The following is a 57,671-nucleotide window of genomic DNA, read 5'->3' as shown; positions in this document are numbered from 1 at the left end:
GGCGACGCCGGGGCATACCTCTAACCATCTGTGCTATGCGCTGCGCGAGGAAGGCGCGCTGTTCACCGGCGATCATGTGATGGGCTGGTCCACCAGTATCGTCTCTCCGCCCGATGGCGACATGGCCGAATATATGCGCTCGATGCAGAAGCTGCTGGAGCGGGACGATGCGGTCTATTACCCGGCGCATGGCGAGGCTGTGGAAAGCCCGCAGCGGCTGGTGCGCGGGATGATGGGCCACCGCAAGCATCGCGAAGGGCAGATTTTGCGGCAACTGGGCAAGGGCGACGAGGCAGGGCGCAGCATCGCCGATATGGTGCCTGAGATGTACAAGGGCACGGACGTGCGGCTTCATCCTGCCGCCGCGCGGTCCGTGCTCGCACATCTGCTTGACCTGGAGCAGCGCGGGCTGGCACATCATATCTCAGCAGACGTGTGGAGGGTGGCGCCGCGATGAAGAAACTGATCGTCCCGATCATCATCGGCCTGGTGATGTTTGGCGCAGCGTTTGGCGGGGCTTTCTATTTCTTCCGATCGGACAAGGCGAGGCAAGAGGCCGCGATCAAGGCCGTCACCGCAACAGTGCTGGAGACGCTGCAGAAGCAGGGCAAGGCGGTGGTGTATACCGGGCGGGTTGTAGCGGTGGCCACGCCGGAGGCTGCCGCGCCTGCGCCAGCGCCCGAAACTGCGGCGAAGAATGCTGGGGAGGCTGAGGCCCCTGCACCTGCCGCGCACAAGGGGCAGGCGGCGCATGCGCCTGCTGTCGCCCACTCCGAAGAAGTGGCGACGCATGAAGCAGCGCCTGCGCCCGCCGCGGTGTCAGCCGGCGCGTACGCCATCGTTCCCGCCACGGTGCGCTATGAGCTGGATTTCAAGGCGCTGCGCAACAAGGATGTCGTGTGGGACGAAGAGGCGCAGGCGTTGAAAGTCACGCTTCCGGCGCTCAGCATAGCAGAGCCGGCGATTGACGGCGCCAATATCCGCCACATCGGCGGGGCCGCGCCCGAAGACGCGGTGCGGCGGGGTGCGCTTGGCGCGCTGCTGGAACAGGCGCGGGAGGACGCTGCGCTGGGGCAGGCGCGCGAGACGGCGCGCCAGATGGTGGAGCGTGCCTTTGCCTTGCCGCTGCTGGTGGAGGGCGTCAAGAAGGCGAAGGTGGTCGTTCGCTTCGCCGACGAACCGGTGGACGAAGATGAGGAAGAGGAAGGCGGGGCAGGCGGGCATTAAGCCGCCAAGCGCGTTGAAAACCGGCACCGATCTTCATATGTGAGCATAGCGCCGCAAGGCCGCACATCTCGACCCTCGTTTCACGCGGCCCGATCGCATCGCGCCCGCCCAAGGAAGGACCTGCAATGACCGCGCAACCCGTTGAATCCCTTGCGGGGGTCGATCTGTTGGCAGAGATCAACCGCCTGAGGAAAGAGCGCAATGCGGTCATCCTCGCGCATTATTACCAGAAGCCGGAGATTCAGGACCTCGCCGATTTCGTGGGGGACTCGCTCGAGCTGTCGAAAAAGGCGGCGGCGACGGACGCGGACGTGATCGTCTTTTCCGGAGTACGCTTCATGGCGGAGACGGCGAAGATCCTGTCCCCCAACAAGATCGTCGTGCTGCCGGATATGGACGCTGGCTGCTCGCTTGAGGACAGCTGCCCGCCGGACAAGTTCGCCGCCTTCCGCGCGCAGCATCCGGATCATATCGCGCTTACCTATATCAACTGCTCTACGGAGGTGAAGGCGCTCTCCGACATCATCGTGACCAGCAGCAGCGCGGAGAAAATTCTGGCGCAGATCCCCAAGGACCAGAAGATCATCTTCGGGCCGGACCGGCATCTGGGAGGCTATCTGGCGCGCAAGACCGGGCGGGACATGCTGTTGTGGCCGGGCGTGTGCATCGTGCACGAGGCGTTCAGCGAGACGGAGCTGTTGAAGCTGAAGGCGCAGCACCCGAGCGCCCCGGTCGCCGCGCACCCGGAATGCCCGGCCTATATCCTCGACCATGCCGATTATGTCGGCTCGACAAGCGGCATCCTGGAATTTTCCAAGACGATGCCAGGCGACACGCTGATCGTCGCGACCGAACCACACATCATCCACCAGATGCAAAAGGCGATGCCGGAGAAGAACTTCATCGGCGCGCCCGGCGCGGACGGGAACTGCAACTGCAACATATGCCCCTATATGGCGCTCAACACGCTGGAGAAAATCTATCTCTGCCTGCGTGATCTGACGCCGCGGATCGAGATGGACGAGGAGCTGCGCGTGCAGGCGAAGAAGAGCCTCGACCGGATGCTGGAAATGGCGGCAGGGACCGTGGGGCAGGGGGATTTGGGAGCGCGGTAGCCCCTAGCTCGCGATCACCCGCTTCACCACTTCCGGCTCCGCCTCGATCACCTTGAGATAGGCGCGCACGGCGGGCGGAGGCATATAGCGCCCGATTTCATATTGGCGCAGGCTCGACGCCGGGATGCCGTATATACGCGCAAACTCTTCCTGGCTGAGGCCGAGCCTGTGCCGCAATATTCTGAACCGGCGGCCGATCCTCGCCCGTTCCAGCCCGGCCACACTGACAGGAAAATCTTCCGGATCATCCGGATCAGCCGGAATGGCTATCATATTCTCTTTGTTCATGTGCGTTACTCCGCCGTAGCGAGATCATGCGCCGTCTTTCGCCGCGCCAGACGAAAACAAGGGTATATAGCTTGCCATCAACTTTCCCTATCGCCTTGTATCTGTCTTCGCCGTCTTGTGGCCGGAAGGAAGGCAGAAGGGCATGGTAGGGATCATCAAACACCCGCCTGCCGAAGGACAGTGGCAGTTTGTGCTTGAAGCGGTTGATCGCGTCCTTGTCTGCGTCGAACTCGATCTCCATTGAGGTGGAATATATGTGATTCACACAGTCATTGCAATGAAAACAGAATCCGCTAGTCAGCACTGATGACCTTCTCTCTCCCCAATTTCGACCTCCCCGCCTTCATCGCGTCCACACTCGCCGAAGATCTTGGCGGGCCGCTGGGCGCGGGTGGGCGGGACGTCACCAGCGAGAGCGTGATCCCGGCGGATGCGCGTTTCAGCGGGGTTATGGACAGCCGCGATGCGGTGACGGTGGCCGGACTGCCGCTGGCCGAAGCGTTTTTTCGTGCGCTCGATCCCGAGGTGACGATCAAGATTTTGGTGGAGGAGGGCGAGAGCGTCCCCGCCGGGACAGACCTGATGCGGCTTTCGGGCAATGCGCGGGCGCTGCTGACTGCGGAGCGGTCTGCGCTCAACACGGTGCAGCACCTTACCGGCATCGCGACGATGACGCGTGCTTATGTGGACAGGATCGCGGGCACGGGCGCCACGCTGCTCGATACGCGCAAGACCATTCCGGGCCTGCGCGTGCTGGAAAAATATGCGACGCGGCAAGGCGGCGCGACCAATCATCGTATGGGTCTCTGGGACGCGGCGATGATCAAGGACAATCATGTCGCAGTGGCGGGTAGCATCGGCGAGGCGGTGCGCCGCGCGGCAAGCGCCGGGATCGAGCGCATCATCGTGGAGGTTGACCGCGTCGACCAGATCGAACCGGCGCTGGCGGCTGGCGCGACGCATCTGCTGCTCGACAATATGGACCCGCCCACACTGCGCGGCGCGGTGACTTTGGTGGGTGGGCGTGTGCCGACCGAAGCGAGCGGCGGCGTGAGGCTGGAGACGATCCGCGCAATTGCCGAGACCGGCGTCACCTATATCAGCGTTGGGCGGCTGACGCAGAGCGCGCCTGCGGCCGACATCGGGCTTGATTTTGCGGCGGAGTAAGGCGGCGCTGGCTGTCGGCCTCGGGCTGGCGGTGGCACCCTTGGCCGCGCACGCTCAGGCAAGCTCCTGCGCCCTGCCGGAGCGGATCAACCCGCCGCGCGCGGGCACCACGCCTCGCCCGGACGAGGTGCGACGCATGGAGGTGGGCGGCTATACGCTGGCATTGAGTTGGACGCCGCAATATTGCGCCCGGGCGCCCAAGGGCGACACACAATGCGACCCACGCAATGGCCGGTTCGGCTTCGTGCTGCATGGCCTGTGGCCCGATGGCGTGGCGAAGGACGGGCGCAGCGGCGGCTGGCCGCAATATTGCGCGCCCGCCGCGCCGGTGAGCCGCGCGACGATCGCCGCCACGTTCTGCATGATGCCCTCGGTGCGGCTGATGCAGCATCAATGGGTCAAGCACGGCACCTGCATGGCGCGCAGCCCGGAGGACTATTTTGCCCGAGCGCGCGCCGCCTATAAGGCGCTGCGCCTGCCAGACATGGGCTATTTCGCGATCCAGTATCGCGTAACCGCCGGGCAGATCGCGGGCGCAATCGCGCGCAAGAATCCGGGGATGACGATCGACATGATCCGGGTGCAGACGAGCGACTATGGCTTGCTGAATGAGGTGTGGATCTGCCTCGATACCGGTTTCCGCCCCACGCGTTGCGCGTTGGGCAAGACAGGCGTTTCGACCAATGCGCGCATTCGCGTTAGGGGCGGATATTAGCCTCTACAGCGCCATGCCCGCCGCATGGCCGCTGGCCCACGCCCACTGGAAGTTGTAGCCGCCGAGCCAGCCGGTAACGTCCACCGCCTCGCCAATGGCGTAGAGGCCAGGCACTGCCTTCGCCATCATGCTCTGGGAAGACAGCGCGGCGGTGGAGATGCCGCCCGCCGTCACCTCCGCCTTGGCATAGCCTTCGGTGCCGCTGGGGGTGAAGGGCCAGTCGGAGAGGCGCGCATGGGCGGCGCGCAGCGCCTTGTCGCTCATGGTGGCGAGTTCACCGCCGGTGCCGATCCGCTCCAGCAGCACCTGGCCCAGCCTGTCCGGCAGATGCTCCGCCAGCACCCGGCGCAACGGGGTGCGCGGGCGGGCGCGCTTTTCGGCTAACAGCCAGTTGGGCGGGGCGTCGGGCAGGAAATTGACGGAAATCGGCGTGCGGTGCTGCCAGTAGGAGGAGATTTGCAGCATCGCCGGGCCGGAGAGGCCGCGATGGGTGAACAGCGCCGCCTCGCGAAAGCGCACCTTGTTCCAGCGCACCTCAACGGGCGCGGACACACCCGATAGTTCGGTAAACAGCGCGTCCTCGGCGCCCAGCGTGAACGGCACCAGCGCGGGCCGGGGCTGGACGATGCCGAGGCCGAAGCGGCGGGCGACGTCATAGGCAAAGCCGGTCGCGCCCATTTTGGGGATCGACGGGCCGCCTGTCGCCAGAACGAGCGCGGGAGCACTATGCTCCCTGCCGCTGATCTGGACGCGGAAGCGGCCGTCGGCATGGGCGATGTCAGCGACCGGGTTTCCTAGCGCTATCGTCACGCCAGCGGCCGCACATTCGCTTGCCAGCATGTCGACGATCTGGCGCGCGGAGCCATCGCAAAAAAGCTGACCCAGCGTCTTTTCATGCCAGGCGATGCCGTGACGCTCGACCAGCGCAATGAAATCCTGCGGGGTATAGCGCCCCAGTGCGGACTTGGCGAAATGCGGATTGGATGAGAGATAGCGATCCGGCGTGGTGTGAATGTTGGTGAAGTTACAGCGCCCGCCGCCCGAGATCAGGATTTTCTTGCCCGGCGCATCGGCATGATCGACCAGCAGGATGCGCTTTCCGCGAGCGCCAGCCGTCATGGCACACATCATTCCCGCCGCGCCCGCGCCGAGGATGATGGCATCGTGATCTGAAGGGGGCAGGTTGCCCATCTCAACCACGGCCGTCACCCTGAACTCGGTTCAGGGTCCATTTCTCCCCACGCCCCTGCGTCGCCAGCGGCAGCATGCGCAGACGAGTCGCGCTCCTCGACTGCGCTGAAACAAGTTCAGGGTGACAACAGGGGGAGGCCGTCACGCGGCCATCATGCTGGCTGCAACAGCTTCGGCCACCTTGATCCCGTCGATCGCGGCGGAGAGGATGCCGCCGGCATAGCCCGCGCCTTCGCCCGCCGGGAACAGCCGCTCGGTGTTGAGGCTCTGAAAATCCTTGCCGCGCGTGATCCGCACCGGCGAGGACGTGCGCGTTTCGACGCCGGTCATCACCGCATCGGGGTGGTCATATCGCGCGATCTGGCGGCCGAAGACGGGCAGCGCCTCGCGCATCGCCTCCACCGCGAAGGCGGGCAGGCAGCGGGAAAGGTCCGTCATCGTCACGCCGGGCTTGTAGGAGGGGGTAACTTCGCCCAGCGCGGTGGAGGGGCGCTGGCTCAGAAAATCGCCCACGCGCTGCCCCGGCGCGGAGTAAGTGCCGCCGCCCGCTTCAAAGGCAAGTGACTCCCAGTGCCGCTGAAACGCGATGCCCGCGAGCGGCCCGTCGGGATAATCGCGCACAGGGTCTATTCCGACGACGAGCCCGGAATTGGCGTTGAACTCCGCGCGGCTATACTGGCTCATGCCGTTGGTGACGACGCGGCCTTCCTCGGAGGTTGCCGCCACCACCCGCCCGCCGGGGCACATGCAGAAGCTGTAAACCGTGCGACCGTTGGCGCAGTGGTGGGAGAGGCTATAGGCCGCCGCGCCCAGATCCGGGTGACCCGCGCAATTGCCAAAGCGCGCCTTGTCGATCCAGCTTTGCGGATGCTCGATGCGCACACCGATGGAAAAGGGCTTGGCCTCGATATGCACGCCGCGCGCGTGCAGCATCTCGAAGGTGGGGCGTGCGCTATGGCCGATGGCGAGCACGACATGATCGGCCTCGATGAAGCTGCCATCCGCCAGATGCAGCCCGCGCAGGCGTTGGCGGCCATCGGGCAGGAGATCGAGCGCGAGATCGTCCACCCGCGTCTGCCAGCGATATTCGCCGCCCAGTTCCTCGATCGCGCGGCGCATGCTCTCGACCATCGTCACGAGGCGGAAGGTGCCGATGTGGGGGTGCGCCTCCCAGAGGATATCGTCTGGTGCGCCTGCCTTGACGAACTCCTCCAGCACCTTGCGGCCGAGGAAGCGCGGATCCTTAACGCGGCAATAGAGCTTGCCGTCAGAGAAGGTGCCCGCGCCGCCCTCGCCGAACTGCACGTTGCTGTCCGGGTTCAGCTCCGCACGGCGCCACAGGCCCCATGTGTCCTTGGTGCGTTCGCGCACCACCTTGCCGCGATCAAGGATGATCGGGCGGAACCCCATCTGCGCGAGGATCAGCCCGGCGAACAGCCCGCATGGCCCCGCGCCGATCACGACCGGGCGCAGACCGTTCCACCCTTCTGGCGCGCGGGTGGGGAAGGTGTAGGCCATGTCTGGCGTGGGGCGTACATCCTTGTCACCTGCCAGCCGCGTGAGCATCTCCGCCTCGGTCTGCGCATCCAGTTCGATGTCGAGCGTATAGACGAGCAGGATAGCCGTGCGCTTTCGCGCATCGTTGCCGCGCTTGAAGACGCTGAACCCGCGCAGTGCCTCGGGCGCGATGCCGAGGCGGGCGCAGATTGCGGGTGCGAGCGCATCGGACGCGTGATCAAGAGGCAAGGACAGGCCGGAAAGACGGATCATCAGCGCAGCTTTGCGATTGTCAGTCCGTCTGCGCGCGCACGTTCTTTCACCGACTCCTCGCTGCGAGTCAGGGCCTTGGCGATGGCTTTCAAGGCCATGCCCTTTTTGGCGAGGGTGTGCAGCTTCTGGACCTCGGCTGAGGTCCAGGGCTGGCGATGTCGTTCGAACTTGTCGGCCATGGACGGCCCTCTAGCCCATCCGCCGCAATCGCACCAGCGCCTCGTCCAGCGCGGAGAGGAAGCGCGAGCGGTCGGTCTTGCTGAACGGGGGTGGGCCGCCGACGATGTCTCCACCAGCGCGCAGATCGGCCATGATCGCCCGCGTGGCGATTGCGCCGCCGATGGACGATGTCGTGAACGGCTTGCCATTGGGCGCGAGCACGATCGCGCCTGCCTTCAGGCACCTGTCGGCCAGCAATATGTCGGCGGTGATGCATACGGCGCGCGCGTCCGCCCGTTCGGCGATCCAGTCATCCGCGGCGTCGAACCCGTCCGAGACCACAACCCGCTCGATCAGCGGGTGGGCGGGAATACGGATCGTGCTGTTGCTGACGATGGTGACGCGCACCTCATGCCGGAAGGCGACCTTGTAGATCTCCTCCTTGACCGGGCAGGCATCGGCATCGACGAGAATATGCATGGCTCAGGGGCGGGGCGGCTTTTTGCCGAACTTCTTCTTGCCCGCAGGCCGGGCGCGCGCAGGGGCGTCACCAGCGCCAGCACCAGCTCCAGCGCCGGGCCGGGAGGGTTTGAATGGCTTCGCCTGATAGGGAGGCTTTGCGCCACGGGGCGGCGGCCCGGCGCGCTCGTCATCCTTGCGGTTGCGGCGCGCATTATCGCGTGGCTGGCCCTCCACCGGCACGATTTCCAGCCCATCGTCCTCATCTGTCGCCGTGCGCTTGACCGCCGCGAGGAAGCGCGCGGCCACCGCCTGTTGCACCTCGAACAGGGTCTCGTGCGTGGTGATGCGGATTGCGCCGATCTCGCCCCGGCTCACATGCCCGCGCCGGCACAGCAGCGGCAGCACCCAGCGCGGATCGGCATTGTGCCTGCGCCCGGCGTTCATCTTGAACCAGGCGCTGCCCTCGAACCCGGCGCGCGGGGCGCGCGGGCCCGGCGCGGCATCGGCGGCGAGCAGTTCCTCCGGTTGGGGCAGGGCGGCGCGATGTACATGCACCAGCGCGGCCGCAATATCCTCGGGGCTGCGCTGGGCGAGCACCTGCTGCGCCAGTGCGCGGTCGTCGTCATCGAACTCTATGGGCGCGAGCAGCTTTTCGAGCAGGCGGGCGCTGTCCGCCTCGCGAATATCGGCGGCAGACGGAGCCTGCATCCATTCCGCCGCGATGCGCGCGCCACGCAGCATGCTTTCCACCCGGCGGCGCTGGGGGTAGGGGACCAGCAGTACCGCAATCCCCTTGCGCCCGGCGCGCCCGGTGCGACCGGAGCGGTGTTGCAGCGCCTCGGCGTCGCGCGGCGTTTCGACATGGACGACGAGGCTGAGGCTGGGCAGATCGATGCCGCGTGCAGCAACATCGGTGGCGACGCAGACCCGCGCGCGCCGCTCCCTCAATGCCTGCAACGCCTGGTTGCGCTCGCTCTGGCTGTGCTCGCCCGACAGCGCGACGGCCGCAAAGCCGCGCTCGATCAGGCTTGCGTGCAGATGCCGCACCTTGTCGCGTGTCGCGCAAAACAGGATCGCTGTCTCCGCCTCATGATAGCGCAGCACGTTGACGACGACATTCTCGATTTCAGACGGCGCGATCGCCATCGCCTGATATTCGATGTCGCTGTGGCCGCGGTCTTCCTCGCCGGTGGCGATGCGCAGCGCGTCCTTCTGATAGCGGCGGGCCAACGCGACGATCGGCTTGGGCATGGTCGCCGAAAACAGCAAGGTGCGGCGCTGCTCCGGCATCGCGTCGAGCAGCTCCTCCAGGTCTTCGCGAAAGCCCATGTCGAGCATCTCGTCCGCTTCGTCCAGCACCACGGCGACGAGCGCGGAGAGGTTGAGGTCGCCCCGCTCCAGATGATCGCGCAGGCGGCCCGGCGTGCCGACGACGATGTCCGCGCCCTGCCTCAGCGCCTTGCGCTCCACCGACGGGTTCATGCCGCCGACACAGGCGGTAACGCGCGCGCCTGTGCTGGCATAGAGCCACATCAGCTCGCGGCTTACCTGCATCGCCAGCTCGCGCGTGGGCGCGATGATGAGCGCGAGCGGCCCCCCGGCTCTCTGCACCAGCCCCTGCTCGTTCAGCAGATCTCCCGCGATGGCGAGACCGAAAGCTACGGTCTTGCCGGAGCCGGTGCGCGCCGAAACGATGAGATCGCGCGCCTCCGCTTCCGGCTCTAGCACGGCGGATTGCACGGATGTCGGCGTGGCATAGCCGCGTTGGCCAAGCGCCTCGGCAAGAAGCGCGGGAATATTCTGGAACGTCATGGTCTCACACTATCGGGAAGCCCTGCCGCCGGGCGGCTATGGCTTTATCCTAAGGCATCATTGCCTGTCCGCGCGGCTGATAGGCGCTTATGCGGCGCACCGCAATGGTCATGTCCATGTGCTGCTCTTCCGCGCCGCATCTCAGGAAGCGCGCGCCGTGATAGAACCCCGATTGCGTGGTTGACCCTGCCGCCAAGGCTGCGTATAGCGCCCGCACCTTCCGGCGGCTGACCGCTGCCGGAGCCGTGGTGCAAGCACCCTGACGGGGCTTTGCCGACAACGGGGCGGAGTAGCTCAGCTGGTTAGAGCAGCGGAATCATAATCCGCGTGTCGGGGGTTCAAGTCCCTCCTCCGCTACCATCCCGGATTGTCCACCGGTGGCCCACTGAGGCCACTGGCAGACATTTTTCGAGGAAAATCAAATATTTTTCGCGTCCCGTTGCGTACGCCGGCGTCCCGGTGCGACCCGCTGCGGCCACCCACGGCGATTTGGATTGGGGGTATTTTGGGGGTATTTTTCGGCTGTCCCCAAAACAGGCGATACCCCCAGATGGCTTTGAAAGAACTTGAGGTCAAATACGCCACCAAGCGGCAGCGCCCCTACAAGCTGTCCGATGGAGAAGGCCTGCACCTGCTCGTCCAGCCGAACGGATCGAAGCTCTGGCGCCTGAAATACCGCTTCGACGGCAAGGAAAAACTGCTGAGCTTCGGCAAATATCCGACCGTCACGCTGGCGATCGCCCGCGAGAAGCGGACCGAAGCCAAGCGGCTGCTCGATCAGGGTGAGGACCCCGCCGAGGCCAGGAAGCGGGCGAAGAAGCAGAGGGCCGCGCTCAAGCTGTTCGAAGAGATTGCGCGGGCCTGGCACGCCAATCGTATTGAAGGGCTGGACTCGGCCCATGCCCTGCGCGTCATCAACCGGATGGAGCGCGACGTCTTTCCGGTCATCGGGAAGCGTCCGATCACGGAAATCGACCCGCCCGAGATTCTCGAGATGATCCGCGCGGTCGAAGCGCGCGGCGCCCTCGATATCGCCCGTCGCCTCAAGCAGAACGTCAGCCAGATCTATCGCTTCGCGATCGCGAGCGGCTGGGCGACCATCGATCCGACGCTCGGCCTCAACGATGCGCTCAAGCCCAAGCCGCCCGTCAGGCACATGGCGCGCGTGCCGCTCGCGGAGTTTCCGAAGCTGGTGCGGGCGATCTTCGCCTATGACGGCGAGGACACGCCGCGCCGCCGCGAGATCACCCGTGACGCGCTGCTGTTCACCTTGCTCACATGGGTCCGAACCAGCGAAACCCGCTTCGCGGCCAGGGACGAGTTCGAGGATCTCTATGGACCGAACCCGCTATGGCGTCTGTCGCCGGAGCGCATGAAGATGGAACGTGAGCATCTTGTTCCGCTGTCCCGCCAGGCCGCAATGATCGTTCAGCGCCGCTTGCAGGCGACGAACGATGCGTTCCTCTTTCCCGGAGCCAAGCCTGGAAAGCCTATTTCCGAGAACACCATGATCTATGCCTGCTACCGCATGGGCTATCTTGGCCGGCAGACGGTGCATGGGTTTCGGGGGCTCGGCTCGACCTGGGCGAACGAAGCCGAACGCTACAAGCCCGACTGGATCGAGATGGCGCTCGCCCACGAGGATGAGGACGAAGTGCGCGGCGCCTATAACAGCGCGCTCTATCTCACCCCGCGAAGGCGGATGCTGCAAGATTGGGCCGACGTGATCGACGCGGCAACCGCAGTGTCGGATGTCGAGAAGGATCCTATCGAGTTCTCACAGCTCACGGGCTGTTCTGCGCCCATCCAGCGCTTGCCGCCGAGCGACCGGAGACAGCCGTATTGGCAGCGCCCTCGTTGGGCGGCTTCGCGATAAGCGTCACGGCTCGGAACCGCTGATTAAGAGCGCGGCTTTCCACCATAATTATTATAAACGTCAGTTACTTAGATGCATCCGTGAATAGTGGGACTGAACAATAAGAAGCAGTATCGTATCATATCCTACCATGCCCTACGTCACAAATTCACCTACGTCGGAAGAGCGCCCTCATGGCGGACATTCGTTCAATCAAGCAGGCAATCACGGTGAGCGGCATCAACCATCGAGCTTGCCAATGCCCTGTACCCTAAGACACGATAACAATCCCCCCACGCAAAAGTCCTCCATGGCCTTCAGGGTCACCGAGATGTTCCGTGAAGAAAGTCGCCCACCCGACATGTGATCGATCCGGCGATTGTCGGCGAATGTGTACAGCGTACAGCTCAGAATAAACTGATAGGCCTGCAAGGCATCATCGCGCGATGACTTTGGTTTGATAGATATCATCGCCTCGACATATCGGCGAGATATTTCATCAAATAGCGGTGCAACTATTTCGTCCATCCAGAGTTGCACGCCTGCTATCTGTGAGATGAGGCGACAATAATTCATCCACCCCGGCTCACCGGATTCAAAACGGCTCAAGAGGGGGCCGTAAAATGCGCGGATGAGAAGTCGAGCCGATGCTTCCGGGCGATCTGGATCGAGGTCCAGCTCCGCAAGCCTTCGCAGCCGCTCTTCGTTCAACCACGCGCTGCGGCGTTCTATGACTTCCGTGAACAGCGCTTCCTTGGTTCCAAAATGATAATTCACAGCGGCGAGCCGTGTGGACGCTGCATCCGTTATTTCTCGCACCGAAACGCCGAAATAGCCCCGGTCCGCGAACAGCGACTCGGCGGCGTCCAGGATCTGCTCGCGCAGATCCGGTCGTTCCGTTTGCGGCTTGGAGATTGCCTTTTTTGGCTTAATATCTGGTAATTTCAATCATCTTCTCCCCCAAAAGCGCCCCGAATTGACATGTGAGTGGAACGTTCGTATCACTCGATCAAGGACGCGCAGCCTACGCTGGCTTCCGTCACAAAAATAGATGGTAGGGGAACGAAACTGTGAGACCGATCCTGATCCGTAACGGCTATGTCATCACCGGCGATCCTGCGATCGGCGACGTGCCCAGTGGGGATGTTTTGATCGTGAACGGACGCATCGCTGAGATCGGTCAAAACCTTCACCATGATGAGGCAGAGGAGATCGACGCGACCGGCACGATTGTAATGCCAGGCATGGTCGATACGCATCGGCATACTTGGCAGACTCAGCTACGCGCGATTTGCGCCGACATGAGCCTCATGCAGTATATGCGCTGCATCCGCTTCAACATCTCGCCCGTCTATACGCCAGAAGATGTCTATGTGGGCAATTATATCGGCGCCCTAGAAGCTCTGAACGCCGGGATCACGACGCTCTATGACTTCTCACATACGTCGCACAGTCCGGAACATGCCGATGAGGCCATCCGCGGCCTGCGGGACGCCCGGATTGCTGGCCTCTATGCCTACGGCTTCTATCCAGCACCGGTCGACCGGCCTTATTTTACGAGCGTCGACCAACGCATCGCCGATGCGGAACGGATAAGGACGCAGCATTTTTCGTCGGACGATCAGCGGCTGGGCATGGCGGTCGCGATCACCGAGGTCGGGATGTATCCGTTCGATTCGACGCGTAAGGAGATCATGACAGGCCGCCGACTTGGCGTGCAGCAAACAATTCACACGAACTGTTTCTGGGGCTCCGCTTTTTGCAGCGGTATAGAGGAACTCGCGGCGGCCGGACTCCTTGGACCCGACCAGGTCCATGTGCATTGCAATTCCGTGACAGACAACGAACTTCGCCTGCTCGCCGATAATGGCGCCAAGGTTTCATGCACGCCCGATACGGAACTGCAGATGGGCATGGGCCACCCCTTGATCGGCCGCGCCCACGATGTCGGCATCAAGCCTACACTTGGGGCCGACGTTATCTCCTGCAACGGTGGCGACCTACTCACGCAGGCACGCCTCGGTCTTCAAGACGCGCGCGTCCTGGCCAACGATCCGGTCAATGCGCAAGGTCGGATGCCTGAGGATATCCCATTCAAGGTACGTGACGCGATCGCGTGGATGACGATCAACGGCGCGGAAGCGATGGGTCTTGATCATCGCACGGGATCGCTCACGCCGGGCAAGGATGGCGATATCGTTCTCATCGCGCCCAACGACTTCAACCTCATGCCGCTGAACGACATGGTGGGCGCGGTCGTGCTGCAGGCTAACGTTTCCAACATCGATACGGTGGTCCTGCGCGGCGAGGTCGTGAAGCGCCACGGTCGCTTGACTGGCGTCGACTTCAAGCAGTTGCTCCGCATGGCGGAGGGCTCGCGCGAGCGGATCATGGAGCAGGCCCTGCGTCGCGGTCCGCTCGTTCCGCCGCCCAACACCACGGCAATGGCAGAGATGGAGGAGACCGCGCGCCAGAACCTGGCCGCATAGCGGGGTAGGAAACCAAAGGCGCCGCATGAACCGCGTCGGCGTCCAACGAGGAGGGGATTACGAAATGGATAAGCTTTGGCCGCGCGCCGCGCGGATCGGACTTCTTTTGCCTGCGGTCGTTGGCACAAGCGCTTACGCACAGACTGAGCCGGCTTCATCGGCTGCGAGCACTCCGCAGCCGGAGGCCGTATCGACGCCCGCCGCACAGGATCAGGGCGCCGGTCTTCAGGACATCATCGTGACTGCGCAGAAGCGCAGCGAGTCGGTGCAGAAAATTCCTCTCGCGGTGACGGCCCTATCCGGCAATGACCTCGCGAAGGCGGGCATCAACAGCATCGAGGGTCTGCAGGCCGCCGTCCCCAATCTCAACCTCGGCCAGCAGCTCGGCGTCGCGAGAATCTCGCTGCGCGGCATCGGCCTCGACAACCTCAGCACCGGCGCCGAGGGAAGTATCGCTTTCCACCTCAACAGCGCGTTCATTTCGCGCGGCGCCGCAGCGCTCAGCGCATTCTACGACGTCGATCGCGTGGAAGTTCTGCGCGGGCCACAGGGCACGCTCTATGGCCGCAACGCGACCGGCGGCTCAATCAACCTCATAACGCGCCAGCCCACCGACACGTTTTCGGGTTATGGCGATGTCACGGTCGGCAACTATGGTCGTTTGGCGTTCGACGGCGCCGTCAGCGGCCCGATTGTCTCTGATAAAGTGCTCGCGCGGATCGCTTTCTCGACGGACGACCGCAACGGCTATGGCCGAAACATCACGACCGGCACTAGGATCGACGACACCAATGCCCGTTCGATCCGTGGTACGCTGAAGCTTTTACCCGCCGACGATCTCACCATCACTCTGATCGCCGACTATCATCGAGAAAATGACAACGCGAACGGCTATCATTATTTCGGACCCGCGGGCCAGACTGCCAGCGGCCAGACAATCACACCTTTCGGCATTCAGTTCGGCGGCGTCACCGCAAGCAATCCGCGCGATATCGCAAACGAAGCCGATCCGTTCAACCGGCGCACGATCTGGGGTGTCAGCAGCGAGATTGCATATCGATTCGGCGGCGTCACAGCCAAGTCGATCACGGCCTATCGCAGCACGAAATACATTACCGGATCGGACCTCGATTCCACCAGTTTTCGTCTCGCGCCGATCTTCCAGAACGAAGACGACAAACAGTTCAGCCAGGAGTTTCAGCTCTCGTCCGAATCCGACCGGTTCCGATGGCTGCTGGGGGCATTTTATTTCCACGAAAATGACGCCGGCGCGATCATCATTCCCTACAATGATATTGGCTTCGGCGGTCCCGGCGTCATCCGCCAGGGCTATTATGCCGGCGGGCGTCTCGAGACTGATGCCGGCGCCATCTTCGGGCAAGCGACCTACAATCTGACCCCGGAGATTCACCTCGTCGTCGGTGGCCGTTACAGCATCGAGCGAAAAGGCATTTCCGAACAGCTTCAGTTCGACCTCGCGCGACCCTATTCGCCCGCCAATCCCGTCGCGCCGCTCGCCCAGTGCGGAGCCGATATCCCATCGGTCCCGACCTGCCAACCGCACAAGACCTTCCGATCCTTCACGCCGAAAGTGGCGCTCGAGTATCAAATCACGCCCGACGCTTTGCTCTACGCCTCGGTTTCGCGAGGCTTCAAAAGCGGCACCTACAATGTCGGCGGCGTGCAGCCGCCCGTGAAGCCGGAGAAGGTCACGGCCTATGAAGGGGGCCTGAAATCGGAATTCCTCGATCGGCGGCTCCGCATAAATCTTGCCGGCTTTTATTATGATTACAAGGATCTCCAGGTCGGCAAGGTGGTCAACGCGTCACTCGCGCTGGAGAATGCGGCGACAGCGACGATCTACGGTGCCGAGCTCGAGTTGCGCGCGCGCCCCACGCCCGACTTAGAACTGGGTCTGACCGGCTCCTATCTCAACGCCAAGTTCGACAGTTTCATCAGTATCGATCCCGCGCGACCCGGAGGTGACGGGCGCACCGTCGACCCGGCGACCGGCGCACCGGCTTTCAACAACGCCGGCAACCGCCTGCCGCAAGCCCCCAAATGGACGGTCGACGCCATGGCACAATATACCGTGCGCTCGGACCATGGATCCTTTGCCCTTCGCGGAGAGGTCTTGTGGGTCGATAAGGTCTATTTCAGTGCCTTCAACGTTCCGCAGGTGTCGCAGCCGGCAAAGACCAAGCTCAATGCCTCGCTGATCTACACCGATCCGGGCGATCGCTGGAGCGTGACCGTCTACGGCAAGAATCTCGCCAACAAGACGTACATCTCAAACGCCTTTGTCAGCTCCAGCATCGTGGGATTTGGCGTCAACGGCTTCCTCGAGGAGCCGCGAACCTATGGCGTGACCATCGGGTATAAGTTCTAGCCGGGAATATATTCTCATGATCACGATTCCCACCGCCGAGTCCATCATCGACATTTCGATGCCCATCGAGAATGATATCGTATCGGATCCGGCGGCCTTTCGTCCACGGGTCCGATATTTCGGGCACGATGATACACGAGAACAGATGCTGGCCTTCTTCCCCGGAATGACGGCCAGCGACCTGCCCGATGGCGAGGCCTGGGCGATCGAGCATGTCGAGCTGATCACGCACAACGGCACGCATCTCGACGCACCTTACCATTTTCATTCGACGATGGATGGGGGCAAGCGGGCGATCACGATCGACGAGGTTCCGCTCCACTGGTGCTGCCAACCAGGCGTCAAGCTCGATTTCCGGCATTTCCCCGATGGCTATGTGGTGACCGCCGAGGATGTTCGGGCTGAACTCGATCGGATCGGCGTCAAGCTCAGCCCGCTGACCATCGTGGTCATCAACACGCGGGCCGGTTCGGCCTACGGCACGGATGACTATGTCAACGCGGGGTGTGGAATGGGCCGCGAAGCCACGCTTCACCTGCTTGAGCGCGGTGTCCGGGTGACAGGGACCGATGCATGGTCATGGGACGCGCCGTTCACTTACACGGCGCAGAAATATGCCGAAACCGGGAATGCCGACCTGATCTGGGAGGGGCACAAAGCGGGTCGGGAAATCGGCTATTGCCATCTGGAGAAGCTGCATAATCTCGAAGCGCTTCCATCCTCCGGATTCACCGTGATGTGTTTCCCGACCAAGATCAAAGGCGCTTCGGCAGGCTGGACCCGCGCGGTCGCCGTCCTCGACGATTGAATGGAGTCTGGCCATGAGCAACAAGGTCATCATCAGCTGCGCGGTGACGGGATCGGCGCACACGCCGACGATGTCGGACGCGCTCCCGGTCACGCCCGAGGAGATCGCCGAGCAGTCGATCGCCGCCGCCGAAGCGGGCGCGGCGATCCTGCATCTCCATGCCCGCATCCCCGAGGACGGTAGGCCGACCGGCGATCCCGAGGTCTATGCCCGCTTCCTGCCCGTGATCCGGCAGCGCACCGACGCCGTCATCAACATCACGACGGGCGGTGCGGCCACCATGCCGGTCGCCGAGCGCCTCGCCGCCTCTGCGCGTTTCAAGCCCGAGCTTTGCTCGCTCAACATGGGCTCGCTCAATTTCGCCTTCTTCCCCGCCGCGAAGCGCATCGCCGACTGGAAATACGCGTGGGAGAAGGACTATGTCACCGGCTCCGACGACTATATCTTCCGCAACACCTTCCGCGATATCGAGACGATCCTCACGACGATGGCGGAGGCGGGTACCAAATTTGAGCATGAATGCTATGACGTCGGCCATCTCTACAATCTCGCCCATTTCGTCGATCGCGGCCTGGTGAAGCCACCCTTCTTCGTCCAGATGATCTTCGGCATATTGGGCGGCATCGGTGCCGATCTCGAAAATCTTCATTATATGAAGGAAACCGCCGATCGCCTCTTCGGACGCGGCAATTACCGCTGGTCGGTGCTCGCCGCGGGTAGGCACCAGATGCCCTTTCTGACGCAGGCGGCGTTGCTCGGCGGCTATGTCCGCGTCGGGCTCGAGGACAGCCTTTTCATCGAACGCGGCGTCCTTGCGGCTTCGAATGCCCAGCAGGTCGAGAAGATCAAGCGCATCCTCGCCGAAATGGGTCACGAACCCGCGAGCCCCGCCGAAGCGAGGGAAATCCTCGGTCTCAAGGGCAGTGACCGCGTCGCCTTCTGAGCCGTGCACAGGAAGCAAGCGAATGAGGGCTTCGGTCATCGACCGATTCGGCCGTCCAGACACGGCCCTTTGGCGTGCCTGAGAATCCGTATCGCCAGATGAATTCGTACCTCATCTTCATGATCCAACAACGGCACAATGCACAGCCCGTATACGCGGATGTCGACGGGGCTGCTTTCAAGGCGCGCTGTCGCCGCTCACGGCGACAGAGATGGTGCATTCACGGTCACCCGAATAGCTGATTTCCTTTGCTACTCGGCAAGGGAAAACCGTTGGCACCGCCGATTACACCGATACACCGTTTGGAAAAGCTGGATTGGAACGCCTCGCGCGCGCGCATCCGTCCCGCTGGGCGCGCTCAGCGTGACTATTCCAATGAAGTGTATGGGGTCATTTGCTCCGCCACGAGACGTCGCCGGTGCAGGCTCAACAATCCTCAATCAATGAGTGGAAGGAATAGTTCGCCAACAAATTGAATTGGACGATGAGCCCCAAGGCGCGGCAAATGGCGCCAAATCAACAAATGCCGTGGGGAGGACAGTCATGGTCACAGCCTTTAGGACAAATTTGCTTTGTGCCACCGCGCTATCGATCGCGTGTGCGCTTGCAGTGCCGGCACATGCCCAGGACGCTGCATCGCAGGGCGAAAAGCCCGAGGCGCAGGAAGGTGGCCTTGAGACAATCGTCGTCACGGCGCAGAAGCGCGAACAGAATTTGCAGGATGTTCCGGCCGCCGTTTCCGCCATAGGCGGCGAGACGCTGCGCACGCGCGGCATCACGGAGACCTCAGACTTGATGGGCGCGATCCCCAGCCTGCAAGTCACCACTCCCTATGGTCGCACCCAACCGAATTTCTCGCTGCGCGGGATTTCAGTGGCGAACGAATTTTCCGCCTCCACTGCGTCGCCGGTTGGCGTCTATGTCGATGAAGTCTATCAGAGCTTCCGGGCGAGCCATGGCCTGCAACTCTATGACATCGACCGGGTCGAGGTACTGCGCGGACCGCAAGGAACACTCTACGGTCGCAACACCACGGGTGGCGCGATCAGCTTCTTCACGCGCAAGCCGGATCTGGGAGAGGCCAATGGCTATCTGACCGCCGGCTATGCCAATTACGACACTTTCACGGTGCAGGGCGCCGCTGAAGCGACGCTGGTTCCCGACATCTTGGGCGTCCGCGTCGCCGGTACTTTTGCAAAAGGGGATGGTTGGCAGCGCAATGTACTGCCTGGGAATGAGCGCGACCTAGGGACCACCGATACGATCGGCGGTCGCATCTCGATCCGCTTCCGGCCCGATCCCGATCTCGACATCAATTTGAAGCTCTATGCCGCGAAGGACGATCCATGGGGCACCGCGCCCTATGCAGGTGGTCAACTCGCGGGCGGGCAGGATGCGCTCGGCTATTCGCGTTACGATCCGCAACCTTTCCTAGGCGGGCGGTTGCTGCGTGACAATGAGGTCGCAGTTGATCGGGTAGGTAAGAACATCAGCAAGTCGAAAGGGATAGCCCTCAACATCAAATGGGATGTCAGCGACCAATTCTCCGTCACCTCGATTACCGGCTACGACACCGGCGACTATATCAACAATCCTGATGATTGCGATGGCGGCCCAGCCGATCTCTGCTCGATCGGCCTCACGTCGACGAGCAAGAATTTCAACCAGGATCTGCGTTTCAGCTATTCGAACGACCGCCTCGATATCATTGCCGGCCTTTATTATGGCAGGGACAAGGTCAAGACGGTCAACTACCCGGACTTTTTCGGGGCGCTGAGGCCGCTGCTGCTTAGCGCCGGTCTTCCGGGCAGCTACAATAACGCCGCAATCGGAACGCCCGACGCGATCCGCTATATCCCAGCCTTTGCCGCCAATCCGGCGTTGGGGCCTGGCGATGCCGGATTCTGCGACGCGATCGAGATCAATCCCAACGGCTTCCTTGATGCACGCTCGCTGATTGCACTCCAGACCGACATCGCGATCAATAATACGGGCAATGGCGGCATGGGGGGTAGCTTTTCGGCGGGCTGCGCCGGGGCAGGCGCGCCTCCGTTCACCCCGATCCTCGGCGAACAGCGTTTTGACGTGTCGCGCCCCTCGAAGGCGATCTACGGCGACGTAACCTGGAAAACGACCGAGCGGCTGACCGTGGCGGTGGGTGCACGCTACACCCAGGATAAGGTCAATTACCTTAACGGCAGCACTTTCCTCTATGCGCTCGACGGTACGACGCCGGTTGTCAACCTGATCCCCTACAGCAATCCATACAACCCCAATCTCGCGCCGCTTGAGCAGCGCGAAAAGGCAAACAGGCTAACCGGCCGTATCAATGTCAGCTATGAGTTCGCCGATGATATCATGGGCTATCTCCAGTACAGTCGCGGTTACCGCAGCGGCAGCTTCAACGGGCTTGCCTATCAGGGCGTCAATCAAGTCTATTATATCCAGCCTGAAAAGCTGAATGCATATGAGGCGGGGCTCAAAACCCGGCTGTTCGATCGCCGCGTCCAACTTAACCTCGCGGGCTTCTACTACGAGTATTCGAATCACCAAGTAACGCAGCTGGTTGGCGCTACAACCTTCACGCGCAGCGCCAATGGTCGCCTGTTCGGTGGCGAGGCCGAACTCGCCTGGCAGGTGGCCGATACGTTGCGTTTCGATGCTTCGCTGGGCTATCTCAACAGCAAGTACAAAGGCAATGTGATCGATCCGGCAAACCCGGCAAGCCCGACATTGAACGTCAACGGCAATCCCTTCCCGAACGCGCCGGAGGTTACGTTCCAGGCCGGATTCGACTGGGATATGATCGATGACGGCACCAACAAGCTGACCTTGCGCGGTGATGCGTCCTACATGGGCAAGTACTATTTTGATCCGTTCAAGAATTATGGGCAGACACCGTGCGATACACCCCCAGCGGGATCGAACATAACGCTCGCGGGTAAGGCGATTACATGCGCAAATCCGGGCTACTGGCTCGCCAATGCGCGATTAACCTATGCGCACGACAATATGTCGGTTAGCTTGTGGGCGAAGAATCTGTTCGACAAATATTACTACACCTACAGCCTCAACATGAACGTGTTCGGCTACGATTATCTGAACCGCGGCATGCCGCGCACTTATGGCGTCGAAGCGACAGTCAAGTTCTGATCGCTGCTGCGACGGGGGCGGCGGGCATCCTCTCCCGCCCGCTGCCCCCGATTTTTCGACCTGACTTTCAGACCGAGGAGTATCCATGATGCGTTCCACCGGCAACGGTCCCTCATTCATCGGCACGGCGTACAGAATCGAGCGCGCTGCGATCACTGAGATCGGCGCAGCTGAAAGCACCGCCCAGGCGAGCAGCGCCGAGCGGCCGGCGCGCCTCCGGACGATTTAACGTGGATGCGTCTTGGAACAGAACTGAGCTGGAACGAATTTTCGCGACCCAACGCGAAGGGACGCGTGAGCAGGTTTCGCGCAGCTACGAAGAACGCATGGACCTGCTCGGGCGCCTTGGCCGGATATTTGAGCAGCACAGAGACGAATTGGTCGATGCCGTTGCCGCCGATTTCGGCATTCGATCCCGCTACGAGACTATCCTGCTCGACCTGATGCTTGGCATATCGGAAATTAAATTTGCGCGCCGCAATCTGAAGACGTGGCTGAGGCCGCGGCGGGTGAAGACTGACATCTTCGGCCTTCCCGGTTCATCGCGCCTGGTCCCCCAGCCCCTAGGTGTGGTGGGCGTTCTCGGCACGTGGAACTATCCGCTCGGCACCATATTCGTTGGCGCGGCCGGTGCATTGGCGGCCGGCAACCGCGTGATCGCAAAGCCGAGCGAAGTTTCCGCCAACGCCGCCGAAGCCAGCGAGCGGCTTGTGCGCCGGTATTTCGCCGAAGAGGAATTCGCGATTGTCCAGGGCGGGCCCGACATGGCACAGGCGATGACGGCCCTACCTTTCGACCATATTCTCTTCACCGGTTCACCCGCGGTTGGCCGCAAAGTCTATGAAGCGGCGGCTGCCAACCTTACACCTGTTACTCTGGAACTTGGCGGCAAATGCCCTGCCATCGTGGGCAAGGGTGCATCGCTTGCACAAGTCTGTGAAAGCTTAGTGTTCGGCAAGCTGCTCAACGCCGGCCAGACCTGCATCGCCGCTGACTATGCCTTCGTCCATGTCGATCAGATGGAAAGCTTCGTCGCCGCACTCCGCGCTCAGGTTGCCAAATGCTACCCCAACGCGGCAAGCAACCCCGATTTCACCAGTATCATCAATGACCGACAGTTCGCGCGGCTCCAAGGTTTGCTCGATGATGCCGAAGCCAAGGGCGCGACGGTGCTCAACCTCTCGGACAACGGCGATGGAACGCTTCCTGAACGGCATCGGATCGTGCCGTTGGCGGTTCTCGACGTTACCGATGACATGGCGATGATGCAGGAGGAGATTTTCGGACCGATCCTGCCGATCATGCCATATCGCTCCGAAGACGATCTCATTCGCTACGTAAACCGGCATGAGCGCCCGCTGGCGCTCTATTATTTTGGCGACGAAAGTGAGGAACGGCGCAAGATCATTTCCGAAACGCACGCTGGCGGCGTGACTCTCAACGGCACGGTCATGCACGTCTTCCAGCGCCGGCTGCCTTTCGGTGGCATCGGACAGAGCGGCATCGGTGCCTATACCGGCGTCGCCAGTTTCGAGCGCTTCACTCATTACAAGCCGGTGTTCTCTCAGCCGAAACTCAGCCTGCTTGGTCAACTTCTGCCACCCTATTCGAGCAAGACCGAAGGACTACTCAACATCTTCGAAAAGATCCTCTGACGTGGCTGCGGCGGTTGATGCTGGCATGTTGCATGACGCCGGGTCGCCAGCATGGGTCGAATGACAAGGGAAGCAAATGGCTGACTATGTAATTATTGGAGGTGGGTCGTCGGGCGGCGTTATCGCCAGCCGGTTGTCCGAGGACCCCGATGTCACCGTTTGCCTGCTCGAGGCAGGCGGCCCAGGCACCTCGCCGCTTGTGTCCACGCCCGGCGCTTTTGCGGCGCTGATCCAAGACTATCGGATCAATACGCTCAACTGGCGGTTCAACACCGACCCTTCAAAGGCGCTCAACGACCGCCGCCTCTACAATCCGCGCGGGAAGATGCTGGGTGGATCGAGCGGTATGAACGGGATGGTCTATATCCGCGGCGACCGGTCGGATTTCGACCACTGGGCCGAACTCGGCAACGACGGCTGGGGTTACAACGATGTCCTGTCCTATTTCCGCAAGGCTGAGAATAATGAGCGCGGTGAGGATGAGTTTCACGGCTCGTCGGGACCGCTTCACGTATCCAACGGCAAGCGCGAATTCGATGTCTATGATGCTTTCATCGAGGCGGCGACTGGACTGGACCATCAAGCCAATCCGGACTTCAATGGGGCCAGCCAGGAAGGTGTCGGCATCTATCAGTTTACCGTGAAGGACGGGAAGCGCGCCAGCGTGAAGGCGTGTTACCTTGATCCGGTGATGGGCAGGCGCGGCAACCTCCGCGTCGAAGTACATGCCCGCGTCCATCGTATCAGGTTTGAGGGCAACCGCGCGGTGGCAGTCGAGTATTCCCAGGACGGGCAGTTGAAGACGATCCCGTGCGAAAAGGAAGTCATTGTCAGCGGCGGCGCCTATAATTCGCCCCAACTGTTGATGCTTTCCGGTATCGGACCGCGTGATGAGTTGGAGAAGCATGGAATCGAAGTGATTCATGATATTCCCGGTGTCGGCCAGAATCTTCACGACCATCCTGACCTGATGCTGAGCTACCAGTCGAAGAAGCGGCTCGGGATCGCACTCAATGTCGTTGGCGCGATCAAGACCGTGCGAGACCTATTCCAGTATCTCACGCAAAGGAAAAGCTGGCTGGCATCGCCGCCCACGGCTGCAGGCGGTTTCTTGCGATCCGCGCCGGGGCAGAACCGGGCGGATTGCCAGGTCCATGTCGTGCCGCTCGCCTATCGCGACCATGCGCGCGACTACAAGCTGATGACGAAATGGGGCTATACGATCATTCTCAATATTGGGCGCCCAAAGAGCCGCGGCTGGGTTGCCTTACATGACTCAAACCCCGAATCCGATCCCAAGATCGACCTCAATCTCTTGAGTCATCCCGACGACCTCAAGACGTTGCGCAATGCCTTCCGTGTCGTGCAGGAGATCATGCATTCGGATCGCATGAAGGCGATGATGAAACGGCCTCTCTATCCTGACCGCTACCTTGAAACTGATGAAGAGATCGACGCCTATATCCGGGCAGAAGCCAATCATGCTTATCATCCGGTGGGAACATGCAAGATGGGCACCGACGAGATGGCGGTGGTCGACAACCGCCTGCGCGTTCACGGCCTCGCAAATATCCGCGTGGCCGATGCCTCGATCATGCCATCAGTCGTCAACGGCAACACCAATGCAACCTGCATCATGATCGGCGAGAAAGCCGCCGACATGATCCGGCACGATAATATGAGCAGCAAGAATAGCATCGCAGAATATTGAATTGGACGATTGGATCAATGCTGCAGACACAGATGCTTACGAAAAGAAGTCCGGAGAGGCCTATCGCATGTCAGTTTATTATGTGTCGACTGCGCCATTGTGGGCGAGCGCCTTAGAGGAGCGCGGCTGATGGACGTCCGTACGCAAATACGTCGCGCCGCACGTTATTTCGCCCAGCAAGAGGCTCTCGTTCACGGCCACAGGCGGTTGACTTTCTCGGAAGCCTGGTTGCGCGGCGTGAAGCTCGCAAATGCTCTTGCGGAGTGCGGCCTTCAACCGGGTGACCGGATTGCTACGCTGGAGAAGAACTCCATCGAGGCCGCCGACATCATACTGGCGGCTGCCATTGGAAACTATACGCGTGTTCCTCTCTATGCGCGCAACCGATGTGAAGCGCACGCCCATATGATCGCGAGTACCGGATCTCGGTTGGCGCTGGTCGATGAGGCATTGGCTTCGGAGTTGGCGGGGCTGGATGCCCAAGCTCCGACGCTTGAGCGGATCATTATCCGCGATCACAACTATGAGAATTGGTTGGCGACAGCCTCGGACCGGGATCCCGATCCCGTCGTCGCGCCGGAGGACTATTGTGTCATCCGCCACACCGGCGGCACGACGGGCAAACCCAAGGGCGTTGCCTATCGGCACCGTTCATGGATGACGATCTCCGCCGCATTTTTCAGCATCGGCCCCCAAGTGGCTCCAGGGGATGCCATTCTGCATGTCGGCCCGTTGTCCCATGCATCGGGCTTCCTGTTCGTGCCGGCCTGGTATTGCGGCGCCCGCAACGTGATGATGGACGGCTTCGATCCAGCGTCCTTTCTTGACACTCTCGAGCAGGAACGGATCAGCCATGCCTTTGTAGCCCCCACCATGCTCAATGCCATAGTGCATCACGACGGGGCATATGGCCGCCACTTTCCGAATTTGAAGTTTCTGCTGAGTGCTTCAGCGCCGATCTCCGAGCCGACGCTTCGCAAGTCGTGCCAGATATTCGGGAATCATGTTCTTCATTCGGGCTATGGACAGACCGAAATCCTGCCCATCGCGTCTATGGGGCCCAACGAGTGGTTCGGCGAATTTGAAGGTTCTGCCCCAATTCGGGCGGTCGGACGTCCCATGAGCGGCGCCGATATCGAAATCCGTAACGAGGACGGAAAGGTGCTGGGACCAAACGAGCCCGGCGAGATCGTCGCACGGTTCGAAAATGGCCAGATGGAGGAATTCTGGAACGATCCGGAGGAAACCGCCCGGCGCATGGAAGATGGCTGGGTCAAAACCGGCGATGTCGGCATGATCGACACAAACGGATTTTTGTATCTGCTCGATCGCAACAACGACATGATCGTGTCAGGCGGCTTCAATATCTATCCCACCGAAATCGAAAACGTAATTGCCGACCATCCCGGTGTACTCGAGGTCGCGGTCTTTGGCGTGCCCCATGAAAAATGGGGTGAAACGCCGCTTGCAATGGTGCGTGTCAAGCCCGGAGCACAAATCACGGAGACCGAGATAATAGATTTGGTGCGCCAGCGTCTGGGCTCCGCAAAAAAGCCAAGCAAGGTCGTTTTTACCGCCGAGCCACTGCCGTTGAGCAATGTCGGAAAGGTGCTTCGTTCAAAGCTTCGAGAGCCCTATTGGGCGGGCCAGGACCGGCGCATTTCGGGGGCATGACCGACGCAGCCATCCTAGCCACATCCTCTATTCCGGTGACCGCCTGCCGGCGCGCGGGAGACTGCAATGGATTATGAATACATCCTGGTTGAGCAACGCGGCCCAGCGCTTTGGGTGACCCTCAACCGGCCGGCAGCGTTGAACAGTCTGTCGTTGGCTTTGGCCGAGGAACTAGCCGCAGCGATCGAGGCAGCGGAAGCAGATGCGACGGTGCGCGCTTGCATTCTTACCGGCGCCGGACGGGCGTTTTGCGCTGGCGCGGATCTGCTCGCAATTGGCGATGGAACAGGCGGACAAACTCTCGCCGAACGCTTAAATCTGTTTCTGCCGCGGCTCGGTCAGGCTTTTAACAGGATCGAGACGTCGCGCCTTCCGATAATTGCGGCGGTCAACGGCCTTACGCTCGCCGGCGGCTTGGAACTGGTGTTGTGCTGTGATCTCGTCATTGCCGCGCACCCGGCCAGATTTGGCGACGCCCATGCAAATTACGGCCTGTTGCCCGGCGGTGGAGGGTCGGTTCGACTCCCTAGGAAGATCGGCGAAGCGCGTGCGAAACATCTGATGATGACCGGCGGGACCATCTCGGCTGCCGAGATGAAGGAAGCCGGACTCGTGACCCAACTGGTTGCTCCCGAGGATCTCATTGCGGCAGCGCAAGCGCTGGTAGAATCTCTTGCAGAAAAGAGCCGGCCAGGGCTCGCCTACATGAAGCAGCTAGTCCGCGCTGCGCAGGATAGCTCGCTCGAAGTCGGGCTGCGTCAGGAACTCGAAGCCATGGCTGCTTACGCCTTGTCCAACGACATTGTCGAAGGACTGGCGGCATTCCGGGAGAAGCGGAAGCCCGATTTTTCCGACCGGTGAGACCTGATCGGATGCGGAACACATTGGAAGAATGGATCAACGAATGACCGACATATTCGTCATGGGGGTTGGGATGACCCCGTTCGGAAAACAGTTCGACAAGAGCCTGAAAATGCTCTGCGCCGAAGCTTCGTCGCAGGCCTTTTCCGACGCAGGATGCACCGCCGGCGATGTCGAAGCCATCTTCTTCGGCAATTGCGTCCAGGGGCATATGGAGGGCCAGGACATGATCCGCGGCGAAATCGTGGCGCGAGCGATGGGCATCTCAAGCGTTCCCGTGGTGAATGTCGAAAACGCATGTGCGACGGCTTCCACGGCCTTGCACATGGCCGCCGCCTATGTTCGATCGGGGGCAGCGGATGTCGTACTCGCGCTCGGCGCGGAGAAGATGTACTCGCCCGACAAGGCGCTCATGTTCAGTGCATTCGATGGCGCTTGGGACGTGCATGAAACCGAGTCGGGCCGCGCGCAGCTGCTGGCCATGGGCAATGGCGTCGATGTTCCGGAAGGAACGACATCGAGTCAGCCTTACAGCGTTTTCATGGATGTATACGCCGCGATGGCACGCGCGCACATGAAGACCTACGGCTCGACGCAAGCGCAAATCGCGGCCGTCTCGGCGAAAAATCACATGCATTCGACGCGCAATCTGCTTGCCCAGTATCGCCTCCCATATACCGTCGAAAGTGTACTCGCTGCGCCTCCGATCGTTTACCCGTTCACACTGCCGATGTGCTCTCCGATCAGCGACGGCGCCGCCGCTGCGATCATCTGCAGCGAAGCCGGTCGGCGCAAACTGTCGGCAGCCCCGGACAGGGCGCTAAGAATCCTGGCGTCTGTGCTGCAAACCGGCGCCGCGCGCGATCCCTTTGATTATGACCACCATGTCAGCCGCCTTGCGGCGAACCGGGCCTATGCGATGGCCGGCGTGGGGCCAGAAGATATTGGCGTCGCGGAGGTGCATGACGCCACGGCGGTTGGCGAGATCATTGAAATCGAGGCGCTCGGCCTGACGCCGCCTGGCGAGGGCGGACTCGCGGCAGAGCGCGGTGAGACGGCGCTGGGTGGGCGTATTCCGGTAAACACGTCGGGCGGGCTTGAATGCAAGGGACATCCGATCGGCGCCACCGGGCTCGGCCAAATCTACGAGCTTGCGCTGCAATTGCGCGGCGAGGCGGAAGATCGACAGGTTCCGAATGCCCGGTTCGCGATCGCGCAGAACGGCGGAGGTGTCATCGGGGTGGAAGAGGCGGTGGTCGCCGTCACGATCCTGGGCCGGTAGTTGTCAGAGCGCGCCTAGGGAAACACGGGGTCACGATATGAACTTTGAGCTGTCCGATGAACAACGCATGGCGGTGGAAACCGTCCGCCGCTTTCTCGACAACAAGCTTGAGCCGGAAATCCGCCGGCATGGGGAGCGGTTCATCCCCAAACCGCTCATGAAGGAATGGACTCAAGCACTGACCGGCTATGGCCATATTACCGCACCGCATCAGGAGCAATGGGGCGGGCTTGATATGGGATGGCTCACTCATCTGCTCATTTTCGAGGAGATCGCCTATTCCTCGCTCGATGTGGCCATACCCGGCTTCATCAACGCGGTTGGCGCAGAACTCATCCGCCGCTTCGCCCCGGAGACGATCAAGCAACGCTATCTTGCCGACCTCGTCGCGGCCGAGAAGTTCGTTTCGCTCGGCATCTCGGAGCCCGATGTCGGCTCGGACGTCGCCGCCATCAAGACACGCGCCGTACGAGACGGCGATTTCTGGGTCATCAATGGCGAAAAGACCTGGATCACCAACGGAGCCTACTCGGACATCTTCATCTGTACGTGCAAGACTGGCGAAAATGAAGTCACTCACATCCTGGTCGATCGTGACGAGAGTGAGTATGAGGTGCGCGATATCCAGAAGATGGCGCTCAACGGCCAATCGACTGCACAGATATTCCTGACCGAATGCCGCGTACCGGTGGCAAACACGATCGGCCGGGTCGGCGATGGATTGCGCAATACGTTGCAAGTGTTCGAGATTGCCCGCTGCCATATGGCGATGTGGAGTATCGGCATCGCACGGCGAGCAATGGATGAGGCGATCGCGTACGCTCGCGATCGCGCGCAGCATGGCAAGAAGATCGCCGGCCATCAGCTGATCGCCGACAAGATCGCCATCATGGCGACCAAGATCGACGCAGCCCGTCTGTTGACGCACCGGGCAATATCCCTCGTCCAGGCGGGCACGCGCGCAGAGACGGAATGCTCGATGGCCAAGTGGTACGCCACCGAAATGGCGATCGAAGCGACGCGCGATGCGCTTCAGATCCATGGCGGCAACGGCGTCACCCGCGAATTCATCGTCGAGCGGCTGGTGCGTGAGGCGATCATTTGCCCCATCCCCGATGGCACGACGGAGATTCAAAAGCTTGTTGTTTCGCGCGCCCTGACCGGCATTCAAGCCTTTCGGTAAGGCTCAGACGAAAACGACAGCGTCGACGGAAATGGAGCCGCGTGCCTGACTCGCACAGGATCAAATGCGCAGATGCGTCGCTCAGGTAAAAGAGGCAGACAAGCGATGGACGAAGAGCTTCGTTTCGATGGCAGGGTAGTGGTTGTGACCGGAGCCGGAGGCGGACTTGGGCGCCAGTACGCGCTGATGTTTGGCGGGCGCGGAGCCAAGGTGGTGGTGAATGATCTGGGTGGCGACGAGAAAGGGAGCGGCAGCTGCTCCACAGCCGCTGACAATGTGGTCGACGAAATTCGAGCCACGGGCGGTCAGGCGGTGGCAAATTATGCGTCGGTCGAGGAGGGCGCGCTGATCATCCAAGCCGCGCTTGACAACTTCGGAACCGTTGACGTCGTCATCAACAATGCCGGCATCCTGCGCGATGTGAGCTTCCACAAAATGACCGACGAAGACTGGACACTGCTTCAGCGGGTCCATCTGAATGGGACGCGGGCAGTGACGCAGGCAGCATGGCCGATACTGCGCGACAAGGGCTATGGCCGCATCGTCATGACCACGTCTGCAGCCGCAATCTACGGCAACTTCGGTCAGGCCAACTATGCCGCAGCCAAGCTCGGAATATTGGGGCTTGCGAACGCGCTGGCGGAGGAGGGGCGGTCCAGAAACATCCAGGTTAATACGATCGCCCCAATCGCCGCATCGCGTATGACCGCGACCGCCTTTCCACAAGAGTTTCTCGCCAATCTCAGAGCGGAAGCGATCAGTCCATTGGTCGGTTGGCTTGCGCACGAGAATTGCAGCGAAACCAAAGGGCTTTTTGAAGTTGGAGCCGGCTATATCGCCAAGCTTAGGTGGGAGCGCGCGCTTGGGCACGCCTTCGGAGCGGACAGGGCGTTCACGCTCGATGATGTCGCCCGGCACTGGGGTAGAATTGTCGACTTCACGGATGCCGAGCACCCGCTCGGGCTGAATGACAGCCTTGAGGCGGTAGAACGGGCGCTGAGAGCGTAATCAACCCAATGAATTACCATGATATTTTTGAGCGGCCGTCGGGCTGCCGATGGCGTCGTGCCGCCGCCAGATATCGATGAGCAGCAGGAATAGTTCTGCAGCGAATTGAATTGGACGACGGCCCTCAAATGCCGCCAAACGGCATGAACTACACAATATCTCCTGGGAAGAGAGGATCAGCCATGAGAGGATGTCTATTGGCGTCTGCCGCGTTGTTGTGCTCGGGAACAGCATTTGCCCAGGAAGCAACGCCCCAGGCGAACGACCAAACCGGGAGCGCCACGGAAGCGCTGGCTGAGGACATTGTCGTTACCGCCACCAAAAAGGGCTATGGCGAAAGCGTGCAGAAAGTACCGATGGCGGTCACGGCTTTTGGTGAAGCGCAGTTGGATGCCAAGTTCGTCCAGAATCTTCAAAGTCTGAGCTACGACGTTCCCAACGTCCAGCTCGAGGATGTGGGTACGGCACCGGGCTATGCCAATTTCACTATCCGGGGCCTCGGCATCAACAGCACGATCCCATCGATCGACCCCACCGTAGGCGTTTTCACTGACGGTATTTACCTCGGCATCAACGCTGGTGTCGTGCTGGACAACTTCGACCTTGAGGGGCGGCCTTCTACAATCGCATGAAGGACCTGCAGCGCGAGATCAACCTGCCCGGACCGCTTGGCGTCAGCCAGGTCATACGGAACACCGCCGACGCCACAATCAAAGGCGTCGAGGCCGAGGGGCAGTTTTTTCTTTTGTCCAACCTCGTGATTTCGGGTCAGCTCGGCTACGTGAATGGCCAGTATCGCAACGTCCAGTTCGACCTCAGCGGTGATGGCGTCATCAACGATGTGGATCGTGCGCTCAAATTGCCAAGGCTGTCGCCATGGACCTATGGCGTGGGGCTGACTTATGATCAGCAGCTTGGCGAATTGGGGACAGCAACGGCGCGTGTCAGCTTCACGCATCGCGACAAGGCGGCATTCACCGACAACAACGTCGGCTTCCTTCAGGGCGCCGATATGCTCGATGCGAGCCTCACATTGGCGACCGACAACAAGCACTGGCGCTTCTCCATCTATGGCCGAAACCTCCTGAATGAGGTGACGATTGGCGGCGATACACCTTTGCCGGCGGCCTTCGGGGGCACGGGTGCAAGCCTTTCACCGCTAAACAGGGGGCGCGTCATCGGCGGAGAAGTGGCGATTAGCTTCTAGGCCATTTTCGAGGCGAGTGGAATCACCCGCCAACTCGGAAAATGCCCAAGATCAATTTGCTAGGCTGTGGTGACATTTTAGGGATTCACACTGAGGGGGAAGTCTGATTCAACGCTGGCTTTTGGGGGCTGGTGTGGAAGGCGAGGTTCTTCGGGACGATCAGTGGGATCGGTTGCGTGAGTTTGTGCCGGGTGGCCGCAAGGGCAAGCGCGGTCCGCGCAGTGACGGACGGCGGTTTCTTGATGCGCTCTTGTGGTTGGCACGATCGGGCGGTCGTTGGCGCGATCTTCCGGAGAGGTTTGGCTCCTATCAGACGGCCAAGCGGCGCTATTACCGCTGGGTCGAGCAAGGTGTGATCGACCGGATTTTCGAGGCGGTATCGGATGATCCCGACATCGAATGGCTGGCGATCGATGCGACGGTGATCCGCGCTCAGGCCCAGGCGGCGGGAGCACGGGTAAAAAGGGGGGCGTTCAAGCCCAGGCTCTCGGCCGCTCCAGAGGCGGCTTCGGCACCAAGGTCCACGCCGTAGTCGACGCTCTTGGTCTGCCGATCCGCTTCATCCTCGGTCCCGGCCAGCAAAACGACATGGCGCCAGCTTGCGATCTGATCCGGGGCATACCGGCCGGGATGGTTCTGGCCGACCGCGCCTACGATGCCGACAGCCTGCATGACCTCATCTACGAGCAAGGCGGCGAGCCGGTCATCCCGCCCCGTCGCCATCGCACATATCAGCACCGCTACGACCGTATCGCCTATCGCCAGCGATGGGGCATCGAAGGCTTCTTCGCCAAGCTCAAGCAATGGCGGCGCATCGCCACACGCTACGACAAACTCGCCGCCAACTTCCTCGGCTTCATCAAACTCGCCAGCATCATGCTCTGGATCAAATGATTAAATCGTCACCACAGCCTAGAGCATTTCCTGCCGGAAAGCCGGTTCCCACTTCTGCGCGAAATGCTCTAGCTGATCGCGACGGATGCAGCGGATTTCCGATCGCACCCCGCCCCCTTGCCGTTAATCCGATGGTGCGGTGCGCCATGCCTGACGAACAAGGCTGACGAGCGCACGGCCAGCCGGTTTTACCTGCCAGCGGCTACGCACAGCATAACAAAGCGTCAATGGATCGAATAAACCGATTCCCTCCAAGGCCACGAAATTGGCGCGAAACCATGAGTTCTCGGTGAACTGTTTTGCAACCATCCCGATAGCATCGGATGTGGCAACGATCCGTCGAACCAATTGAAAATAGTCTGTCATGTGGATCCAGTCAGCGGGACGCTTACCGCTTTTTTCGTACATCTGCTGAATGATCGATGTGTAGGGTTCGGAAGATGAGGGCACTACGAATTCGAACTGGACCAGCGGCTCCTTGCTGGTCGGGTTTATCCCCAGAATGGGATGATTGTTCCGCACAAAAGGCAGTATTTCGATCGAGGCGACCCGCTCGCACTTGAATTCCGGCCAGCGTGCAAAGGCCGCTTCAAGTCCAAAGGCGACATCGATATCGCCGCGCGACAGGAGTCGCACGCCCCTTTCGCTGTTGCCCGAAACGACTTCGACGCGCACTGCCGGATGGCGCCGCAGCAAAGAAACCAGAGGTTGGGTGAGCAACCAGTCGATTGACCCTGGGAACAGTCCGATTCGAAGCGGGCCCGCATAGGCGTCGGCGCGGCGGGCTGTATCTCCGAGTAGTTCAGCTGCGTCGGCAAGCAAGCGCGCTGCGCGATCGATAAATTCGCGTCCCTCCTCTGTCGGCATCGCGCCCCGTGAGGTCCGATGGAAAAGGGAATAGCCAAGATACCGTTCGAGTTCAGCGACACTCTTGGTCACCGCCGACTGCGTGACACCAACCGCATCCGCTGCCCTGGAGAAGGAACGAAGCTGACCAACCGCGACGGCATGCTTGAGGCGAGAATCGAGCATGGACATGCCCCACAGGAATAATTGCTCCAGAGAATGAATTAGGCGAATCAAGGTCATTTTGCCAGTCTTACTTTCGACACTGCCGCCCAGCACGACTGCAACCCGTCTCGAAATCTGGAGCGGCGAAACGGCCTGGATCAAAGCGCCAAGGTCTCAGACGCAGGTATGCCTGAATGACGAAAACTGGTCCGCTTGCAGGCCTCAAAATACTCGAAATTGCGGGCATCGGCCCGGCGCCGTTTTGCGGAATGCTGTTGGCCGACCTTGGCGCCGATGTCGTCGTCATTGAACGCGTAAGCCCTAACTCCGAAAATATCGATCTTGGCAGCGGCGCCATTGTGAACCGCGGGAAACGTGTAATTGCCTTGGATCTGAAGTCCCCCGAAGGCGTCGCGCATGTCCTGGATCTCGTCCAAAGGGGCGATGTACTGATCGAAGGCATGCGGCCTGGGGTGATGGAGAGGCTCGGCCTTGGTCCCGAGGTTTGCCTAGCGCGTAACCCCCGCCTTGTATTCGGTCGCATGACGGGTTGGGGGCAGCAGGGACCTCTCGCCCAAGCGGCCGGCCATGACATCAACTATATCGCGCTGTCAGGAGCCCTTTGGTATGCTGGGCATCCTGGTGAACCGCCAATGGCGCCGCCAAGCCTGGTAGGCGATATTGGGGGTGGAGCGCTTTATTTGGCCATCGGCGTCCTCGCAGCGGCAATGCACGCCCGGGATACCGGGAATGGGCAAGTGGTTGACGCCGCGATCGTCGATGGGAGCGCTCACATGATGAACTTGCTCCTGAGCCTGAAGGCCGCCGGCCAGGTTGCCAGCATACGCGGCTGCAGCATCCTTGACGGCCCTCACTGGTACTCGACCTATCGGTGCGCCGACGGGAATTTCATCTCAGTCGGATCACTCGAGCCCAAGTTCTATGCGCTGCTTTGCAAAAAGCTGGGGTTGGCCGGCGATAGCAGTTTTGACGACGGCTATGATCGTGATGCCTGGCCCGAGCTCAAGCAGCGTTTTAGCGAGATATTCGCCATGCGGACACGGGAAGAATGGCGCGCACTGCTGGAAGGCAGCGATGCCTGCTTTGCCCCCGTGCTTGATCCGGACGAAGCGGCGCGCCATCCTCATATGGCAGCGCGAGGCGTCTATCGGGAGATCGACAATATCCTTCAGGCAATGCCGGCGCCACGTTTTTCGGGCTCGTCACTACCGATCCCCGGACCGATCCCGCTGCATCATGAAGATCCGAGTACAATTCGGCGGGGCTGGAGCAAACCGGACCGCTGCGGGATTACCGCCAGAACCGACTGTTGCGAGTAGTCGGTTGGCATGGTGGGCGGCCAGCGGCCCGACACGAACGGTGATTTCATAACTATGAACCAATGCGACGCTCCGCTTCGCTGCATTCAAATCAAAGGAGACAACGACACACAGGCACGTCAAACTATCCGATGATTCCTGTACGCCACGCCGGAACGGCGATTGCGGACGTGTCCACGGGACGTTGTTCGCATCGTGATTCGCTCGGCGCTTGAAATCAATGCTCGCCCCGGATGTGACGACGCCGATGGGATTTCCACTGCGGCGGCCACGGCCAATGTCCTGGCGTGAGGGCTTCGGTCATCGACCGATTCGACCGTCCGAATGCGGTCTTTTGGCGCGCCTGAGAATCCGCATCAGAGTTGAGTGCGCGTTGTTCGGGAATCTCATTTAAATATTTGTAAAAACGTAATAATATAGATAATAACTCCAACCTGTATCCAGTGTGGAGTAATGGTCGCAGGGCGTGAACTTACGCCCTTATGGATGCGTCGAAGTCCTTCAGTTTGAATCTCAGGAAATTGCGGCTTGCGATGCGCATCACGCAAGAAGCGCTCGCCCATGATGCGGGCACGAGCAGCTCTTATCTGAGTGCGATCGAAAATGGCCGGTCGAGCCCGACGCTGAAAGCAATGGAGCGGCTCGCGAAGGCACTCGGCGTCAATGCCGTCTATCTCTTGTCCGGCCGGATATCGATCTCGATCGTTTCGGACGACGAACTGGAAATCGGCGCGATACTGGCGCGCCCGGCGGTGACGCTCCGGCGCCATCCGCACAAGCCGACGGGGCGGCCGAGCAAGACCAAGTAAATCATCGGGGGCTGCACGCGCGTGGGCTGGAACCACGCGCCCGATAGACGCGCCCGCAACGCGCGCGTCGAAAGGAGTGCCCCTCGGTGCCGTTTCGCGACCTCGATGCCTATATTAAGCAGGCCAGGCGCGCGAACAGTGATCGCGAGCTGTTCAGTTGCAGCGAGGCCGCCGCACGCCAGCTCGGCCTCCCATGGCTCGCGATCGTCCAGAGCATGGCCTTCTTTCAGCCCGGTGGGCGATATTTCCGCATGGACAATTTCCAGAGCTGGGGCGACGTTTTCGTCGCCGAAGGCTATTACCGCGACGATCCCGCCTTGCTCGCGGCGCGCTCGACAAGCCGGGCGTTCGGCTGGCACGAAATGGAGCGACTGCTGGGCGGCTTCACGCGGCGGCAGGCGCGCATCGTGCGCGAAGCCGCGCGTCATGGCCTGCGCAACGGCCTCACCGTTCCGATTGGCGTCGCCGGCGAGCCGCCCGGATGCTGTACGTTCGCAACGCGCGACGGGCAATTGCCGCCATCGCATATCTGCCGGATCGCGACGCTGATGGCGAGCGAGGCTTTTACCGAGGCGCGGCGCTTGCACGGCTTTCCGGCGCGCCGCCTGGAATTGCCCCATCTCAGCCCAAAGCGGCTCGAATGCTTTCGCTTGGCGGCGATGGGCAAGAGCGACGTCGAGATCGGGATCATGATGCACATCGCGCCAACGACCGTGCGCACCTACATGCGCGACCTGCGCGAGCATTTCGGCATCTATTCCCGCGCGCAGCTCCCGGCGATCGCGCTCGCCTGCGGGATCGTCTGCATCGAGGAGATCGTCCCGCGCTTCTGAGTAGGATCGCCGCATCCTCAATATTGACGACTGTTTGAACTCCGCATCTCTGCTCCTTTTGCGACCGTTCACGTTGAACGGGAGCTACTGCTATGATCCATATTGTCCAAGGGTGCTCGCTTACCGATGCGCGCGCCGCCTCGATGTTCGAGGACCGCAAGACCCTGTTCGTCGATCTGCTGGGCTGGGATGTTCCGGTCGTCGGCGGCCGCTATGAAATCGACAGCTATGACGGCGACAAGGCGGTCTATCTGATCGCCACCGACGATGGCTGCATTCACCAGGGGTCGATGCGGCTGCTATCGACAGAGGGCGCGCATCTGCTCGCCGATCGTTTCGCGTCGCTCTGCGAGTGCGATGCGCCCCGGGGGGAGCAGGTTCGCGAGATTACGCGACTTTGCCTGCCGCAACGATTGGGCGCCCCCGGACGCCTGCGTGTCCGCAACCGGCTCATCTCGGCGATGGTCGATCATGCGCTCGGCAGCGGAATCACCATGCTAACCGGCGTCGTGACCGCTGCTTTTCGCGAGGAGGTTTTGGCGATGGGCTGGCGCGCAGCGCCGCTCGGCCCCGCGCGCCGCATCGATGGCGCGTTCCTTGGAGCGTTCCGCATCGAGATCTGCGCCGGTACGCCTGCGCTGCTGGCGTCGAACGGCATCTATGTGCCGGGTGCGATCACTCCCGATGCGGCGGCAAGAGCCGCGTGAAGGGAATGGCGATGCACGACCCCGCCCGCCTAGCCGCGATGCTGCTCGCCGACGGTTATGTCATTGTCGATAACGCCGTGCCGACCGAGCTAATCACCGCGCTCGAAGCCGAACTCGCACCGCGCTTCGTCGCCACGCCCTTTTGCGAAGGCGGATTCTACGGAGCCCGCACCAAGCGCTTTGGCGCGTTGTTGCGGCGTTCACGGCATATCGCCGGCCTTGTGCTGCACCCGATCATCTGCGGTATCGCCGAAACGGTGCTCGGGGAATGGTGCGATCGTATCGTTCTCAACCTCACCCAGGCGATCGAAATCCATCCCGGCGCGCTCGCGCAGGTGCCGCACCGCGACCAGGATCTCTGGGGCGGCGTCAAGACCGGGATGCACTATCAGATCAACGTCATCTGGCCGATCGATCCGTTCACGCTGGAGAGTGGCGCGACGCTGGTCTGGCCGGGCAGCCATCACGATGCGGCATCGCAACCGGGCGATGCACGTCCGGTCGCCGCCGAAATGCCACCCGGCTCCGCGCTGCTGTTCCTCGGATCGATCCTGCATGGTGCCGGCGCTAACCAGTCCGATCATGTGCGCCGCGCGGTCATCACCTCCTATTGCCTCGGATGGCTGCGGACGTTCGAGAATCAGTATCTCGTCTACCCGCCCGCCATCGCTCGAGCGTTCGATCCCGATCTGGCCGCGCTCATCGGCTATGCCCAGCATCGCCCCAATCTCGGTAATGTCGAAGGCCAGTGCCCATCGGTGCTGCTTTACCGCGACGATATTGACGGCCTCCCGGCGATCGACGCGCTGCTTCCCGGTCAGGCGGACATGTTGGACGCCTACGTCGCGGATCAGGAAGCGGCGCGTGCGGGCCTGATCGGCGGGTAACGCGGGTTCGTCGGACTAGACGCTGCATCCATGACACACGATCCGAACGACAAAGCAGGCGGCGGCGCACGAACACCGACCGAGGTGGCGCCGCCCGCTGTGAACGGTGGAGCTGTATCTTCGACCGCGGAGCGCGCCCGGCGGGCACGCGAACATTGCCCGTTCCTGACAACCAAGCAGGCCGCGTTCCATCTCGGCCTCGCAGCGGACACGCTCAAGAAGATGCGCCGCGAGCGGCGCGGTCCGTGCTGCCGGAAACACGGCACCGTCTGGCGCTACCATATCGACGATATCGAGGCCTGGTCGCGCGCGAACATGCGGGATGGCGGAAATGGCTAGGCTGTTACCCTCCCGTCTGCCGGTTCGGGCCTCCGTGCTGATCAGTGTTGGCGTCGCCGCGCTGACGGCGACGATCGCGCTGCCCCCGACGCCGCGGCTGGTCTGGAACGTGTCGGCCAGCGCGCCGATCGGCCTCTATGCCGTTGGCGGCCGTCACGACATCGCGGCTGGCGACATGGTGCTGGCCCGCGTGCCCGACCGCTGGCGCCGGCTCGCCGCCGAGCGGCGCTACATTCCGATCAACGTCCCTTTGGTGAAGCGCGTCGCGGCCGTGCCCGGCGACCGCGTTTGCGCCCGTGGTCGCGATATCTCCGTAAATGGCCGCCCAGTCACTGATCGCCGCGAAGCTGACGGCCGCGGGCGGCCGATGCCGCGGTGGAGCGGATGTGTGACACTGAGAACCGGTGCGCTGTTCCTCCTGATGGACAGCCCGGATTCGTTCGACGGGCGTTATTTCGGACCGACATCGCGCGGCGACGTCATCGGCGAGGCGCGGCTGTTGTGGCTGGGCTGAGGGTCGCCATCACCGCCTTGGCGCTGCTAGCGGCGGCGCCGGCTGGCGCGCAGTCGGTCGTTCACTGGCGGCCTTATATCGAGGCAGCCTCGGCGCGTTTCGGCGTGCCGGTAGAATGGATCGAGCGCGTCATGCGCGCCGAGAGCGGCGGACGCACGATGCTGGACGGTCGCCCGATCACCAGCCACGCCGGCGCGATGGGGCTGATGCAGCTCATGCCCGGCACCTGGTCCGAAATGCGCGCGCGGCTCGGGCTCGGGTCCGATCCACATAGCCCGCGCGACAACATATTGGCGGGGACGCTCTATCTTCGCCTGATGTATGACCGCTTCGGCTATCCCGGTCTGTTCGCAGCCTATAATGCGGGACCGGCACGCTATGCCGAGCACGTGCGGACCGGCCGCGCGCTGCCCGGCGAGACCCGCGCCTATCTCGCGAGCGTCGCCGGAGTGCCCGTCAATTCCCAGTCGGCTGTCGCGGCCGCCAGTGCAACGCCGCGTACCGCCAATGCCATCTTCTTCGCGATCGGCGACCGGCCCCCTGCCGGCCGGAGCGAAGCCGGCGCGGCCACGCTGTTCGTCGTGCTACGCGCAGGGCCGCCCGAGACGGCTGCGCCAGGCCGTCCGTAGTGAGCACCGATCCGGGCTTCATGCGGATTCGTGTTTCTGCTATGTTCCGAGGCTATGGAGTTGGTCGTCATGCTGCTCGGTCTGATCCTTTCCGCCACCGGCATCGTCCTCTTCGCCTGGGCGATGTTCCGGCTCGCCGTCTTCGCGCTCCCGGTCGGGCTGGGTGCGGCCACCTTTCTGTGGGCGGCGGGTGGCGAGCTGGGGCTGTTGCTCGGCCTGCTTCTCGGCCTCGTCGTCGGCGTCGCGGCCTTGCTGATCGGACGCATGCTCATCGCGTCACGGTTGCCGGTTCCAGTTCGCGGGGCGGTCGCTTTTCTCTTCGCTGTGCCCGCCGGGATCGCCGGCCACAGCGTCGTCTCCGGCCTGATGCATCTCGGCGGCGCGCGGCCGACCGCGACCGGCATCGCCGCGGCGGTCGGCGCGATCATCATCGCCAGTGCCGCCATGATGAGCCTGTTGCCCGCGATGACCGCTCGCACCGGTTCGCACGGATCCCCGCTGCACGGTTGATCCGCGGCGGGTCAGTCGGCCGAGTGCTCGCCTCCGCGTCACCGTCGCGTAAGGCGACCATGGCGAGAGTGCGTCAAGACGGCAGGGTCTGACCTGACGCATCCGGGTTTTTGGGCGCCTCGCGCCTGCGGCGCGACCGCCGCTCTATTCCGCTAGGCTCACATCCGTTCGCCAAGCTCCACCGGGCCACGCTTCGCGCGTCCCGGCCAAAGGTGATGATCGGACTGGCGGGATGCCGGAGCCTTGCTCCGGCCTGTCGTCGCCGCGCCTGACCGGCGCGGCGGCGTTTTTCGTTGGGCCTTCCCCTCGTCGCACGGGTGGACGGCGCTCCCTTCTGGGCCCGGCCCGGCGTCCCGCAAGCCGGCCCTCGACTGCGCTCGGGCTCGGCTCCTCCATTGCATTGCGGCCCTGCGGGTGCGGACCGCCTTCTGGCCGCGCCCGGCAGGTCGCAGTTCGCCGCCCACCCCCGCTCCGGGGGAGGCCCTGGGGTTTTTGGGGCGGTGCAGGAGGATAGCCATGCGCCAGAGCGGCAAGCATCGCGCGCGCGGAGAAGCTGGCAGGAGCCAGCCCCCGGCAGAGCGCGCCAATCTTTACGACGAGGTGACGAACCGGATCGTTGCCGAACTTGAGGCGGGCCGCGTTCCTTGGGTCCAGCCTTGGGGCCGCCCCAATGGTCAAGGCTTCTCCGCCGCCCCCGGCCTTCCGCGCAATGCGCTCACCAGCCGCAATTACAGCGGCGTCAACGTGCTCATTCTCTGGGGCGCGGTTATCGAGTGCGGTTATCCTTCGCAATCGTGGCTGACCTTCCGCCAAGCCCTTGAAGCAGGCGGCAACGTCCGCAAGGGCGAGCGCGGGACCACCGTTGTCTATGCCGACCGCTTCACCCCCGAGGCCGAGAAGGAACGCGCACGCCTGACCGGCGACGAGGCCCGCGCCGTGCCCTTCCTCAAACGCTTCACCGTGTTCAACGTCGCGCAATGCGAAGGCTTGCGCCCCGGCCTTGCCGCCGGCCCCGCGCCGCTCCCCGAACGCCAGATCGTGCCCGTCGCCGAAGCGGTTATTGCCGCATCGGGCGTCGATTTCCGCATCGGCGGCAACCGTGCCTTCTATGTACCCGCGCATGATTATGTGCAGGTTCCGCCGCAACCCGCGTTCTTCGAGCAGATCAACTATTATCGCACCGCGCTGCACGAACTGACCCATTCGACCGGCCACGCCTCGCGCCTCGACCGCAAGATTCTCAACCCGTTCGGCAGCAAGGACTACGCCCGCGAGGAACTGGTCGCCTTATCTGGACAGTCTGCGCCGCCCGCAACATTGCAGTAAGGTCGGCGATGGACGCCCACGGTAGGCAGTTATCAGGCTGGCCGTAGCGCTGACCCAAGAGCTGGCGGAGGCCAGCCTGATAACTGCCGGGCCATAGGGCGCATCGGTGTGAGGTCAGCTTCCGGGTGGGGGGTCCGGGGGGGAGGGTTTCGTGCCGGTGTCGATCATTACCGTTTGCGAGCGCCGCGACGCCAGGGGGCTCGACGCGCATGTGCCGCTGATCCTGCGGGGAGACGCTCTCTATGATCCCGATCTCGACCGCTTCTTTGTCGACCTGCCGCTAGCGGGGATCCGCTCGCGCCATTCGCTGCGCGCCTACGCCTATGACGTTGCGGTGTGGCTTCGCTTCCTCGATGCCTGCGGCACGACGATATGGGACGCGGCCCGCGACGATGTGACCGCCTATCACCGCGCGCGGCGGCGCGGCGACGCCGCCCAGCGGATCAGCGCGGCAAGCTGGAACCGGGCAGTCGCCAGCCTCGATCGCCTCTACCGCTGGGGTAAGAGCCAAGGGCTGATTGCCGAAGCGCCGTTCAGTCGGCGCGCTATATGGCGACCGGCGCATGGGGGGCGTCGGGGCATGATCGCCGCGCGCAACGACGCCTATGAACGCACTGCCAAGCGATCGGATGTGCGGTTCGTCACGATGGACGACTACCGCATTTTCCGCGACGTCGGTCTGCGCGGCCTCGCCCTTGACGGTACGGAACGCCCCGGCGCTCGCGATCGCAACGGGCTGCGCAACGCGCTGTTCGCCGATCTTCTCGTCACAACCGGCCTGCGTCTCGAAGAGGCGTCGGGCCTGCTCGCCGATGAGCTTGCGGCCATCGATCACGACCACGATCAGGCTCAGCAGCTTTGGCTGCGCCTGCCGCCGCCGCTCACCAAGGGCGACCGCGGACGCAGCGTCCTGGTCCCGCGCCGGCTCCTTCGTCAGATCACCGCCTATGTCGCCGTCGAGCGCGCCGCGGGCGTGACCAAGTTCGCCGCGCGCGACGGTGCGGCCAGGTTCGAGCGACCGATCCACGTCACCCGCGCCGGTCTCGACCGCATGCGCGATGTCTGCACCCCGGAGGAACGATGCCGCCTGATCCTGTGCGACGAGGATGGAACGCCCCGCGAGCCGGTGGCGCTATGGCTGACCGAGGTCGGGCAGCCTGTCCGCCCCAACTCGTGGGAGGTGATCTTCACCCGGGCCTGCAAGCGGTGCGAGGAGAACGGCTTCCCGCTGTCGATCAGCCCGCACCAGCTTCGCCACACCTTCGCAGTCCATATGCTCGCTCTGCTGATCCAGCAGCGACTGCGCGAGGCCGCACTGCCGGTGGGGCCGGTGGAGACCTATCGGCTGATCCTGGGCGACCCGCTGCAACAGGTGCAACGCCTGCTCGGCCACGCGAGCCTCGCCACCACCTATGTCTATCTCGACCATATCGCGACCCGCGCCGATACGGTGGATGCGGCCGTCGAGGAGCTGCTGGCGCTGTTGCCGGGACCGCAGGGCGCATGAGCGAGCGTCCCCGCAAGGGCCGGCCTGTCGCCTTCGCGCCCATCACGCCGGAGCGACCGCAGCCCGATCCGGTGTTCGGCCTCAAGTTCACCATCGAGGCGCGGCATGGCGGGACGGTCCTGGTCGATATGACCGCGCTCGATCCTCGCCCGCTCGCCATCGCCTTTGCCGGTGCGCTGCGTCGGTCGGCCGCGCTCGGGGGACCGATCGGTGCGGCCAGCGTCATCAAGCAGTATGTCCAGGTCTATCGTCACTTCTTCGCCTGGCTTGCCGACGAAGGACTGAAGGTGGTTGGCGTCAGCGACCTGCGCGCGGTCCATATCGATGGTTTCGCATCCGCGCTCGAACGGCGTGGGATGGGCGCGATCCACCGTCACATGACGGTCAGCAAGATCATCAACACACTGCGCGCGATCGAAGCAGACCGGCCCGATCGGATCGCACCCGAGCTGCATGAGCGGCTGCGCTACACGCTGGCCACTTCGGCGGGCCGCTCGACCCCGCGCGATGCCTACAGCCCCTTCGTCGCCCGCGCGCTGCGCGACGCGGCGCGAGCCGATGTCGAAGCGATGTTCCGCCGTCTCGGCGCCGACGATCGGACCGACGAGGGTGATCCGGCCATCACCGCCGCCCGCGCCGATGTCGAAGCGATCATCGCGCGGCAGGGCTTTATCGTCGCAGACCAGCCCGAGCTGAAGAGCCTTTATTTCATGCGCATGCGCCGCAACCTGCCAACCGCGACGCTCATCGACGACCTGCATGGCCGGCATCATCTGCTCGCGCGCGACCTGCCGGCGCTGCTCGTGCTGCTCACGCTTGAGACGGGCCTTGAGCCCGAGTGCCTGAAGACGCTGACCGTGGACTGTCTCGCCAATGCCCATGCCGGCACGGTGGAGCTGCGCTATCTGAAGCGCCGGGCTCGCGGCGCCGAGCACAAGAGCATGCGCATCCGCGACGGCGGTGGCGGCACGCCGGGCGGGCTGATCCGCCGCCTGATCGACGCCACGGCGGCTGCCCGCGAGCACCTGCCCGGCGATTGCCTGTGGGCCTATCACAACGTCGGCGGCCTTCGCGCCGGCATAGTCGACCTCAAGTATCCGCTCCCCGCCTGGGCTCGCCGCTGTGGCATTGTCGACGATAACGGCAAGCCGCTGCATCTGCTGCTTTCCCGGCTGCGCAAGACCCACAAGGCGCTGTGGTACACCAAGACCGAGGGGCACATGGCCCGCTTCGCGGTCGGTCACACGCGCGAGGTCGCGGCGCGCCATTATGCCGACCTGCCGTCGCTCCGGCCCCTGCACGAGGCGGCCGTCGCCGATGCCTTTCGCGAGGCGGTCGCCGCCGCGATGCCGACCGTCCTCGCGCCCACGGCCGAGCAGGCGCTGCGCGAAGCGCCCGAGCAGGCGGCGCCGTTGATGTCGGCCGATACGGTGGGGCCGTTGCTCGACGGCGAACAGGATGTCTGGCTCGCCGCCTGCTCGGGCTTCCATAGCAGCCCCTTCTCCGAGGCCGGCTCACCCTGCGCGCAGCCCTTCTGGGGCTGCCTCGATTGCCCCAACGCCGTCATCACCGCGCGCAAGCTTCCCGCGATCCTCGCCTTCCTCGCGTTCGTCGAAGAGCAGCGACCGAGCCTCCCGGCGAGCGACTGGGCGGCCAAGTTCGGCCGCGTCCATTCCCGCATCACGACCCAGGTCCTGCCGGTCTTCTCCGATGCCGTTATCGCCGATGCGCGCTGGCAGATGGAGAGCGAGCGGCTCTATCTGCCGCCGGAAGCACGCGCATGATCACGCCCGCCCATGCCCGCGCACCCGCGTTCGACGATCGGCCCGTGCTGGCCACTGCGCCGCTCAAGGCGGGCCACGCCCGCGAAGAGCTGTCGCGGGTCGGCGACTCAAGCTGGGATCTCGGTCCCGCCGTGTTCCGCGAGAACGCGCGGCGCTGCCATGTCACCGTGCATTTCGACGTGCTCGAACATGCCGATGTGCAGGCGGCGATGCGTGCCTATCTCTACGCCCGCCTCAACGTCGATCTTCCCGGCTACCGCCCGAAGCTGCCGCCGGCGAGCATCCGCCAGGCATTCAACCGCGCACGCCGGTTCTTCGCCTTCGCGCGCCTGACGCTTGGAGGGCTCGACCTTGGCCGCATCGATCAGGCGCTGGCCGATGCCTATGCCAGGCATCTTCGCCACGATTCTGCCCGGCGACCCGTCATAGTCGGCCACCTCCTCGAAGTGGTTTCCGATCTCTATCACTATCGTGACCGCCTCGCTGGCGGAGGCCTCGCGTTTGAGCCCTGGGCCGGACAGGCACCCGCCCGCGTCGCAGGCTATCGGCACGTCGTTGAGAACCGTACCCCGCGGTTTCCGGAAGATGTCATCGCCGCACTGCTCGCCTGGTCATTGCGCTACGTCACCGTCTTCGCGCACGATATTCTATCGGCTCGGGCCGCGCTGGATCGGCTCGAGGCGCGCCGCGCCCGGCTGCTTGCCGCCGAGCGCGGACTGCCTGGCGCAGAGCGCCGCCTGCGGCAGCGCGCGCGCCTCGAGCGCCATATCGCGCGTCGAGCCCGGCAAGGCCGCGGCGTGCCGATCTGGACGACCGCGCATAACGGCGTCACGCGCACCGATCCCCGCACCGGAGAAGCGACGCCGCCGATCAACGTCCATCTTCTCCATCTTCATGCCGGTGTCGATGCTGAGGCGGAACCGGCCATGCATTTCGGACTCGCCAAGGGCGTCTCCGCCCTGATCGAAGCCGCTGCCGCCGACCTGGGCGTCGAAGTGGGCGGCATGGACACGCCGATCTCGATTGATCCCGATAGCGGTCGGCCATGGCGCGCACGCTTCGATGCGAAGACGCTCGCACAAGAGGAACGGATGCTTCAGGCGGCCGCCTATATAGTGTGCGCTTACCTCACCGGCATGCGCGACTGCGAGGTGCAGGCGATGCGGCGGGGGTGCCTCTCGATCGCGCGCAGCGAGGATGGCCTGGTCGAGCGGCATCGCATTCGATCGACCATCTACAAGCGTCGGTCGACCATGGGCGAGGCGGCGAGCTGGGTGACGATCGAGCCGGTCGCAGACGCGATAGCGGTGCTTGAACGCCTGTCGGCAAGACCGACGCGCGCCAGCGGCAGCGATACGCTCTGGCCGGTGCTACGCCCCGGCGCCGCCACCAAGACGCATCTGTCGAGCGAGGTGGTCCGCCAACTCAACGCCTTCCGCGACCACCTCAACGCTGCCTTCGGCAGCCCTGATGTGCCGGTCATCCCGTCCGGACCCGGTGGCAAGCCGTGGCGCATAACGACGCGGCAGTTCCGCCGCACCATCGCATGGCACATCGCCAACCGTCCGTTCGGCACCATCGCCGGCATGATCCAGTATAAGCACGCCTCGGTCGCCGCTTTCGAGGGCTATGCCGGAACCAGCGCATCGGGGTTTCGCGCCGAGGTCGAGGCGCAGCGCCGGCTCGGTCAGCAGGGCGACCTGCTGGACTATTTCGACCGGCGGCAGGGCGGTGCCTCACTCGCGGGGCCGGCGGGACCACGCATCGCGCGGACGCTCGACGATGCGGCCGTGCAGCTCGGGCCCTTGCCCGCCATGATCGCCGACCGCTCCCGGCTACGTGTCATGCTCGCCAGCGTCGCGCGAACCCTCCATGTCGGCCTCCTCGCGGATTGCTTCTTCGATCCCGCCACCGCGCTCTGCCTCAAGCGCGTGACCACCCCCGATCCCAAGCAGCCGCTCACGGCGCTGTGCGAGCCGACCCGCTGTCCCAACGCCTGCATCACCGCCCGTCACAGGCCAGCTTGGGAACGCGCGGCCGATGATGCCAGGGCATTGCTGCGCGAACGACGTCTGTCGGATCTTCAACGCCATGCACTCGCCACCGAGATCAACCGGCTCACTACCGTGATCGACGCCATCGGCCCCGCGCCGCCGGAGGCCAACCCCGGCTGACGGCGGAAGCTCTGCGCCGGTCGGCGCGCTGGCGCAACGGCGTTGCCGTCCTCCGCTTCGCTGCGGCCCTACGGGTGCGCAACCGCGCTTGTGCCCGGCGCTAGTCGAGCTCCGCCGCCGGGGATGGCCCCCGACGGGCAAGCGGAGTTCAGATCATGCCAACTCAGGTACGAGCCGACGTCTATACTCGGGTCACCGAGGCGATCCTTGCAGCGATCGAAGCCGGTACGGGCAACTGGCGCATGCCATGGCATCACAGCGGCGCCGATGTCACCCGGCCGACCAACATCGCCAGCGGCAAGCCCTATCGCGGCATCAACACGGTGTCGCTCTGGGCGGCGGCCTATGGCGGCGGCTATGCGAGCGGGGTCTGGGGCACTTATCGTCAGTGGCAGGACCGCGGCGCCCAGGTCCGCAAGGGCGAGCAGGCCAGCCTCGGCGTCCTCTGGAAGGAGATCAGCCGGCGCGACGACGAGCAGGATGACGAAGATGGCGGCAAGGGACGGCGGCTCTTCGCCCGGGCGTTCAGCCTGTTCAACGCCGATCAGGTCGACGGCTACGCGCCCGAGCCCGGGCCGGTCCTGCCCGAGAGCGAGCGCCTTGCGGCCGCCGAGGCCTTCATCGCCGCGCTCGGTATCGACACGGTCTACGGGTCGAGCAGCGCCTATTACCATCTCGGCGAAGACCGCATCTACATGCCGCACTTCGCAACCTTCCGTAGCGCGCATGGATTTCTACGGCACCCATATCCACGAGTGTGCCCATGCCAGCGGCGCGGCGCATCGGCTCGACCGGGATTTCAGCGCCAGGTGGACCAAGGACGCGCTCGCGATGGAGGAAGCGACCGCCGAGCTGACCGCCTCGTTCCTGCTTGCCGACCTCGGCATCGCGCACGATCCGCGTCCCGATCATGCCGCCTATATCGCCTCCTGGCTGGCGTTATGCTCACCTCGCCATAACCTGGCTAATCGCGAGGTGTCGATAATGTGAAGGAACGCGGCCAGATTGGCCGAGTTCTGGGGTTTCCTGCCAACGTTCCTTCACATTATTTCAAAGCGTGTCGAGCCAGGCGAGCACGCTTGTATCGCGCTTCCACGAAGGCTGACCGCCGGGTGTTGTCGGAACGGCGACCTGTTCCAGGGCCTTTCGCTTCGTTTCAAGATTGGCCCTGGCATAGTGGTTGGTCGTGTCGAGGCTCACGTGGCCGAGCCAACTGCGGATGACTGTAACATCGACGCCCGCAGATATGAGGTGCACGGCGGTGGCGTGCCGGAAGGCGTGCGGCGTCACGTGCTTGGTACGCAGCGTTGGTGTGGCTTCGGTCGCCGCCTTTACGTAGGCGGCAAGCTTGAATCGGACGCCCGACGCGCTGAGCGGTTCGCCATAGCGGTTAACGAACAGCCGTTGGTCAGGCGCCCGTGGTTGCCGTTCGAGCAGCTTCTTCAGCAGCAAGGCTGTTTCAGGCCAGAGCGGGCAGATGCGTTCCTTCCGTCCCTTGCCGGTCAAGCGCACGCAGCTCGGACTTTCGAACCGGATTGCTTCGGGGCACAAGTCGAGCGCTTCCTGTATTCGTGCGCCGCTGTTGTAGAGGAACGAGAGCAGCACATGATCGCGCATGCCTTCGAGCGTCGAACGGTCAGGCTGGGCAAGAATTGCCGTCACTTCCGCCGGATCCAGATAGCAGGGCTCCGATACCGGCGTGCGCTTGACGGGTATGTTGAGGATTTCGACGCATTGCGCGATCGATGCAGGATCCCTGGTCGCCACGAAGTGGAAGAAGCTGCGGATTGCGGCAAGCCTGCAGTTGCGCGTGCCGATCGTGCCGCCGCGCTCATGTTCAGCGTAACTGAGGAACGCGGAGACCTCGCTTGCGGCCAGATCAGTCATCGTAATCATAGCCACCTTCCTTCCAGCCCGCTGTGCGACGAACCGCAAGAACAGCCGCCAGGTATCGCGGTATGATCGGACTGTATGGATGGATGCGTTGCGCTGCTCGACCAGCCATTCGTAGAAGAACGCGCGCATCAGTACCGGGAACGGGTTGGCCTTGCTCATGTCTGCACCTCCCGCTCCATGCTGAGGCAAGGTGCGCCCACCATGCGGAACCGCTCGTTTGCGTAATGCAGCAGATCCTGGGTGACCGTGATGTAGACCAGCGTAGAGTTGATATCCCGGTGGCCGAGGTAGGTCGCGAGGAATGGCAGACGGTCCTGCGGGTTGATGCCCGTCCTGTACCATTCGAGGATCCGGTTCACGACCATCGAGTGGCGCAGGTCGTGCAAACGCGGTCCCGTTCGCCCCTGCGGTGGCTTCAGCCCGGCACGGCGTATGACGTCAACGAGCAGCCAGGCGACGGCTTGCTTCGTATAGCGGCCGCTCCGCTGCTCGTGCCAGAACAGACCTGACCTCGGATCCTGCGGGGCACCCGCGCGACGCCGCACATCGATGTACGCCCGAAGTTCGGCCATCACAGTGTCGGGCAGCGGCAGTATCCTTGTCTTGTAGAACTTGGTCTGCCGTATAGTGATCGTGCCGCCCTGAAGATCAACATCCCCCAGATCAAGGCGGGCAACCTCGCTGCGCCGCAGGCCCGCGCAATAGGCGAGCAGAAGCATCGTGTAGACACTCAACGGGCGAAGCGACGCTCGCGGAGAGGGGTAAGAGCGAGCAATGTCGAGCATATGCTGCACGTCGGCGGGCGTATAGATATGAGGTTTGCGCCATTGTTTGGCCACTTCCTTCCCCGGACGTGGGTCCGGTCGGCGCGGTGGGATCGACGGATCCCGGTGGCGGAGTATCTTCGCAAGGACGCGCTTCAGCTTTTCGCATTCGGCAGGATGATTGCGCGTGGCCTTCGCCGCCGCCCAGTGTTCGAGCATCACCCCGATCGGTTCATCCTGCAGCGCCGGGTTCAGCTGTAGGAACCGGTCGAACCGCAAAAGCCACACAGGCTGCGTGGTATATTTGTACCCCCTGTTGCGCATCAGCGTAACGTGCTCGGCCATGATCGCGCCCAGCACGCTGCCGAACGGTTTGGGCTGATGCAGTTCGGCAAGGGCTTGTTCTGGATCGCGTGAAGCCAGAGCGCGCCAGACCGGCATGCACTGCTTGACGTTGCACTCCTTGCGCAGGACGACGACGGGGATTGCGGTGGATCGCCCCGGTTTGCACAAGGTGATCGAGGAACCGGTCGATAATGCGGGTGCGGTGGAGCAGCGTCCGTCGCTGTCCAACGGTCGGACCACGCCCGCAACCAGGCTACCAGCACATCTTGGCCGAGTTCGGTGTGGCGCGCGGCGACGTCCTGGAAGCTGTAGAGCACCTGTTTGTAATAGGTGCGGCTGTTCTTGCTGCGCAGGGCCAAGGTCCGCGAGATAGCGCGCGATCAACAGTCGTTCGGGATCGGGCCATGGCGTCATGACAGCACCTCCGATCCCGGAACGTCGAGCGCGATGGCCCGCAGGTCTTCGGTTGCCAGCTTGAGATACGGAGCGGTAGATTCCGTCGAACGATGACCCAGCATATCGCCGATCACCTTTTGCGGGACCGAGGCGCGCAGCATCTCGACCGCGCGGGCATGTCTGAAGATGTGTGGGCCCACACTTCCCCGGTGGCTTGACCCCGGCATCCCGGATTCGCCGGAAGACGGCACTATGCAGCACCCGGAGCCTTCCATAGGGTGCACGGGTCCGCACGAACACTTCGCGGGCGTCGGTCTGCGGTCGTCCCGAGCGCAGATAGCTGAGGATGGGCTTCGCCCACCGGAGCCATCAACGGCAGATAGGAACAGGCACGGGTCTTGGTGTAGGAGGATGCGGATCGATTTCCGTCCGCCAGTCAATATCCTCGATCTTCAGATTGCGGATTTCGCCGGACCTCAGACCATAAGTCGCCAGCAGTTGCAGGATCGCCTGATCTCTGAGCCCGATAGGCGTTGTGTCTTTGCTCGCGGTTTCCAGAACGGCGGCGATCTGATCGCGCTCCAGGATCGAGGGCACCCCTTCATAGGCATACAATAGCGGGGCGATGACGTGCGGCGACAAGTCGATTGCGGTGCGGCGCGTACGGTGCAGATAACGCAACAGCGAGCGAAGACGCTCCGCCACGTCCTTCACCGATTTTGCGCGTTTGGTGCGGGCTGCGCATATCCATGTAACGGTCGATGTCGCCGACGCTCATTTCCACCAGGCTGTCGACGGCCGCATCGATCAAGCTGCCAGGTCAGGAAGTTCCGACCTTCCCACATCAATGCGTAGATGCTGCGCTCCGCAAGGCCCCGCTCCTCGCGCAGCCAGATCTCGTATTCGTCGCAAATCGTAAAGCGCAGCGTGTCAGCAGCACATGTCGCTTTGGGCGCGGGTGGCCAACGGCCCTGTGCAAGCCGCAGTAGGGCGTGGATTCCAGAACGCGGAATGGAGTGCCAACCACGGCCCTGGTGGTCGGCCATGACGTTTGCGGAACATCGTGATCGCATGGTGCAAATAGTACCCCACCTGCGCCTCGGTCACCTCCGCGATCGGGATGCTGCGCCGGGCAAGATAGTCGAGGAACCCGCGCGCATAGGCGCAGTAGTTCCCGGCCACCACCGGCTGTATCGTTGGCTGGTCAGTACGGATCTGAGTTCGGAGATCAGTTCGCAATCGGTATTCGGCATTGACGGCTCCTCTGCTGGTCAAACGACCGCAGAGGTTCGTCGAGAAATAATGCGGAGCAAAGCCCGTCAGAATAACGTCGCAATTCTGCGCATTTCAGACACTGAAACTGCGTTCCTTCACATTATCGACACCTCGGCGATTACTTCAGGTGCTGAAGAACGACAGCCGCGCGATCTTCACTGCGGCCAGCAAGGCGCAGGCGGCGGCCGATTGGATGCACGCCCAGCAGCCGTGACGCTCACGCGGCCCGCACCTCGGCGCCGAGCGCATCAAGCAGCGGACAGCCCGGATCCTGACCGGCATCGCAGGCTCGCACCGAGTCTGCCAGAACCCGTTCCATCCGCCTGAGGTCCGCGATCCGCGCGCGCACATCCTGCAGATGCGACGCCGCGAGCTCGGCGGACTTCGGTGCAGGAGGCCTGGCCGCCGGCCGCGAGTCCGAGCAAGGCGCGCACCTCGTCAAGGGTGAAGCCCAGCTCCCTCGCACGGCGCACGAAGCCCAGGCGAGCCACGTCCTCCCGACCGTAGCTGCGGTAACGGCCCCGCCGCGGCGGAACGGGCAGCAGCCCGATCCGCTCGTAATAGCGGAATCGTCTCGATGTTGCAGCTGGTACGGCGCGAAGAGTTCGCCGATCTGGATCGCGGCGGTTGCGGCCATCTTCAAAATACCTCTGTGAGTCTGTAGTCGCTACAGATGGTAGGATAGCTGCATGCCCGCCACAAGGAGTCGCCCGTGACCCAGACACCAAGCCCGCCCAAGGGGATAAGTACCGCCGCGCTTAACCCCTGGCGGGGATCGCCGCCGCGTTCGGCGTCGCTGCCTGCTGCGCAACTGCCGATCCTCTTGGCATCCGCCGGCATCGGCGCGGCCTGGCTCAGCGCGTGGCCGTCGTCTCCGCGCCCTATCGCACGCCGCTCCTCGTGATCGGCGCATTATGCCTCGTCGCCGGCGCCGCGCTGCTATTGCGCCAGCAACTCGCCGCCATGCGCTGCGGCCCGGACGGCGTGTGTGCACGCCGCGCTGGACGCGCATCCTCACTCTCGCCGGCCTATTGGTCGGCGCGGCACTGCTCTGGGCGGGTTATAGCTATGTCTGACGTCGTTCCGGAGCTGCACTCGACCCTGACCTGTCCGCACTGCGGACATCAGGCGACCGAGACGATGCCGACCAACGCATGCCAGTTTTTCTATGACTGCCGGGGCTGCGGCGCGGTCCTCAAGCCCAAGCAGGGCGATTGCTGCGTCTTTTGGTTCCTATGGCGACGTTCCGTGTCCGCCGATCCAGATCGAGGGCAAGGCGCGTCCTGCTGCGGCTGAAGACAAGCACGTGACGCTTGTCCACCCCCCGCTGACGCTGCCCCTGAACCGACGGTTGAATTCCCCGACGGCACCGTCGTCCCGGACTGGGACTGCGGTCACCGCGCCAAGCGCCCATTCGGCCCTGACAGCGCTGTTCAGCGGCCATTTATCGGCCGCAGGTGGCATGGCATCGACAGCACCGAGGACGAGGTGCGGCGTGCCATCCTCCGGGCCTATGTCACCCATGGGCCGACGCCGCCGGCGCCGGTGGAGATCGCTGCCGCGGTTGCGCTCCGCCCGGCGACGTGGCCGCAGCGCTCCACCGGCTCGCGGACGCGATCTCGTGGTCCTCGACGGCGACGGGCCGAGTGAGCGGCGCCTATCCCTTTTCAACCGTGCTCCCAGTGAGCATCAGGTGGAGGCCGCGGGTATCACGATGGGAGCCATGTGCGCCCTCGACGCGCTGGGGATCTGCACGATCGCACCGCACGCCAGCCTCATATCCGTCTGGAGTCCATCGCCGCAATCAGGGCCGGCGCTCGCTTGCGATCCATGTACCACGACCGGGGCTGCACCTTGGGCTGAAGCGTCGTGCCCGAGGGGATTCTCGTCTGGTGCCGGTCATCGCCTACACCGGCGGCTGTGCAGCGTCCTTCGCTCTAGCACTCAGTCCAGGCACTTTCTTCTGCCATTCCGATCATCTTGAAAGCCTGGCCGTATGACGGTTCCGTGACCGCCCGCGACGGCATTCCGCCTGACCCTGCGCACGAGGCCCTCCCAGGTCGGCCGCGCGATCTTTGCACCGATGCTCGGAGGGATATTGCCATGGCCCATTACGACCTGATCGTCATCGGCAGCGGAACAGCCGCCCAGGTCGCGATCGGCCAGGTCCGCGCCGCCGGATGGTCCGTCGCCGTCATCGACCACCGCCCGTTCGGCGGCACCTGTGCGCTACGGGGCTGCGATCCCAAGAAGATGCTGGTCAGCGGCGAAGAGGCGATCGATGCCGCCGCTCGCATGGCCGGACATGGTGTCGGCGGCGACCTGGCGATCGATTGGCCGAGCCTGATGGCGTTCAAGCGCAGCTTTACCGATCCGGTCCCCGCCAAGCAGGAACGCCGCTACGCCAAGCTGGGCGTCGACGCCTTCCACGGGCTAGCGCGCTTCGCAAGCCCGGACGCGGTCGCGGTCGACGGTCGGACGTTGCAGGCCCAGCATATCCTGATCGCAACCGGCGCGGGGCCGATCCCGCTCGGCATTCCAGGCGAGGAGCTGGTCAGCACGAGCGACGCTTTCCTCGAGCTGGAGACGCTGCCGCGCCGGATCGTGCTGATCGGCGGCGGCTATGTCGCCGCGGAGTTCTCGCATCTGGCCGCACGTGCCGGCGCCGAAGTCACGATCCTGCAGCGCGCTAGCCGGCTGCTGCCGCATTTCGATCCCGACCTGGTGGGCTGGCTCACACCGCGGTTCACGGCGCTCGGCATTCGCATCGAGACCGGCACCGCGGTCACACGGGTCGAGCGGAACGGGGACGGCCTGCAGGTGCGTGCCTCTCGCCAGGGAGCGCCGGACCTGGAGGTCGCCTGCGATCTCGTCATTCATGCTGCCGGGCGTCGTCCCGATCTCGGCAGCCTCGACCTGTCCACCGGGCAGGTCGCGGTGCAAGACGGACGACTGCAGCTCGATGCGCATCTGCGCAGCATTTCCAACCCGCGGGTCTATGCCGCCGGTGACGCCGCCGGCGTCGGGCCGCCCCTGACCCCGGTGTCGAGCCACGACGCGAAGAATCGTCGCTCGCGAACCCTCCTGCATAGGTCCATCAGCGCGAGCCCGACATATCGCGGAGTGTTCCGAGCGTCGCCCTTCACCGTGCCGCCGATCGCCGCCGTCGGGCTTTCGGAAGAGGCGGCGCGCCGCAGCGGCCTCAAGTTCCGGGTTAACGCGGCCTCGACGCCGGACTGGTTCACCGCCCGCCGCTCGCCGAGCCGGTCTATGGCCACAAAGTGTCTGATCGACGAGCGGACGGACCTCGTCCTCGGCGCGCATCTCGTCGGGCCGAAAGCCGACGAGAGTGATCAACCTTTTCGGCCTGGCCATCCGGCCCACGGCCTCACCTCCCGCGGCCGATTCTACGCTCCACCATGTTTGCCTATCCGACCGGCGCCCTCGGATATCGGCTACAGTGCTCTAGAGGCGACAGCAGGCCGCGCCACGATCCGTCACAAGTGCTCGCCCGCGGGTCGGGCTGGCAAGCCCCTGTCGCCGAAGGTACGTGATAGCACGGGAGCTGTCGCACCGCCAGGTGATCTGCGGACGCCGCTGACGATGGCGGCGCTACTTTTTGGGCCTCCCTTCCGACGCGGAGGTGGTCGGCGCTCCCTGCTAGGCCCGCCACGGCGGGCTGCAAGCCCCGGCTTCGCCGGGCTGCTCCATTTCATTTCGCCCCTGCGGGTGCAGCCCGCCGCTCGAACGGGCCTCTTCGGTCGCTCTCGCCGCCCACCCCCGCCTCGGGGAGGCCGATGCGGTTTTTGGGCAGTGCTGGAGGCAGCCGATGGTTTTCTTCCTCGAACCCCGGATTGGGGCTGGACTGTCAGGATATGTGGCCGAAATGGGTAGCGCCTTCCTCTGCGCCGCGCTTGGCATCGAACCGACCGTGCGCCATGCCGATTATCTGGCATCATGGGCCAGGTTATGGCGAGGTGAGCATAACTCGAGTAATCGCGAGGTGTCGATAATGTGAAGGAACGCAGTTTCAGTGTCTGAAATGCGCAGAATTGCGACGTTATCTGACGGGCTTTGCTCCGCATTATTTCTCGACGAACCTCTGCGGTCGTTTGACCAGCAGAGGAGCCGTCAATGCCGAATACCGATTGCGAACTGATCTCCGAACTCAGATCCGTACTGACCAGCCAACGATACAGCCCGGTGGTGGCCGGGAACTACTGCGCCTATGCGCGCGGGTTCCTCGACTATCTTGCCCGGCGCAGCATCCCGATCGCGGAGGTGACCGAGGCGCAGGTGGGGTACTATTTGCACCATGCGATCACGATGTTCCGCAAACGTCATGGCCGACCACCAGGGCCGTGTTGGCACTCCATTCCGCGTTCTGGAATCCACGCCCTACTGCGGCTTGCACAGGGCCGTTGGCCACCCGCGCCCAAAGCGACATGTGCTGCTGACACGCTGCGCTTTACGATTTGCGACGAATACGAGATCTGGCTGCGCGAGGAGCGGGGCCTTGCGGAGCGCAGCATCTACGCATTGATGTGGGAAGGTCGGAACTTCCTGACCTGGCAGCTTGATCGATGCGGCGTCGACAGCCTGGTGGAAATGAGCGTCGGCGACATCGACCGTTACATGGATATGCGCAGCCCGCACCAAACGCGCAAATCGGTGAAGGACGTGGCGGAGCGTCTTCGCTCGCTGTTGCGTTATCTGCACCGTACGCGCCGCACCGCAATCGACTTGTCGCCGCACGTCATCGCCCGCTATTGTATGCCTATGAAGGGGTGCCCTCGATCCTGGAGCGCGATCAGATCGCCGCCGTTCTGGAAACCGCGAGCAAAGACACAACGCCTATCGGGCTCAGAGATCAGGCGATCCTGCAACTGCTGGCGACTTATGGTCTGAGGTCCGGCGAAATCCGCAATCTGAAGATCGAGGATATTGACTGGCGGACGGAATCGATCCGCATCCTCCACACCAAGACCCGTGCCTGTTCCTATCTGCCGTTGATGGCTCCGTGGGGCGAAGCCATCCTCAGCTATCTGCGCTCGGGACGACCGCAGACCGACGCCCGCGAAGTGTTCGTGCGGACCCGTGCACCCTATGGAAGGCTCCGGGTGCTGCATAGTGCCGTCTTCCGGCGAATCCGGGATGCCGGGGTCAAGCCACCGGGGAAGTGTGGGCCACACATCTTCAGACATGCCCGCGCGGTCGAGATGCTGCGCGCCTCGGTCCCGCAAAAGGTGATCGGCGATATGCTGGGTCATCGTTCGACGGAATCTACCGCCTCCGTATCTCAAGCTGGCAACCGAAGACCTGCGGGCCATCGCGCTCGACGTTCCGGGATCGGAGGTGCTGTCATGACGCCATGGCCCGATCCCGAACGACTGTTGATCGCGCGCTATCTCGCGGACCTTGGCCTGCGCAGCAAGAACAGCCGCACCTATTACAAACAGGTGCTCTACAGCTTCCAGGACGTCGCCGCGCGCCACACCGAACTCGGCCAAGATGTGCTGGTAGCCTGGTTGCGGGCGTGGTCCGACCGTTGGACAGCGACGACGCTGCTCCACCGCACCCGGCATTATCGACCGGTTCCTCGATCAC

General features: G+C 63.1%; 48 protein-coding genes, 1 tRNA gene and 7 pseudogenes (1 of these 56 running past the window's edge). 43 read left to right on the top strand and 13 right to left on the bottom strand.

Features of this window, described 5'->3' with window-relative positions; all coding sequences use genetic code 11:
- From OOT33_RS12730 to nadA, 3 genes are all read left to right on the top strand, one after another.
- On the top strand, nt 1-457 hold the 3' portion of the coding sequence (locus OOT33_RS12730) for an MBL fold metallo-hydrolase (RefSeq protein ID WP_307750398.1). Its footprint begins 434 nt before the window's first position; the window shows 457 of its 891 coding nt (coding positions 435-891); the start codon falls outside the window, past its left edge; it ends in the stop codon at nt 455-457.
- A complete protein-coding gene (locus tag OOT33_RS12725) occupies nt 454-1,227 on the top strand; it encodes a DUF4230 domain-containing protein (protein WP_307750397.1) in 774 nt (257 codons plus the stop codon). Before OOT33_RS12730 ends, OOT33_RS12725 begins: the two co-directional genes overlap by 4 nt.
- Before the next feature lie 125 nt (nt 1,228-1,352).
- A complete protein-coding gene (gene nadA, locus OOT33_RS12720) occupies nt 1,353-2,342 on the top strand; it encodes a quinolinate synthase NadA (RefSeq protein WP_307750396.1) in 990 nt (329 codons plus the stop codon).
- Nucleotides 2,343-2,345: 3 nt separating this feature from the next.
- On the opposite strand, the gene OOT33_RS12715 is transcribed toward nadA, so the two are convergent.
- Together OOT33_RS12715 and OOT33_RS12710 are read right to left on the bottom strand one after the other, a co-directional pair.
- The gene (locus OOT33_RS12715; RefSeq protein WP_307750395.1) at nt 2,346-2,630 is read right to left on the bottom strand and encodes a helix-turn-helix domain-containing protein; all 285 of its coding nucleotides are present in this window, start codon (nt 2,628-2,630) and stop codon (nt 2,346-2,348) included.
- Nucleotides 2,596-2,871: a BrnT family toxin gene (locus tag OOT33_RS12710; protein ID WP_307750394.1), complete on the bottom strand. Its 276-nt coding sequence runs from the start codon at nt 2,869-2,871 to the stop codon at nt 2,596-2,598. Before OOT33_RS12710 ends, OOT33_RS12715 begins: the two co-directional genes overlap by 35 nt.
- Before the next feature lie 65 nt (nt 2,872-2,936).
- Here OOT33_RS12710 and nadC point away from each other — a divergent pair, with 65 nt between their 5' ends.
- A complete protein-coding gene (gene nadC / locus OOT33_RS12705; RefSeq protein WP_307750393.1) occupies nt 2,937-3,797 on the top strand; it encodes a carboxylating nicotinate-nucleotide diphosphorylase in 861 nt (286 codons plus the stop codon).
- The gene (locus tag OOT33_RS12700) at nt 3,784-4,512 is read left to right on the top strand and encodes a ribonuclease T2 (RefSeq protein ID WP_307750392.1); all 729 of its coding nucleotides are present in this window, start codon (nt 3,784-3,786) and stop codon (nt 4,510-4,512) included. Before nadC ends, OOT33_RS12700 begins: the two co-directional genes overlap by 14 nt.
- Before the next feature lie 3 nt (nt 4,513-4,515).
- On the opposite strand, the gene OOT33_RS12695 is transcribed toward OOT33_RS12700, so the two are convergent.
- The 5 genes from OOT33_RS12695 to OOT33_RS12675 all read right to left on the bottom strand — a co-directional run bounded on the left by OOT33_RS12695 (nt 4,516) and on the right by OOT33_RS12675 (nt 9,906).
- Nucleotides 4,516-5,703 (bottom strand): aminoacetone oxidase family FAD-binding enzyme, encoded by a 1,188-nt coding sequence (locus OOT33_RS12695; RefSeq protein WP_307750995.1) that lies wholly within the window; start codon nt 5,701-5,703, stop codon nt 4,516-4,518.
- Between the two features lie 141 nt (nt 5,704-5,844).
- Nucleotides 5,845-7,473 (bottom strand): NAD(P)/FAD-dependent oxidoreductase, encoded by a 1,629-nt coding sequence (locus tag OOT33_RS12690; protein ID WP_307750391.1) that lies wholly within the window; start codon nt 7,471-7,473, stop codon nt 5,845-5,847.
- Nucleotides 7,473-7,652, bottom strand: coding sequence for a hypothetical protein (locus tag OOT33_RS12685; RefSeq protein ID WP_307750390.1), 180 nt, complete (start codon nt 7,650-7,652; stop codon nt 7,473-7,475). The genes OOT33_RS12690 and OOT33_RS12685 overlap by 1 nt, the downstream gene beginning before the upstream one ends.
- A gap of 10 nt (nt 7,653-7,662) precedes the next feature.
- Nucleotides 7,663-8,112: a YaiI/YqxD family protein gene (locus OOT33_RS12680; RefSeq protein ID WP_307750389.1), complete on the bottom strand. Its 450-nt coding sequence runs from the start codon at nt 8,110-8,112 to the stop codon at nt 7,663-7,665.
- A gap of 3 nt (nt 8,113-8,115) precedes the next feature.
- Nucleotides 8,116-9,906 carry a DEAD/DEAH box helicase gene (locus tag OOT33_RS12675; RefSeq protein ID WP_307750388.1) on the bottom strand — a complete coding sequence of 597 codons (1,791 nt, stop codon included), beginning with the start codon at nt 9,904-9,906 and terminating at the stop codon, nt 8,116-8,118.
- Between OOT33_RS12675 and OOT33_RS12670 the strand changes: the two genes are divergently transcribed.
- The 3 genes from OOT33_RS12670 to OOT33_RS12660 all read left to right on the top strand — a co-directional run bounded on the left by OOT33_RS12670 (nt 9,905) and on the right by OOT33_RS12660 (nt 11,782).
- The gene (locus OOT33_RS12670) at nt 9,905-10,090 is read left to right on the top strand and encodes a hypothetical protein (RefSeq protein WP_307750387.1); all 186 of its coding nucleotides are present in this window, start codon (nt 9,905-9,907) and stop codon (nt 10,088-10,090) included. The genes OOT33_RS12675 and OOT33_RS12670 overlap by 2 nt on opposite strands.
- A 99-nt stretch (nt 10,091-10,189) precedes the next feature.
- Nucleotides 10,190-10,266 (top strand) — tRNA-Met (locus OOT33_RS12665).
- 190 nt (nt 10,267-10,456) lie between these two features.
- Nucleotides 10,457-11,782: an integrase arm-type DNA-binding domain-containing protein gene (locus OOT33_RS12660; RefSeq protein ID WP_082657688.1), complete on the top strand. Its 1,326-nt coding sequence runs from the start codon at nt 10,457-10,459 to the stop codon at nt 11,780-11,782.
- A 219-nt stretch (nt 11,783-12,001) separates the two neighbouring features.
- Here OOT33_RS12660 and OOT33_RS12655 read toward each other — a convergent pair whose 3' ends face one another.
- The gene (locus OOT33_RS12655; protein ID WP_058454906.1) at nt 12,002-12,709 is read right to left on the bottom strand and encodes a TetR/AcrR family transcriptional regulator; all 708 of its coding nucleotides are present in this window, start codon (nt 12,707-12,709) and stop codon (nt 12,002-12,004) included.
- 122 nt (nt 12,710-12,831) lie between these two features.
- On the opposite strand from OOT33_RS12655, the gene OOT33_RS12650 reads away from it, so the two are divergent.
- From OOT33_RS12650 to OOT33_RS12575, 16 genes are all read left to right on the top strand, one after another.
- A complete protein-coding gene (locus OOT33_RS12650; RefSeq protein WP_058454905.1) occupies nt 12,832-14,250 on the top strand; it encodes an amidohydrolase family protein in 1,419 nt (472 codons plus the stop codon).
- Nucleotides 14,251-14,314: 64 nt separating this feature from the next.
- A complete protein-coding gene (locus OOT33_RS12645; protein ID WP_058454904.1) occupies nt 14,315-16,639 on the top strand; it encodes a TonB-dependent receptor in 2,325 nt (774 codons plus the stop codon).
- Between the two features lie 16 nt (nt 16,640-16,655).
- Nucleotides 16,656-17,447, top strand: a complete 792-nt coding sequence (locus tag OOT33_RS12640) for a cyclase family protein (protein ID WP_011415055.1) — start codon at nt 16,656-16,658, stop codon at nt 17,445-17,447.
- Between the two features lie 13 nt (nt 17,448-17,460).
- Nucleotides 17,461-18,390 (top strand): 3-keto-5-aminohexanoate cleavage protein, encoded by a 930-nt coding sequence (locus OOT33_RS12635; RefSeq protein ID WP_011415056.1) that lies wholly within the window; start codon nt 17,461-17,463, stop codon nt 18,388-18,390.
- 609 nt (nt 18,391-18,999) lie between these two features.
- Complete coding sequence (locus OOT33_RS12630; protein WP_307750386.1) at nt 19,000-21,543, top strand: TonB-dependent receptor domain-containing protein; 2,544 nt, start codon at nt 19,000-19,002, stop codon at nt 21,541-21,543.
- 85 nt (nt 21,544-21,628) lie between these two features.
- Nucleotides 21,629-21,772, top strand: coding sequence for a hypothetical protein (locus OOT33_RS12625; RefSeq protein ID WP_011415058.1), 144 nt, complete (start codon nt 21,629-21,631; stop codon nt 21,770-21,772).
- A gap of 1 nt (nt 21,773) precedes the next feature.
- Nucleotides 21,774-23,198 (top strand): aldehyde dehydrogenase family protein, encoded by a 1,425-nt coding sequence (locus OOT33_RS12620; RefSeq protein WP_067678632.1) that lies wholly within the window; start codon nt 21,774-21,776, stop codon nt 23,196-23,198.
- A gap of 76 nt (nt 23,199-23,274) precedes the next feature.
- A complete protein-coding gene (locus OOT33_RS12615; RefSeq protein WP_307750385.1) occupies nt 23,275-24,909 on the top strand; it encodes a GMC family oxidoreductase N-terminal domain-containing protein in 1,635 nt (544 codons plus the stop codon).
- Nucleotides 24,910-25,038: 129 nt separating this feature from the next.
- The gene (locus tag OOT33_RS12610; protein WP_026108915.1) at nt 25,039-26,583 is read left to right on the top strand and encodes a class I adenylate-forming enzyme family protein; all 1,545 of its coding nucleotides are present in this window, start codon (nt 25,039-25,041) and stop codon (nt 26,581-26,583) included.
- A gap of 114 nt (nt 26,584-26,697) precedes the next feature.
- Nucleotides 26,698-27,444 carry an enoyl-CoA hydratase-related protein gene (locus OOT33_RS12605; protein ID WP_307750384.1) on the top strand — a complete coding sequence of 249 codons (747 nt, stop codon included), beginning with the start codon at nt 26,698-26,700 and terminating at the stop codon, nt 27,442-27,444.
- A 43-nt stretch (nt 27,445-27,487) separates the two neighbouring features.
- The gene (locus tag OOT33_RS12600) at nt 27,488-28,726 is read left to right on the top strand and encodes a thiolase family protein (protein ID WP_011415063.1); all 1,239 of its coding nucleotides are present in this window, start codon (nt 27,488-27,490) and stop codon (nt 28,724-28,726) included.
- Between the two features lie 37 nt (nt 28,727-28,763).
- Nucleotides 28,764-29,909 carry an acyl-CoA dehydrogenase family protein gene (locus OOT33_RS12595; protein ID WP_011415064.1) on the top strand — a complete coding sequence of 382 codons (1,146 nt, stop codon included), beginning with the start codon at nt 28,764-28,766 and terminating at the stop codon, nt 29,907-29,909.
- 105 nt (nt 29,910-30,014) lie between these two features.
- Entirely contained in the window at nt 30,015-30,917 is a 903-nt protein-coding gene (locus OOT33_RS12590) for an SDR family oxidoreductase (protein ID WP_054525393.1), read from the top strand.
- Nucleotides 30,918-31,099: 182 nt separating this feature from the next.
- Nucleotides 31,100-31,549 carry a TonB-dependent receptor plug domain-containing protein gene (locus OOT33_RS12585; RefSeq protein WP_307750383.1) on the top strand — a complete coding sequence of 150 codons (450 nt, stop codon included), beginning with the start codon at nt 31,100-31,102 and terminating at the stop codon, nt 31,547-31,549.
- Entirely contained in the window at nt 31,546-32,124 is a 579-nt protein-coding gene (locus OOT33_RS12580) for a TonB-dependent receptor domain-containing protein (RefSeq protein ID WP_307750382.1), read from the top strand. The genes OOT33_RS12585 and OOT33_RS12580 overlap by 4 nt, the downstream gene beginning before the upstream one ends.
- A 133-nt stretch (nt 32,125-32,257) precedes the next feature.
- A protein-coding gene (locus OOT33_RS12575) for an IS5 family transposase (protein ID WP_307750381.1) occupies nt 32,258-33,018 on the top strand; the annotation gives its coding sequence in 2 pieces (ribosomal slippage) (nt 32,258-32,582 and nt 32,582-33,018; 762 coding nt in all).
- Between the two features lie 123 nt (nt 33,019-33,141).
- Here the strand turns inward: OOT33_RS12575 and OOT33_RS12570 are convergent.
- Nucleotides 33,142-34,107: a LysR family transcriptional regulator gene (locus OOT33_RS12570; RefSeq protein WP_217352622.1), complete on the bottom strand. Its 966-nt coding sequence runs from the start codon at nt 34,105-34,107 to the stop codon at nt 33,142-33,144.
- A 116-nt stretch (nt 34,108-34,223) separates the two neighbouring features.
- Here OOT33_RS12570 and OOT33_RS12565 point away from each other — a divergent pair, with 116 nt between their 5' ends.
- The 14 genes and pseudogenes from OOT33_RS12565 to OOT33_RS12500 form a co-directional block, all read left to right on the top strand.
- A complete protein-coding gene (locus OOT33_RS12565; RefSeq protein WP_041685272.1) occupies nt 34,224-35,369 on the top strand; it encodes a CaiB/BaiF CoA-transferase family protein in 1,146 nt (381 codons plus the stop codon).
- A 482-nt stretch (nt 35,370-35,851) separates the two neighbouring features.
- Nucleotides 35,852-36,178 carry a helix-turn-helix domain-containing protein gene (locus tag OOT33_RS12560; RefSeq protein WP_017499963.1) on the top strand — a complete coding sequence of 109 codons (327 nt, stop codon included), beginning with the start codon at nt 35,852-35,854 and terminating at the stop codon, nt 36,176-36,178.
- Between the two features lie 86 nt (nt 36,179-36,264).
- Entirely contained in the window at nt 36,265-37,011 is a 747-nt protein-coding gene (locus OOT33_RS12555; protein WP_066113774.1) for a LuxR family transcriptional regulator, read from the top strand.
- A gap of 92 nt (nt 37,012-37,103) precedes the next feature.
- The gene (locus OOT33_RS12550) at nt 37,104-37,718 is read left to right on the top strand and encodes an acyl-homoserine-lactone synthase (protein WP_058454899.1); all 615 of its coding nucleotides are present in this window, start codon (nt 37,104-37,106) and stop codon (nt 37,716-37,718) included.
- Nucleotides 37,719-37,723: 5 nt separating this feature from the next.
- The gene (locus OOT33_RS12545; RefSeq protein WP_082731460.1) at nt 37,724-38,605 is read left to right on the top strand and encodes a phytanoyl-CoA dioxygenase family protein; all 882 of its coding nucleotides are present in this window, start codon (nt 37,724-37,726) and stop codon (nt 38,603-38,605) included.
- A gap of 30 nt (nt 38,606-38,635) precedes the next feature.
- Nucleotides 38,636-38,944, top strand: a complete 309-nt coding sequence (locus OOT33_RS12540) for a helix-turn-helix domain-containing protein (RefSeq protein WP_082657684.1) — start codon at nt 38,636-38,638, stop codon at nt 38,942-38,944.
- Nucleotides 38,945-38,978: 34 nt separating this feature from the next.
- Entirely contained in the window at nt 38,979-39,458 is a 480-nt protein-coding gene (locus OOT33_RS12535; RefSeq protein WP_369815587.1) for a S26 family signal peptidase, read from the top strand.
- The gene (locus tag OOT33_RS12530; protein WP_058454896.1) at nt 39,446-40,087 is read left to right on the top strand and encodes a lytic transglycosylase domain-containing protein; all 642 of its coding nucleotides are present in this window, start codon (nt 39,446-39,448) and stop codon (nt 40,085-40,087) included. Before OOT33_RS12535 ends, OOT33_RS12530 begins: the two co-directional genes overlap by 13 nt.
- 69 nt (nt 40,088-40,156) lie before the next feature.
- A complete protein-coding gene (locus OOT33_RS12525; RefSeq protein ID WP_137775485.1) occupies nt 40,157-40,597 on the top strand; it encodes a hypothetical protein in 441 nt (146 codons plus the stop codon).
- A 516-nt stretch (nt 40,598-41,113) separates the two neighbouring features.
- Nucleotides 41,114-41,899 (top strand): annotated as a pseudogene (locus tag OOT33_RS12520) (ArdC family protein); the annotation flags it as partial.
- Between the two features lie 181 nt (nt 41,900-42,080).
- Nucleotides 42,081-43,430: a site-specific integrase gene (locus OOT33_RS12515; protein ID WP_039577820.1), complete on the top strand. Its 1,350-nt coding sequence runs from the start codon at nt 42,081-42,083 to the stop codon at nt 43,428-43,430.
- Complete coding sequence (locus OOT33_RS12510) at nt 43,427-45,214, top strand: hypothetical protein (protein WP_205499360.1); 1,788 nt, start codon at nt 43,427-43,429, stop codon at nt 45,212-45,214. The genes OOT33_RS12515 and OOT33_RS12510 overlap by 4 nt, the downstream gene beginning before the upstream one ends.
- On the top strand, nt 45,211-47,388 hold the full coding sequence (locus OOT33_RS12505; protein ID WP_039574906.1) for a hypothetical protein: 2,178 nt from the start codon (nt 45,211-45,213) through the stop codon (nt 47,386-47,388). The genes OOT33_RS12510 and OOT33_RS12505 overlap by 4 nt, the downstream gene beginning before the upstream one ends.
- A gap of 155 nt (nt 47,389-47,543) precedes the next feature.
- Nucleotides 47,544-48,330 (top strand): annotated as a pseudogene (locus OOT33_RS12500) (ArdC family protein); the annotation flags it as partial.
- A gap of 108 nt (nt 48,331-48,438) precedes the next feature.
- On the opposite strand, the gene OOT33_RS12495 reads toward OOT33_RS12500, so the two are convergent.
- From OOT33_RS12495 to OOT33_RS12480, 4 genes and pseudogenes are all read right to left on the bottom strand, one after another.
- Complete coding sequence (locus OOT33_RS12495) at nt 48,439-49,443, bottom strand: tyrosine-type recombinase/integrase (RefSeq protein WP_307749246.1); 1,005 nt, start codon at nt 49,441-49,443, stop codon at nt 48,439-48,441.
- Complete coding sequence (locus OOT33_RS12490; RefSeq protein ID WP_307750380.1) at nt 49,440-50,633, bottom strand: tyrosine-type recombinase/integrase; 1,194 nt, start codon at nt 50,631-50,633, stop codon at nt 49,440-49,442. The genes OOT33_RS12495 and OOT33_RS12490 overlap by 4 nt, the downstream gene beginning before the upstream one ends.
- Before the next feature lie 170 nt (nt 50,634-50,803).
- Nucleotides 50,804-52,042: pseudogene (locus OOT33_RS12485) on the bottom strand (site-specific integrase).
- 239 nt (nt 52,043-52,281) lie between these two features.
- Nucleotides 52,282-52,701, bottom strand: a pseudogene (locus OOT33_RS12480) (helix-turn-helix domain-containing protein).
- Between the two features lie 431 nt (nt 52,702-53,132).
- Here OOT33_RS12480 and OOT33_RS12475 point away from each other — a divergent pair.
- The 5 genes and pseudogenes from OOT33_RS12475 to OOT33_RS12455 form a co-directional block, all read left to right on the top strand.
- Nucleotides 53,133-53,331, top strand: a pseudogene (locus tag OOT33_RS12475) (GDCCVxC domain-containing (seleno)protein); the annotation flags it as partial.
- 836 nt (nt 53,332-54,167) lie between these two features.
- The gene (locus OOT33_RS12470; protein ID WP_307750379.1) at nt 54,168-55,958 is read left to right on the top strand and encodes an FAD-dependent oxidoreductase; all 1,791 of its coding nucleotides are present in this window, start codon (nt 54,168-54,170) and stop codon (nt 55,956-55,958) included.
- A complete protein-coding gene (locus OOT33_RS12465) occupies nt 55,951-56,082 on the top strand; it encodes a zincin-like metallopeptidase domain-containing protein (protein WP_307750378.1) in 132 nt (43 codons plus the stop codon). Before OOT33_RS12470 ends, OOT33_RS12465 begins: the two co-directional genes overlap by 8 nt.
- A 116-nt stretch (nt 56,083-56,198) precedes the next feature.
- A pseudogene (locus OOT33_RS12460) lies at nt 56,199-57,431 on the top strand (site-specific integrase).
- Nucleotides 57,428-57,671, top strand: a pseudogene (locus OOT33_RS12455) (integrase); the annotation flags it as partial. The pseudogenes OOT33_RS12460 and OOT33_RS12455, both read left to right, overlap by 4 nt.

Source organism: Sphingobium sp. DEHP117, from assembly GCF_030867385.1.
GTDB lineage: Bacteria > Pseudomonadota > Alphaproteobacteria > Sphingomonadales > Sphingomonadaceae > Sphingobium.
The sequence above is the reverse complement of the archived record's forward strand: the minus strand, read 5'-3'. Positions and strand labels throughout refer to the sequence as shown.

What these genes read in the sequence shown, in the direction of transcription:
- OOT33_RS12725 (WP_307750397.1), top strand. Translation starts at nt 454, where the DNA reads ATGAAGAAACTGATCGTCCCGATCATCATCGGCCTGGTGATGTTTGGC.
- nadA (WP_307750396.1), top strand. Translation starts at nt 1,353, where the DNA reads ATGACCGCGCAACCCGTTGAATCCCTTGCGGGGGTCGATCTGTTGGCA.
- OOT33_RS12715 (WP_307750395.1), bottom strand. Translation starts at nt 2,630, where the DNA reads ATGAACAAAGAGAATATGATAGCCATTCCGGCTGATCCGGATGATCCG.
- OOT33_RS12710 (WP_307750394.1), bottom strand. Translation starts at nt 2,871, where the DNA reads ATGGAGATCGAGTTCGACGCAGACAAGGACGCGATCAACCGCTTCAAG.
- nadC (WP_307750393.1), top strand. Translation starts at nt 2,937, where the DNA reads ATGACCTTCTCTCTCCCCAATTTCGACCTCCCCGCCTTCATCGCGTCC.
- OOT33_RS12695 (WP_307750995.1), bottom strand. Translation starts at nt 5,703, where the DNA reads ATGGGCAACCTGCCCCCTTCAGATCACGATGCCATCATCCTCGGCGCG.
- OOT33_RS12690 (WP_307750391.1), bottom strand. Translation starts at nt 7,473, where the DNA reads ATGATCCGTCTTTCCGGCCTGTCCTTGCCTCTTGATCACGCGTCCGAT.
- OOT33_RS12685 (WP_307750390.1), bottom strand. Translation starts at nt 7,652, where the DNA reads ATGGCCGACAAGTTCGAACGACATCGCCAGCCCTGGACCTCAGCCGAG.
- OOT33_RS12680 (WP_307750389.1), bottom strand. Translation starts at nt 8,112, where the DNA reads ATGCATATTCTCGTCGATGCCGATGCCTGCCCGGTCAAGGAGGAGATC.
- OOT33_RS12670 (WP_307750387.1), top strand. Translation starts at nt 9,905, where the DNA reads ATGGTCTCACACTATCGGGAAGCCCTGCCGCCGGGCGGCTATGGCTTT.
- OOT33_RS12675 (WP_307750388.1), bottom strand. Translation starts at nt 9,906, where the DNA reads ATGACGTTCCAGAATATTCCCGCGCTTCTTGCCGAGGCGCTTGGCCAA.
- OOT33_RS12660 (WP_082657688.1), top strand. Translation starts at nt 10,457, where the DNA reads ATGGCTTTGAAAGAACTTGAGGTCAAATACGCCACCAAGCGGCAGCGC.
- OOT33_RS12645 (WP_058454904.1), top strand. Translation starts at nt 14,315, where the DNA reads ATGGATAAGCTTTGGCCGCGCGCCGCGCGGATCGGACTTCTTTTGCCT.
- OOT33_RS12640 (WP_011415055.1), top strand. Translation starts at nt 16,656, where the DNA reads ATGATCACGATTCCCACCGCCGAGTCCATCATCGACATTTCGATGCCC.
- OOT33_RS12635 (WP_011415056.1), top strand. Translation starts at nt 17,461, where the DNA reads ATGAGCAACAAGGTCATCATCAGCTGCGCGGTGACGGGATCGGCGCAC.
- OOT33_RS12625 (WP_011415058.1), top strand. Translation starts at nt 21,629, where the DNA reads ATGATGCGTTCCACCGGCAACGGTCCCTCATTCATCGGCACGGCGTAC.
- OOT33_RS12615 (WP_307750385.1), top strand. Translation starts at nt 23,275, where the DNA reads ATGGCTGACTATGTAATTATTGGAGGTGGGTCGTCGGGCGGCGTTATC.
- OOT33_RS12610 (WP_026108915.1), top strand. Translation starts at nt 25,039, where the DNA reads ATGGACGTCCGTACGCAAATACGTCGCGCCGCACGTTATTTCGCCCAG.
- OOT33_RS12600 (WP_011415063.1), top strand. Translation starts at nt 27,488, where the DNA reads ATGACCGACATATTCGTCATGGGGGTTGGGATGACCCCGTTCGGAAAA.
- OOT33_RS12595 (WP_011415064.1), top strand. Translation starts at nt 28,764, where the DNA reads ATGAACTTTGAGCTGTCCGATGAACAACGCATGGCGGTGGAAACCGTC.
- OOT33_RS12590 (WP_054525393.1), top strand. Translation starts at nt 30,015, where the DNA reads ATGGACGAAGAGCTTCGTTTCGATGGCAGGGTAGTGGTTGTGACCGGA.
- OOT33_RS12585 (WP_307750383.1), top strand. Translation starts at nt 31,100, where the DNA reads ATGAGAGGATGTCTATTGGCGTCTGCCGCGTTGTTGTGCTCGGGAACA.
- OOT33_RS12580 (WP_307750382.1), top strand. Translation starts at nt 31,546, where the DNA reads ATGAAGGACCTGCAGCGCGAGATCAACCTGCCCGGACCGCTTGGCGTC.
- OOT33_RS12570 (WP_217352622.1), bottom strand. Translation starts at nt 34,107, where the DNA reads ATGACCTTGATTCGCCTAATTCATTCTCTGGAGCAATTATTCCTGTGG.
- OOT33_RS12565 (WP_041685272.1), top strand. Translation starts at nt 34,224, where the DNA reads ATGACGAAAACTGGTCCGCTTGCAGGCCTCAAAATACTCGAAATTGCG.
- OOT33_RS12560 (WP_017499963.1), top strand. Translation starts at nt 35,852, where the DNA reads ATGGATGCGTCGAAGTCCTTCAGTTTGAATCTCAGGAAATTGCGGCTT.
- OOT33_RS12550 (WP_058454899.1), top strand. Translation starts at nt 37,104, where the DNA reads ATGATCCATATTGTCCAAGGGTGCTCGCTTACCGATGCGCGCGCCGCC.
- OOT33_RS12545 (WP_082731460.1), top strand. Translation starts at nt 37,724, where the DNA reads ATGGCGATGCACGACCCCGCCCGCCTAGCCGCGATGCTGCTCGCCGAC.
- OOT33_RS12540 (WP_082657684.1), top strand. Translation starts at nt 38,636, where the DNA reads ATGACACACGATCCGAACGACAAAGCAGGCGGCGGCGCACGAACACCG.
- OOT33_RS12525 (WP_137775485.1), top strand. Translation starts at nt 40,157, where the DNA reads ATGCTGCTCGGTCTGATCCTTTCCGCCACCGGCATCGTCCTCTTCGCC.
- OOT33_RS12510 (WP_205499360.1), top strand. Translation starts at nt 43,427, where the DNA reads ATGAGCGAGCGTCCCCGCAAGGGCCGGCCTGTCGCCTTCGCGCCCATC.
- OOT33_RS12505 (WP_039574906.1), top strand. Translation starts at nt 45,211, where the DNA reads ATGATCACGCCCGCCCATGCCCGCGCACCCGCGTTCGACGATCGGCCC.
- OOT33_RS12495 (WP_307749246.1), bottom strand. Translation starts at nt 49,443, where the DNA reads ATGAGCAAGGCCAACCCGTTCCCGGTACTGATGCGCGCGTTCTTCTAC.
- OOT33_RS12470 (WP_307750379.1), top strand. Translation starts at nt 54,168, where the DNA reads ATGGCCCATTACGACCTGATCGTCATCGGCAGCGGAACAGCCGCCCAG.
- OOT33_RS12465 (WP_307750378.1), top strand. Translation starts at nt 55,951, where the DNA reads ATGGGTAGCGCCTTCCTCTGCGCCGCGCTTGGCATCGAACCGACCGTG.